Source organism: Photobacterium nomapromontoriensis (genome assembly GCF_050336815.1).
Lineage (GTDB): Bacteria > Pseudomonadota > Gammaproteobacteria > Enterobacterales > Vibrionaceae > Photobacterium > Photobacterium nomapromontoriensis.
This window is the reverse complement of the sequence record NZ_JAKJSL010000034.1, coordinates 1-57,671: the sequence shown is the minus strand read 5'-3', so window position 1 is coordinate 57,671 and position 57,671 is coordinate 1. Positions and strand designations below refer to the sequence as shown.

Here is a 57,671-nt window from a genome sequence, read left to right as displayed (position 1 = left end):
TCAGACAAAGAGTGACGGTATTAAGCGAGTACTGCCGATGGCAGTAATAGAAAAAACCACGCGACTTTCGCGTGGTTTTTTATTGCAATGCTGTTAACATTTTCAAGACTGTTTAAGAAGGAATCTCTTATGTTAATCGTGGTATCTCCTGCAAAAACCCTTGATTATGAATCGCCGTTGACGACAGCAACATTTACCCAGCCAGAGTTAACGGCCCATGCCGCTGAGTTGATTGAGGTCTGCCGCGATCTGACCCCTGCCGAGATTGCTAGCTTGATGAAGGTCAGTGACAAGATTGCGGGGCTGAATGTTGCGCATTTTACGCAGTGGCTGCCGACGTTTACACCTGATAATGCCCGCCAAGCGATTTTGGCGTTTAAAGGCGATGTGTATACCGGGTTGGCTGCTGAAACTATGACGGAGGCAGATTTCTCTTATGCTCAGCAACACCTTCGGATGTTATCAGGGCTTTATGGTGTACTGCGCCCATTGGACTTAATGCAGCCTTATCGGTTGGAAATGGGCACCAAATTGGTTAACCCGCGCGGTAATAATTTGTATCAGTTCTGGGGGGATATTATTACCGACAAACTTAATACGGCCCTGACAGAACAAGGTGACAATATCTTGGTTAACTTGGCGTCGAATGAGTATTTCAAGGCGGTAAAAACCAAAAAATTAACCGGTACGGTGATCACCCCAGTATTCAAAGACGCGAAGAATGGCACTTATAAGATCATTAGTTTCTATGCCAAAAAGGCAAGGGGAATGATGGCGCGGTATATCATTGATCACCACGTTGACTCGATTGATGGCCTGAAAGCGTTTGATAGCGCGGGGTATTACTTTGTGCCGGCTGAATCAACAACCAGTGAGTTAGTGTTTAAGCGTGAAGAGCAAAACTAACGGTGAGTTCAGCTAGGTAGAGATAAAGAAAAGGCAAGGTATATCACCTTGCCTTTGCGATTTACTCAACGTTGACCGACGGGGTTAAGCGCCTTATTTGCTGCTAGGCTTTGGCTCTGATGCTTTTTTCTTTAGCTTCTTCACCGCTTTCTTTTGCTTTGCTGCTTTGAGTTTCTTATCAACTTTCACTTTCTTTTTCTTAACTGTTTTCGCTTTTTTAGTCGCAGGACGTAAGCCGTTGATAAAGCGCTCTGGCACTTCTTCTTTCATGTAACGGCCAATACGTTCGATCATTGACTGATCGTGCGCTTCAATGAGCGAGATTGCCATGCCCTTCTTACCTGCACGGGCTGTTCGGCCAATACGGTGCAAATACACGTCAGAGGTGCGAGGCATATCAAAGTTGATAACGTGGCTGACATCAGGTAAATCGATACCACGCGCGGCAACATCGGTCGCCAGTAGTACGTTCACTTCACCATCACGGAAACGGGCAATGGCATTATTGCGCGAGATCTGTGCCATTTCACCTTGGATCCAGCTACATTTAATGTCCATGGCTGTCAGTTGATCCCGTAGAATGCCTAGACGCTCGCGGGTTTTAATAAACACGATGCTACGCTCTGCCTGATGCTTGAGGATATTCTCAAGCAATGCCAGTTTGTGATTCATATCATCACAACGCAGATACAGCTGGTGGATTTTTTTGCGCTCGCGACGAGAAGGATCGGCATTGACTTCTACCGGCTCGGTCAAAATGGTTTGTGAGAATTCACGTACCCCTTTGCCCTCTAGCGTAGCTGAAAATAGTAGGCTCTGATTGCGCCAGCGACATTCCTTGTTGATGCGCTCAACGATTTTGGCAAATCCCATATCTAACATGCGATCCGCTTCGTCAAGGATCAGACACTCAATGGCACGACAATCGAAGCGCTCTGATTCGATATATTCCATCAGACGGCCAGGGGTCGCCACAACGATATCTTGGGTTTTGCCAAGCAGCTCAGCGTGCTCATCATAAGAGATCCCACCTGTGATAGTGAAAATCTTCTGCTGAGTATATTTCGCCAGAGCACGTGCCTGATCGGCAACCTGAATGGCTAGCTCACGCGTTGGTGTTAGGACTAAAATACGAGCAGGCCCCGGTCTTTTTCGCGGGAAATCTTGCAGGTGTTGTAACATCGGCAACAGAAACGCAGCTGTTTTGCCTGTACCGGTAGGGGCGGATGCCAGTACGTCCCGGCCATCAAGGGCAAGAGGGATAGCCTCAGCCTGGACCGCGGTTGGCCGGTCATAGCCGATTTCTTCAATGGCTTGCAGTAGCTCGCCATCTAATTCTAATTCGGAAAAGTCTCTCACCAGTCAATTCTCCTCGGGAATAAGGCTGATAACCCGTTAACTACCAGGCAAAAATATGTTGCTGGTTTCAGGCTGAATACATAAGGGGCGGCATTATAGAGATAATTGTCGCAACTATCACCGATAAAAGTACAAAAACTTTACTAAATCGGCAATGGCAAGTGCTTTGTTGATTACATCTTAAGGTAGAAATCTCGGGTTAAATCAGTAAAGGCAGCGGAATACCCCCCTTTTTGGTGGATCACCAGCGATTCTGTTGTAGTCGTCTTGTCGCTATGGGCCAGAGCAATCAGCAAACGACTGATGGGTTTTGTTTCAGTGGTGCTAATTTCACACACTCTGTGACAGAACAGCTGGTGGTTTGCTGCCGCATCTATTAATTGATGCCCTTCATAGGTTGGCAGGATTAAATTAGCTACTCCTGCTGGGCTGAGTAAATGACTTATCGCTGCCAGCAAGGTGTGATGCGACAAGGTATCAGTATGGCGTGCCGTTGCCCGGGCAGAGCAACCCGCTTGTTCACCGTGATTAAAATAAGGCGGGTTGCAGATGATGCTGTTGATCAGCCCCTTAGGCTGACTGGCTGCCCATGATGCAATATCTTGTTCAATCACATTGAGACGATGGGTCCAAGGGGTGTCCATAAAGTTGTGTCTGGCAGCCATTGCTGCACTTGGATCGATTTCAATCGCAGTAATGGTCGCTTGGTCGCACGCTGTTCGTTGGGCTGCCATTAATGCCAGTAAGCCACTGCCAGTACCGATATCCACTATCGGGCCTTGTGGATCGAGTGTTGCCCATGCACCGAGAATGACGCCGTCTGTGCTGACTGGCATACCACATTCGTGATCATTGACATGGAACTGTTTAAAGGTGAAGCCTTTTGCCATGGTTCTCTGAAACCTGTAATGATTTTGCTTTGGGTATTATACCTTAGCCGGGTGAGCTTGTCGGATCAGGTTGAGAAGAGGGGCGGTACCGAGTGACTTGTTAAGTGAATGTATACTATGGTTAATTATTTGTTATTTGGTTATTGCTTCTGTTTTAGATCTTTCTTTTTGTTGTTGATGGTTGGTCTTTGATGTTGTTTGTGGTTTTTGTTTTAGTTTTTTATGCTGGTTTTTAGCTATCACTACCAAAGATAATGGTGTTTTAAACTGGCGTGTTGCTTATTGGCTGCTTTTTCGTCATTATGCTGTGAGTAAGGTCACATTCAGCTTTTAGTTTCTTGTGGTCTTGAAGCATAATTTTAATAAAAATCACAAACACATCAACAGTACAGAGTGGAAGGTGCAGTTTGAAAAAGTCACTCAAAGCAACAGATATCTTAGCGTTAGGTTTTATGACCTTCGCATTCTTCCTTGGGGCGGGTAATATCATTTTCCCTCCACAAGCGGGCCAGCAAGCCGGTGATCATTTACTTTCAGCGATGCTGGGTTTCCTTTCTACGGGTGTTACTTTGCCTCTCGTTGCAATCATTGCGGTAGCAGTTGCAGGTGGCTGGAAAGGAATGACTCGAGATCTTCCTTCTAAGGTGGCAACCTTTCTGGCGGTGATGATTTTTATCGTGATCGGTCCAGCGTTTGCCGCACCAAGAGCGGGTTTGGTCGCCTATGAAATGGGCGTGAAACCGTTTATTACTGATGCAGGGCAGCTTAGCTTAACGCTTTTTTCTATCGCCTTTTTTGCTATAGCAATGTTCCTGTCTCGTTCACGCGGTAGCCTGATTGATCTGGTGGGTAAGGTACTCACCCCGATCCTATTCCTAGCCTTGATTGTGTTGGCGGTCGCGGTGGTGGTGAACCCTCAGGATGCGATTGAAGCGGCAAAGGGTGACTATGTCGACATGCCATTCATTAAAGGCTTTGTTGAGGGTTACAACACCTTGGATGCGGTCGCTGCACTGCTATTTGGTATGGTTATTGTTGATACCGTGCGTGATAAAGGGGTGACTGACGAAGCTGAAACACGTAAATACCTGATCATGGCGGGTCTGATCGCCGCGGCTGGGCTAGCGTTTGTTTATGTGTCACTGTTTTATCTTGGCGCAACCAGCGTTAATATTGCCGCGAATGCAACGAATGGTGGTGATATTCTTGCTATTTATGTTGCTGCATTGTTTGGCCCTGCCGGTCAGGCTATCTTGTCATTGATTGTCTTGCTGGCTTGTTTGACTACGGTTGTTGGCTTGATCAGTGCGTGTGCTGACTATTTCTCTACGCTGACTCGCTGGTCTTACGAGAAGTGGGTTGTCGTGTTGTCCGTTATTTGCTGTGTGGTCGCGAATGTTGGTCTTAATCAGTTGATTATTCTATCGCTACCGGCTTTGTTTGCGCTATACCCTATTGCGATGGCATTGGTATTCCTGACCTTCATCCGTCGGTGGTTGCCGAATCCTACCTTGTCTTATCGTGTAGTAATGCTAGTAGCATTGTCGTTCAGCATGATTGATGCGGCTAAAGTAGCGGGTTTTGATGTGTCTGCTTTCCGTGTGATCCCGCTGTTTGACTACGGGATGGCATGGCTAATGCCAACGTCGATTGCCTTGGTGATCACCTACTTCGTTGGTGCTAAAGCACCTTCGCAGCAGGAAAGCCAAACCGCTTAACAGATAGTCAGAGATACCATAGAAAAGGGATGCCATTGGCATCCCTTTTTGTTTGAGGAGCGAGCATGATTGGCCTAGAAGGTTTCACTGTACTCAGTCAGGATCTGCTCACACCATGTTGTGATTCGCTCATCGCTGTATTCATACTGGCTGTCTTCATCTAATGCGAGACCCACAAATTGACGGCCGTCATCGGTTAAAGCTTTTGAGGCGGTAAACTGGTAGCCTTCATTGGGCCAGTAACCGACAAAATGTGCACCAGTAGGGCGCAGTTTGTCATGTAGCATCCCCATGGCATCAAGGAACCATTCGGTATAACCTTCTTGATCGCCAAGGCCGAAAAGGGCAATGGTCGTACCTGCCAACTGTAACCCATCAAGTTGCTGCCAAACGGCTTCCCAGTCTTCTTGTAATTCCCCGAAATCCCATGTTGAAATGCCAAGGATCAGCATATCGTATTGGTTCATGGTCGAGATATCCGTTTCTTTGATGTTGTGCAGTTCAACCAATTCGCTACCAATACAGTCGCGGATTTTTTCAGCGGTCATTTCGGTATAGCAGGTGGTTGAGCCGTAGAATAAGCCAATTTTCATGCTGCATGTCCAGTATGTTACGGATAGTAATGAGAGTGATTCTACCTATGGCGTGTACATCTTTCATCACCTTTCAGGCTGTTGTCAGAAAATTTCGCCAGTTGGCAAAGAGGTCGTGAAGACATATGCAGTATGACGATGGTTTCTTCGGTTACATTTTGGATGAAATCGACTACTATTGAACCACTGTTTATTTATCCATGTGTTTCCTGAGGTAGTAGTGGAAAATGATGAAGTGATCATCGAGCGATTTCTCGATGCTATGTGGATGGAGCGAGGGTTGTCTGAGAACACCCTGATGTCATATCGAAATGATCTCAAAAAGCTGGAACATTGGGTGGGTGAGCAGGGGCTGTGCTTTGTTTCTGTGAGCGTAGATGATTTACAACGTTATCAGCTGTGGCTATTTGAGGCGGATTTTAAGCAGACATCGAGAGCCCGAATGGTGTCGGCGATTCGTCGACTCTTTCAGTATTTGTACCGTGAGAAACTGCGTGAGGATGATCCCAGCGCTATGCTGGTGAGCCCCAAGTTGCCAAAGCGTCTACCTAAAGACATTACCGAAGAGCAGGTGAGTGATTTGCTCGATGCGCCAGATCCGAATGACCCGATAGAGTTGCGAGATAAAGCCATGCTGGAGTTACTGTATGCGACAGGCTTGCGCGTGACGGAGTTGGTGAGCTTGACCATGGAAAATGTCAGCCTACGCCAAGGGGTAGTCCGAGTAACGGGTAAAGGTGATAAAGAGCGATTGGTACCGATGGGCGAAAATGCGATTGACTGGATTGAGCAGTTTATTCAGCAGGGACGGCCCCAGCTGCTGGGCGAAAAAAGTTCCGATGTAGTGTTTCCCAGTCGACGGGCCCAACAGATGACGCGACAGACTTTCTGGCACCGGATCAAACATTATGCGGTGATTGCAGGGATTGATTCTGATAGCTTATCGCCGCACGTGATGCGTCACGCGTTTGCGACGCACTTACTCAATTACGGGGCAGATTTACGGGTTGTTCAGATGTTACTGGGCCACAGTGATCTCTCAACGACTCAGATCTATACCCACGTTGCAACCGAAAGGCTTAAACAATTGCATCAGGCCCATCATCCAAGAGCCTAAAACATGGTAAGTGGTAATGCTGGTCGCCTCTCTGTTAGTTTGGTTATACTGAAGACAGTAAGATATTGTTGTCCCGTTGAAATTATCTTTAACTCTTGGGGTCATATACAACACTGGACTGGCCTGACGCGGCCTATATTCAGTTTGGTACTTTTGTTTTTATCTATTTTGTGAAAGGAATGAGTCAATGCGCTTTTTTGGCCGTACGTTACTTGCAACCGCTGTGGCAATGATTGCCTTTACCGCATCAGCTAAGCCTGATGAAGCAGCAATCAAAGACAAACTAAGTGGTTTAGGCCTCGTACCAGTGACGATCAGTGCATCGCCATTGCCGGGGTTGAATGAAGTCGTTACCGAGCGTGGTATTGTCTATGCCTCTGATGATGGGACTTATTTTCTAGCTGGTAACTTGTATCAAAATACAGGAGCTCAGCCAATCAATTTGACTGAGCAGAAGATGGCAAAGATCAACAAAGATAAGCTCAAGGGAATGGAAGATGAAATGATCATCTACCCAGCGAAAGACGAGAAGTATGTCGTCACGGTCTTTACTGATACCAGCTGTGGCTATTGCCGTAAACTGCATAACGAAATGCAGGCATATAATGATGCCGGTATTACCATTCGTTATTTAGCTTTCCCTCGTGGTGGCGAGCGTTCGCGTAATTTCGATGAGATGAGCGCAATTTGGGGTGCTAAAGATCCTGTTAAAGCGATGAATGAGGCCAAAAATGGCACGTTTAATCTAGTGGGCGCGCCGATGAATAAAGATCGGGTTCGCAAGCAGTATCAGCTTGGTGTTGCTATGGGAGTATCCGGCACGCCAGCGATAGTACTGGCTGATGGCACGATGCTACCGGGCTACCAGCCAGCGGATGCATTGCGCAAGATGTTAGACAGTCGCGGTTAATATCTTATCCTATGAAAGCCCGGATTTGATCCGGGTTTTTATTTTTCACCACTCATTAAGTGGTTGTTATGTTTAGTGACTTTATACCCAAGCGCCTTCACTCTGAACCTGTATATTGAGGTCGCTTGGGTATATGCCATAATGGCTAACTTACCCAATTCATCCCACCAGCCAGTAGATGTGCCCAATGATTGAAATAAAACGTCGCCCAGAGGCGGACACTAGTCAGTTTTCGGATGCCACGCCGCCGTTATTGCAGCGTATTTATGCCAGCCGAGGGATAAAGAGTGAGCAGGACTTGGAGCGCGGAGCCCGAGGTTTGCTGGGCTATAACCAGTTATTTGGTATTCAGCCTGCCGTAAACTTGCTGGTACAGGCACTGGCCGAGCAGCGGCGGATCATTGTTGTTGGTGATTTTGATGCAGATGGGGCAACCAGTTCGGCATTATCGGTACTGGCATTGCGCATGCTGGGTAGTCGTAATGTAGATTATCTGGTACCGAACCGTTTTGATGATGGTTATGGACTTAGCCCGGAAGTGGTTGAGCAGGCTGTTTCTCGAGGGGCGGAATTGATCATGACGGTCGATAACGGGGTGTCTTCCATTGCCGGTGTTGCGGCGGCGAAGGCCAAAGGGATCCCAGTACTGGTGACAGATCACCATTTGCCCGGAGATACACTGCCAGATGCCGATGCAATAGTTAATCCCAATTTGCATGAGTGTGGTTTTCCTTCCAAGGCCTTGTGTGGCGTAGGTGTCGCGTTTTATTTGATGCTGGCGTTGCGGGCTGAACTGCGTAAAGGCAGTTGGTTTACAGATCAAGGGCTCAGTGAGCCGAACTTGGCTGAATTACTTGATTTAGTCGCATTAGGTACGGTTGCTGATGTGGTCGCGCTGGATGGGAATAATCGAATTTTAGTGCATCAGGGGCTGCAACGGATCCGAGCGGGGAAATGTCGACCTGGCATTCGGGCATTGGTGGAAGTCGCTAACCGTGATCCTGCCCGAATGGTCGCCAGTGATCTCGGGTTTGCGTTAGGGCCGCGGATCAATGCTGCTGGACGGCTTGATGATATGTCTTTTGGTGTCGAATTGCTGCTGTGTGACAATATTCAGTCGGCACGACGGATGGCAACAGAACTCGATGCTCTGAATCAGACTCGTAAGGAAATAGAGCATGGCATGAAGGAAGAGGCGATGGCAATTTGCGAGCGCCTTAAATTCAATCAGCAAGATATGCCCTATGGCCTCGTATTGTTTCAACGGGATTGGCATCAGGGGGTCATCGGGATCCTTGCTTCTCGTATCAAAGAGATGTATCACCGCCCGGTGATTGCATTTGCTGATGCGGGCAATGGTGAAATGAAAGGGTCATGCCGTTCGATTCCAGGCTTGCATATGCGCGATGTGTTAGATTTAATTGATACTCAGCATCCTGGGATGATCTTAAAATTTGGCGGTCATGCGATGGCTGCAGGACTTACCATTCCTGAAGTACAACGTGAGGCATTTAGTCAGGCCTTTGATCTGGCTGTGCGTAACCAGTTGGATGAAGCGGCGCTTAAAGGGGTGTTATTGACTGACGGTGAGTTATTGCCGACAGAACTGAACTTGCCCACGGCTGAATTACTGCGAGCTGGAGGCCCATGGGGACAGCAATTTCCAGAGCCGATGTTTGATGGCCGTTTTCGGTTACTGCATCAGAAGTTGGTAGGCAGTAAGCACCTGAAAATGATGTTAGAACCTTTAGCGGGTGGCAGTGTTATTGATGCCATTGCCTTTAACATTGATGTTCGCCGCTGGCCAGACGCCTCGGTTCAACAGGTTGAGTTGGTGTATCGTCTGGATGTGAACGAATTTCGCGGAAACTGTAGCGTACAGCTGATGGTAGAGCATATTACTGCTCTGTAGCTAAAATCAGTGGTTTACTCTGTCTGGGTACGGCAGAGTAAACGGAATATTTCAAGTTGGTGACGACACTGTTTCTGTGACAGTGCTTGAAAAAAATAAATTCACCGATTCCCTTTCTTCTCCCCTGTATATTCTATCTACAATTCGATAGAATCCTTCGGTTATGTCCATTTCGGCTATGAAGAGTGGCAATGTTCGAGATTAATCCTATTAAAAACCGACTTGAGGATGTGTCAGCGCGTACTGATATCCTTAGGGGGTACCTTTGACTATGATGCTAAGAAAGAGCGTCTAGAAGAGGTCAACGCAGAATTAGAGCAACCTGATGTGTGGAACGAACCTGAGCGCGCCCAAGCGCTGGGTAAAGAACGTTCTGCCTTGGAAGCGGTTGTCGATACCATTGATCAGCTAGACCAAGGCGTTGAAGACGTTGAAGGCCTGCTTGAGTTAGCGGTAGAAGAAGAAGATCAAGAAACGTTTGACGAGATCGAACCTGAACTGGCTGAGCTTGAAGCGAAGTTGGCGAAGCTTGAGTTCCGTCGTATGTTCTCTGGCGATCACGACGCTTCCGATTGTTATATCGACCTTCAAGCGGGTTCCGGCGGTACTGAAGCACAAGATTGGACATCAATGATGCTGCGCATGTACTTGCGTTGGGCTGATGCCAAAGGCTTTAAAACTGAGATCATTGAAATCTCTGATGGCGATGTTGCAGGTCTTAAATCTGTAACTGTACGTATCAGTGGTGAATATGCTTATGGCTGGCTGCGTACCGAGACCGGTGTACACCGTCTCGTGCGTAAATCACCATTCGATTCAGGCGGTCGTCGCCATACCTCGTTTGCTTCTGCATTTGTTTATCCTGAGATTGATGACAATATCGTTATTGATATTAATCCAGCTGATTTACGTATTGACGTATACCGTGCATCAGGTGCGGGTGGTCAGCACGTAAATACCACAGAATCGGCGGTACGTATTACCCACTTACCGACAAATATTGTGGTTCAATGTCAGAACGATCGTTCTCAGCATAAGAACAAAGATCAAGCAATGAAGCAGTTAAAAGCAAAATTGTTTGAATTTGAAATGCAAAAGCAGAATGCTGAGAAGCAAGCCAGTGAAGATACTAAGTCCGACATTGGCTGGGGTAGTCAAATTCGTTCATACGTTCTAGATGATTCCCGAATCAAAGATTTACGTACTGGGGTGGAGAATCGTAACACCCAAGCAGTACTGGACGGTGACTTAGACCGTTTTATTGAAGCCAGCCTGAAATCAGGTCTGTAACCGACACCGGTTAAAATATGTAAGGGTTAACCCATGACTGATCAATTACTAGATGAGAATAAGCTGATTGCTGAGCGCCGCGCGAAACTGGATATGATTCGCGAAAATTGCAAAGCAAATGGCCACCCAAATGATTTCCGTCGCGATAGCTTAGCGGCAGATCTACAGGCTAAATACGGCGAACTAAGCAAAGAAGAGCTGGAAGAAGCTGGCCATGTGGTTGCAATTGCTGGCCGTATTATGGCCAAGCGTGGTCCATTCCTAGCGATTCAAGACGTATCTGGTCGTATTCAGTCTTATGCTGACAAAACGGTTCAGAATGAACTGAAAGAAAAGTACTCAGGTTTGGATATCGGTGACATCATCGGTATTAAAGGTGCACTGCATAAGTCAGGTAAAGGCGATCTTTACGTAAACATGGATCAGTACGAGCTACTGACCAAAGCACTGCGTCCACTTCCTGAAAAATTCCATGGTCTGACCGATCAGGAAATGCGTTACCGTCAGCGTTACGTTGATCTGATTGTGAATGAAGATTCTCGCAAAGCGATGATGATGCGTTCTAATGTAGTGAGTGCAATCCGTAGCTTCATGACCACCAAAGGTTTCATGGAAGTGGAAACACCGATGATGCACGTGATCCCTGGTGGTGCATCAGCACGTCCATTTATTACTCACCACAACGCGCTAGATATGGATATGTATTTGCGTATCGCCCCTGAGCTATACCTGAAGCGTCTGGTTGTGGGTGGTTTTGAACGCGTATTCGAGATCAACCGTAACTTCCGTAATGAAGGTTTGTCACCTCGTCATAATCCAGAATTCACCATGATGGAATTCTACATGGCGTACGCAGATTACAACGATCTGATGGATCTAACGGAAGAGATGCTAAGCAACATTGCCACAGATCTATGCGGTTCGCCAAAACTACCATATGGCGAGTACGAAATTGATTTTGGTGGCCCATACACGCGTATGAGCATGCTGGATGCGATCAAGCACTACAATCCAGAGCACGCCGATATTCAAGCGCTAACTTATGAGCTTGTGGCTGATCGTGAGCACATGGCAAATATCGCACGTAGCCTCGATATCTATGTTGAGAAGTTCTGGACATGCGGTCAGCTGCTGGAGGAAATTTTTGGTGAAACGGCTGAGCCGCAATTGATGCAGCCAACCTTCATCACTGAATACCCAGCGGATATCTCGCCATTGGCACGTCGTAACGACAATAACCCATTCATTACAGACCGTTTTGAATTCTTCATCGGTGGCCGTGAAGTCGCAAACGGCTTCTCTGAGCTGAATGATGCGCAGGATCAAGATCAGCGCTTTAGAGCGCAGATGAATGCGAAAGATGCGGGTGATGATGAAGCGATGTACTACGATGCTGACTACATCACAGCACTAGAGCATGGTCTGCCACCAACAGCAGGTCAGGGTATTGGTATCGATCGCTTGGTGATGCTGTTTACTAACACGCACACTATTCGTGATGTAATTTTGTTCCCGGCAATGCGTCCGCAGAACAACGGCTAATTTAGCCCATTAAAATCAGAACCACCCTTTTTAGGGTGGTTTTTTTTTGGCTGCAAGATGAGTCGCAGCAGAGGGGGGATCGGGAGATTAAGCTACGAGAATAAAACGAGATAGCGTATAAAATAATTATCACGTTATAAAATAGGCGTCTTCAGACCTATTTTGTGTTTTATGACCTCAAAATTTTCGAGCCAGCATTGTTAGCTATAATTATGATAGCAAACAAGTTGCATTTCGATTAATTGCCAATTTATGATCAGTGAGAGTGAATTTTACTCTGCTGTGGGCTGTCATAATATAGGTTATGGTTATTTTTGCGGTATAGGCGAGGGAATGTATTTGGGATGAAGACGGCGAAGAGATCTAGTCCGGCACTAGGGACATTGGTGGTGTTAGGAGGCGGCGAAATACCATGGCTACCGGTATTAGAGCAGGCCGGATGGCAGTGTTATCGCTGTTATGATCTGCGGGCTGCAGAGCGTTTACTGCTGGAAACTGGGCCTTGTATTGGTGTGGTGGACTTAACGCAAGATGATTTTAGTCTACAAGGCATCGCAGGGGTGGTTAATCGCAATAAACAGGCTCGTTGGCTGGCTTTGGTGCGTGATACTCAGCTTGCTAATGACGTGATTTGCCAATTTATTGTTAATTTTTGCATCGATTATTTTACGGCTCCCGTCCCAGAAACCCAGTTATTGAAAACCATTGGTCACCAGCTGGGAATGCTTCAACTTGAACGTCGAGTGTGGCCTGAGTTAGGTCAGTTTGGTCAGCATGGTTTACAGGGGGAGCAAGCCGCGATGCAGAAGCTCCGCCATCATGTGAAACGTATTGCGTTATCTGATATTCCGGTCTTGATACTCGGTGAAATAGGTACTGGTAAAGAGCTGGTTGCTCAGGCTATCCACCAGGCTTCAACCCGGTCTAAATTCGCTTTTGTTACGGTTAACTGTGAAAATATCACTGATGGCTGGATGGTTTCCTCTGGTACTGAACTCGCGGAACAGTGTTGCTTTGCTTCGGCTGATAATGGTGTGTTATTTCTCGATGAGATTGCACTGCTTGATGATGATAGACAGCTGGAACTGTTGCGGTTATTGCAGGATGAGTGTTTTACCACTGAATGCGGGCGCCAGATCAATCACAACATACGCCTGATTGTATCAACCCGTTACTCATTAGAAGAGTTGCTTGAAACAGGCGCATTACGGGAAGATCTCTATTACCGACTCAACGTTCTTAGCCTGACTGTGCCGGCTTTGCGTGATCGAGGTGATGATATCTTGCTACTGGCTGAGTTTTTATTGCTTAAATTTTCCCGTCAGTACAATAGCCCGGTTAAGCAGCTATCGGAAGCGGCCAGCCAGTTACTCAGCAGTTATTCATGGCCGGGGAATGTCAGGGAGCTGATCAGCCAGATCAAGCGAGCGATTTTGCTGGCTGATAGTAAGGAGCTTGATATTGAGCATTTTGATTTGCCTCGGCTTCATGATGATCGTCAGAGCCTGAAGAAGATCAGAGAAGACTCAGAACGTGGCGCTTTACTGACGGTTTTAGAAAATAATAAAGGGCAGATCACTGCCGCAGCAAGAGAGCTAGGGGTGTCTCGGGCCACAATGTATCGGTTGTTGAATAAGCATGACTTAGTTCCGTCTCCGCGCCATATACGTCAGAATTAGCTTCGCGGCTAGCCGTAAGGTTCGTCATATGAGACGGGAGTTAGCGTCGCGATTGATCACGTAAGGTTTCCCCCTGTCCTGATGGGCAGGGGGATTTTCAGTATCCTGATTGGTATTAAGGACAAGGGTTAGAGTATTGCACCCCAATGGCGTGAAGGTCGGTAAGCACCTCGTCACTTAACAGTAAGTCAATGCTTTGGATATTCGCCTCCAGCTGCGCCAGCGTGGTGGTGCCAATAATATTACTGGCGACAAAGGGACGCTGGTTAACGAAAGCGAGAGCCATTTGGGCGGGGTCAAGACCATGTTTATGGGCAATATCGACATAAGCCTGAGTCGCAGCAATGCCTTGAGGATTGAAGTAACGCGAAAAACGTTCGAATAACGTGCATCGTGCGCCTTCTGGGCGTGCACCATTGAGGTATTTGCCACTTAACGCACCAAATGCGAGCGGTGAGTAAGCTAATAATTCTATCCCTTCATGATGGCTGATTTCTGATAGACCAACTTCAAAACTGCGATTGAGTAGGTTATATGGGTTTTGAATTGTCACCACGCGAGGAAGGTCATGTTTTTCGGCTAAGCGAAGAAAAGACATCACGCCCCAGGGGGTTTCATTTGATAATCCGATATGACGGATCTTCCCTGCTCTGACGAGTTCTGCCAGCGCTTCCAGTGAGTCACTGAGAGTGACCCCTGAGTGGTCTTCTTTATATTGATAGTTGAGCTGACCAAAACAGTTCGTTTCACGCTGTGGCCAGTGGATTTGATAAAGGTCGATATAGTCGGTTTGCAGGCGATTTAAGCTTGCTTCTACCGCATCATGGATATTACGCCAATCGAGAGACATCTCTGGTCGGATATAGGGCAGGCTACGTGGACCTGCGACCTTGGTTGCAATGACGACTTTGCTCCTTAGGCCTGTTCTCTTTAACCAGTTTCCGATATAGCGCTCAGTGTGTCCCTGTGTTTGAGCTGTTGGCGGAACGGGGTACATCTCAGCGGTATCAATGAAATTCACCCCTCGTTCGAATGCCAAGTCTAATTGGCTATGGGCATCACGTTCGCTGTTCTGCTCCCCAAACGTCATGGTACCGAGACAGATTTTACTGACTTCTAGGGTCGAGTGGGGGATCGTATGATATTTCATTAGCCCTCCTTGGACTGCTTGCCTGAACAGTAGTGCGGTATGTCTGACTATACCGAAGCGGAACGGTCCTGAGAAGCGTAATGAGGGGCGCTGATTTTTATCACATGGCTTGATGGTTAGGGGGTTATGACCAATAGTTAACAGATAGCGTATAGTGGGAGAGAACATGAAATTGTCACAACTCAAGCACTGGACCAAGGCTGACACGGGGGGAATACCACAGTGTATCCTAACCAGCTATGCTGGATGTACCGATTACCTGATGGAAATCGAATATAAGCACCAGCTTGAACCCTTAAAAGATGAGGCTGGAGAGGTGATGAAATTTCAGTCAATTGATCAGGTTCGGGAATTATTACGGCCGTTGGGTATCCGATCGGTGATCCTGCGTATCATTGATCCTTATGATGAGTTTTCGTCAATGGCCCCAGTTACACACAGCCAGCAAGACATGACTATCGCCTTATAGCCTATGCCGAGAGGTTAGCATCAGTCTTTACTGAATAATGAAATGGCGCGCTAATAGCTCCGCGGTAAAATGGGTTTTTAGGTAGAAGCCGCGAGGCAGTATTTTGATCGGCTGGCCATTGGCACCATAAGCTTCGGTTAACGCTCGGCTATTGGCGGCTTTAGGTCGGAGTTGTAATACTTCACCGTGCCGAGCCGTGATCTGTTCAACGTGGCCGAGCACAATCATATCCATCAATTCCTCCCAGTCTTGACGTAGTTGCTGCTCTTCTTTCAGCGACGGGCTCCATAACAAAGGGGAGCCGACATGGCGATCTGCCAGTGGAATATCGCGCTCGCCTTCAACGGGGATCCACAGTACTCGCGCAAGTTTATGGCGGATATGACTGTTCTCCCAGCAGAGACCTTGCAGGCCGATAAGAGGGGCAACACAGACAAATGTTGTTTCGAGTGGCTTACCGTTATAGCCGATCGGGATTGTTTTGAGCTCAATACCAAGCTCATCAAAATCCGGCACGGGTTTACTGCCCGCTGTTGCACCTAGGTGCCATTCCAGCAACTGCCCCACCCAGCCTTTATCCCGCTTTAGATCAGGCGGTGTGATGATATTCGCTTCTAGGGCGAGCTCACCCAATGTCATACCCGCTAAAGCTTGAGCTCGCTCAAGTAATTCCTGCTCTGTACGTGGTGTTGGTTTCATATCAGCCTGCTCTATAGGGGGAGCCGATCCTATCATAGCCGAGTGAGTTGATCATGAGTTGCGGCTATTGGCGTGGTGGGATCGCGCTTAAAACTTATCCACAAGTTGGAGGGGGGAATTTATTTTATTGGCTACAACTGGGTAAATAAACAGGCGTAGGTGTTATTTTGTACAGTGTTGTGATGGGTTTTTGTGCATTTGTGTTTTTTTTATGTGGATAAAGTCACGACTGGTTGATCTTTGACCGATCCATTGGTTTTAGCAATAGACCGCTAAAATGATTAGCGGTGCCTTTTTCTTTCTTTGTATTAAATGTTGTTATATAAGGGTTTTATTGTTTTATCTCTTAATTTAAAGAGAGTGTTATAGATGAGGATGTACTTATAACGGCACTGTGTAATGGCTTTTTCACAAATCTATCCACAGAAAACGTGTATAAATGTGGGCTGGGTCTCATTCGGTTGTTTATAAAAGGTTACGAATAGTAAAGTTATCCAGAATGTGAGCTGTGGCTAGGAAAAAAGAGTGATAAGTTAGAATGTTTGTTTACCCATTGCACTGACTGTGAAAAAATCACATTTAATAGAGATTTATACTTGAGGTCGTCCAGTGATTGATGGCGATGGATACCGCCCAAATGTGGGTATTGTGATCTGTAATAGCCATGGCGAAGTATTCTGGGCTCGACGATATGGACAACACTCCTGGCAATTTCCGCAAGGTGGTATTGATGAGGGAGAAACCCCTGAACAAGCCATGTACCGGGAATTGTATGAGGAAGTGGGGCTAACCAAGAAAGATGTACGAATTTTGGCGTCTAGTCGTCATTGGCTTCGTTACAAGCTCCCTAAGCGGCTCGTACGCTGGGACTCCAAGCCTGTTTGTATCGGACAGAAGCAGAAATGGTTTCTGCTCAGTCTAGAATGTGATGAGTCAAAGGTTAATATGCAGCGTGGTAACACGCCGGAGTTCGATGGTTGGCGTTGGGTCAGCTATTGGTATCCTGTTAGGCAAGTTGTGTCTTTTAAACGTGATGTTTATCGCCGAGCGCTGAAAGAATTTGCGGCGATGGCGATGCCGTTTAAAGAGCGGAAAGACAGGAAGAAACGCCGGGTTAAGCGAGGCTAACTCAGTTGATGTAGAACAGGGCATAGTATGCTGACGCAACTTAGAGAAATTGTTGAAAAGGTGGCGAGTGCCCCGAATCTACTGGATGCCTTCGACCAGTTGGTTGTGAGTACTTGCCAGGCAATGAAAACTGAATGTTGTTCTATCTATATTGCTGATCATAAACGCCAGTGTTATACCCTTATGGCATCTAAGGGTTTAAAAAAAACGCATCGTCATATTGGATTAGCGTTTGGTGAAGGCTTGGTTGGGCTCGTAGCCGATCGTGCTGAGCCGATCAATGTAGCAGATGCTCAGCATCACCCTCATTTTAAGCTCCTTCCCGGTACCGGGGAGGAGTCTTTTCGCTCGTTTTTTGGTACTCCGATCATTCATCAGCGCCAAGTGTTAGGGGTGCTGGTGATCCAGCAACGTGAACAGCGTGAGTTTGATGAAAGCGAAGAGTCATTTTTGGTGACGCTTGCGGCTCAGCTTGCGGTGTTGTTAGCGCATACTAAAGCACAGGGTCTATGGCCAGATCAACATAATGGGTTGCATTTGGTGGGTTCAGCCGCTTCATCCGGGGTTGCAGTGGCACGGGCGTGGTGGGATGACAACCAGCCAAGACTGGAGCAGATCGCTCCAGCTTCCTGCCTAGATTGCGATGCTGAACAGGAAAGACTGAGTATTGCCATTGAGCAGGCCAGCGCTGAGTTCAGGCGGCTACGTAAGCGCTTTGACAGTGAATTGCACAAAGAAACCCTGGCTATTTTTGACCTGTTTAGCCACCTGCTTAATGACCCAATGCTGCGTAAGGATCTGTTTAGCAAAATTTCCAGTGGGGATTTAGCCGAGTGGGCTATCCGTCAGGTTGTTGAGAGTTATTCGGCCCGCTTTGCCAATATGAAAGATGATTACCTGAAAGAGCGTGCGCAGGATATTCGTGAGTTGGGGCAGCGGTTGCTGTACTTTCTCTATAATAAAGAGATGACAGAGCATCACTGGGATGAGCCTGTTGTGCTGCTAACCCGTGAATTGACTGCGGCCATGTTGGCTAGCGTTCCCCGGGATAAATTGGCCGCCGTGGTCTCGCAGGAAGGGGCGGCGAACTCCCATGCGGCGATTTTGTCACGAGCGCTAGGGATCCCGGCGATCATGGGGGTCGATTTTGTTCCTGAAAAAATCCATAACTGTAAGGTCATTGTTGACGGTTACCGTGGCGATCTTCTGGTCAACCCGAATCGACATGTTTTGGCGGAGTATACGCGTTTACTTCGAGAAGAGAATGAACTGGCAAAAGTCGTTGAAACGGAACTGGATAAGCCCGCTGAAACTCGCGATAAAGAACGGATCCATATTTTTCTCAATGCTGGGCTAAGTGCTGATACGTGTATTGCTGTCAACCGAGGGGTTGATGGTGTGGGACTTTATCGTACCGAAGTGCCTTTTTTACTGCAGCGTAGTTTCCCATCGGAAGACGAACAGACTCAGCAATATCAGTCTATTTTAGCGAGCTATGGTAAAAAGCCTGTTGTGATGCGTACCTTAGACATTGGTGGTGATAAACCTTTACCATACCTAACTATTGAGGAAGATAATCCCTTTTTGGGGTGGCGCGGGATCCGTTTTACCCTTGATCATCCGGAAATCTTTTTGATTCAGGTGAGAGCGATGTTGCGAGCCAGCATTGGCTTTGACAACATGGATATTTTATTGCCGATGATTTCCGGTATTGGTGAACTCGATGAATCGATTGCGCTGATCGATCGTGCTTATGCCGAGGTGTCGAACGTCGCCGTCGAGCAGGGGGAAACCTTGCGTCGTCCACGGATCGGGATCATGATAGAAGTACCTTCTATACTGTATCAACTACCTGCACTTAAAGGGCGAATTGATTTTATTTCAGTGGGAAGCAATGATTTAACCCAGTATTTATTGGCTGTTGATCGGAACAATTCTCGTGTTGCAAGTGTCTATGATGCGTTGCACCCAGCGGTGTTACATGCGCTTAAGCATGTTATTGATACGAGTAAGCAGCTGCAATTACCCGTCAGTATCTGCGGTGAATTAGCGGGTGATCCCATCGGTGCGTTGTTGTTAGTCGGAATGGGATACCGTTCATTGAGTATGAATACCCGTAACGTCGCTAAAATTAAATATATATTACGGCATATCTCCATTACGGAGATGGAGCAGTTAGCGCAGTACGCATTGTCAGCGACCTTTGCTGATGAAGTGAGATCGAAAACGACTGAGTTTGTTGATGGACATGGTCTGGGTGGTTTTATCCGGGCGGGTAAGTAGAGCAAAAAAATGGAAAATATAAATAGCCTGATGGATTTATTGTCACTGCATGGCAATGAAATATGGTTGTTTGCGATGTGCTTGATGCTAGGTGCTGTCGTTGGCATTTTGGCGGGGCTATTGGGTATCGGTGGTGGCTTATTGGTCGTGCCTGCATTAGTGTGGCTACTGCCCGCTTCGGGGGTCGACAGTCATTTGGTGATGCATATTGCACTCGCCACCTCGTTGGCCAGTATCGTGATGACATCGGGTTCATCAGCTCGAAATCATTTTCGCTTGGGTAATATCGACATTTCTATCGTGAAAAGTCTGGCTCCGGGGGTTATTTTTGGCGGTTTAGGGGGAAGTCTTGTCGCAGAGCTGGTGCCGAGTGAGGTGTTGCCACGGATCTTTGCCATCATAGTGTTGCTGCTAGCGATACAGATGCTGTTATCAATGCGTTTTTCAGGACACCATACACTGCCCAGCAGCCCACGGGTGTTCTGTGTGGGGGGCATCATTGGGATGGTATCCAGTCTAGCGGGTATTGGCGGCGGATCATTGACGGTACCGTACCTGAGCTGGCATGGTGTCGAGATGCGTCGGGCCATCGGCTGTGCTTCGTTTTCCGGCGCTTTGATTGCAATTGCCGGAATGTTCGGTTTTATGGCGGCCGGTGCAGGGGATGACGGATTACCCGCCCTGAGTGTGGGATATGTGTATTTACCGGCGTTGTTGGGGATTGTTACGACCTCAATGTACACCACTCGCTTTGGTGCGGCTTGGGTAAGTGAATTACCGACGCCGGTGTTAAAGAAAATTTTTGCTGTTTTCCTACTGTTTATTAGTGTGAAAATGTTTATGGGATAACGCGCACAGAAACGGCGTTTTAGGCATATAGAGATAGATTGAATGAGTTTAGGTTATTTAACGTTTCCGAGTATTGATCCGATATTGGTAGAGATCGGCCCATTAGCCATACGCTGGTATGGCATGATGTATTTAATCGGATTTATGTTTGCCATGTGGCTGGCAAACCGTCGGGCAGATAAGCCTGGCAGTGGCTGGACCCGGGATCAAGTGAGCGACTTGCTATTTGCTGGTTTTTTGGGGGTCGTGCTTGGCGGACGAATTGGTTATGTGCTGTTCTATAACTTTGACTTGTTCCTCGACAATCCATTATATCTGTTTAAGGTGTGGACGGGTGGCATGTCCTTCCATGGTGGCCTGATCGGGGTGATCACCGCCATGTTCTGGTATGCCCACAAGCACAACCGTACTTTCTTTAATGTTGCTGACTTTATCGCTCCACTCGTACCGTTTGGATTGGGTATGGGCCGTCTGGGTAATTTCATCAATGGTGAGCTATGGGGACGTACCACTGATGTGCCTTGGGCAATGATATTTCCGACGGGCGGGCCTCTGCCACGTCATCCATCACAGCTGTATGAATTCTTCCTTGAGGGTGTAGTATTGCTGATCATCCTGAATGTATTTATTCGTAAGCCGCGTCCTGTTGGGGCGGTATCGGGTCTATTCCTGTTTGGTTACGGCAGCTTCCGCTTTATTGTTGAATACTTCCGTCAGCCAGATGCGCAGCTAGGGTTATTTGGTGGCTGGATCAGTATGGGTCAGATATTGTCACTGCCAATGGTGGTTGCTGGCTTATTGATTATGTTGTGGGCGTACAAGTGCCAGCCAAAGAGTACCGCAGCGTAAGTAACACCGTTTATTGTTATCTGTATGAGAAAGCGACCTTCGGGTCGCTTTTTTATTATGTGGTGTGTGGACGTGTGATAAGCCAAGATACTGGCTCTGTGAGTGTCAAAGCGGTTACTTATTCGGTAGAATCGTCCACAATTGTAATAAGCAGTAATGAAGGCTCACAGGACATGAAACAGTATTTAGACCTATGTCAGCGCATTGTTGACGATGGGGTATGGATTGAAAATGAGCGAACGGGCAAGCGTTGTCTAACGGTGGTGAATGCCGACTTGACCTATGATGTTGCTAATAACCAGTTTCCATTGATCACCACCCGCAAAAGCTTCTGGAAAGCGGCCATTGCCGAGTTGATTGGTTATATCCGTGGTTATGATAATGCGGCTGATTTTCGCGCTATCGGGACGAAAACCTGGGACATGAATGCCAACGATAACCAAGCTTGGCTGAACAATCCGCACCGTAAAGGTGAAGATGACATGGGGCGGGTATACGGAGTTCAAGGCCGAAGCTGGCGCAAGCCTGATGGCTCAACCATCGATCAGCTACGAAAGATTGTTGATAACCTTAGCAAAGGTATTGATGACCGTGGTGAAATTCTGACGTTTTATAACCCGGGCGAGTTTGATATGGGTTGTTTGCGCCCATGCATGCACACACACACATTTTCATTGCTGGGCGATACCTTGTACCTGACTAGCTACCAGCGTTCGTGTGATGTCCCGCTAGGCTTGAATTTCAACCAGATCCAAGTGTATACGCTACTGGCGTTAATGGCACAGATCACGGGTAAGAAGCCAGGCCAGGCATACCATAAGATCATTAATGCTCACATTTATGAAGATCAACTTGAGCTGATGCGTGATGTGCAACTCAAGCGCGCGCCTTTTGCTTCTCCGCAGTTGATCATTAATCCTAAGATCACATCACTGGAAGATTTGGAAACGTGGGTCACCATGGATGACTTCGAGGTGGTGGGCTATCAGCATCACGATCCTATACAGTATCCGTTTTCTGTCTAATTTCCGGTACTAACTAGCATTTGTTGTATTCACCGGTTTTGTGAGTATTGCCAGAACAAAAAAAGCCCCGCAATTGCGGGGCTTCTTGTATGTGGAGGCTTGCTGTTAGGCGGTTAGCGCTAGAATGGCACCAGGGATAACAACAAAGACCAGGCCAATGTAACTTGCGACTGCCGCTTTGCTCTTTGTACCTAGGTCACCCAGGAAGAAAGCGCCTTTCAGAGGTAGTTCACGTAGGAACGGAATACCGAAAATCAAAAGGGTTGCCAGTACGTTGAAGCATAGGTGAACCAGAGCAATCTGCAGGGCGAATACTGCGTATGGGCCCGTTACTGCCGTTGCAGCGAGCAGTGCGGTGATACAGGTACCGATGTTAGCACCCAACGTGAATGGGTAGACATCACGTACTTTCAGTACACCAGTACCAACAAGTGGAACCATCAGGCTCGTTGTTGTTGACGAAGACTGCACCAAAATAGTCACGATAGTACCTGATGCAATACCGTGCAGTGGACCACGACCAATCGCATTTTGCAGCATATCACGTGCACGGCCTACCATTAGGTTGCGCATCAGTTTGCCCATGGCCGTGATAGCAAAGAAAATCAGGCCAATACCAATAGCAATCATGATGATACCGCCAGTGGTGTTGCTCAAGCCTTCTAGTGGTGCTTTGATAAGGTTAACACCAGGAGTGGTGATAGCCTTCATAAAGTCCATGCCTTTCATACTGAGATCACCGGTGCTCATTAGCGGTGAAACTAACCAGCTTGAGAGTTTGTCCAATAGGCCAAACATCATTTCCAGTGGTAGGAAGATCGATACTGCCAGCAGGTTAAAGAAGTCATGAACGGTTGCGCTGGCAAATGCACGGCGGAACTCTTCTTTACAACGCGCATGGCCAAGGCTAACCAGTGTATTGGTAAGTGTTGTACCAATGTTTGCACCCATTACCATCGGGATTGCGGTTTCTACAGGAAGACCACCTGCCACCAGGCCGACAATAATTGATGTCACAGTACTTGATGACTGGATCAGTGACGTTGCGACTAAGCCGATCATCAAACCGGCAATAGGATGCGAAGCAAACTCGAATAGCGTTTTAGCTTGTTCACCAACAGAAAGTTTAAAGCCGCCGCTCACAATCGAGACAGCAACCAGTAGAAGGTAAAGCATGAACGCTAGGTTTGCCCAGCGGACCCAACGCATAGAGCTGCTCATTGGCTGTTCAGCAGTAGTGGCTTGGGTAGTCATAATCATTTCTCCGTGACAGGGATATGTCATTAGGGTTTCATTTGTTTGAAATCTGTGGGCGATGGTAGAGATCGAATATTTCAGAAATATGACACTGGCTGTCACAAAGTTATTTTCTGTTTACTTTGTGACCAGTTGCGCTTATAAAATCTGTAATGAAATTTTTACTTTGCTTTCAATGCTATGATTTTGAAGTGATTTAATTATAAATTTATCATCAGGCGGCAATGGATATTTTTTGCTTTATTTTGAGTGTTTTTTATTTTCTTTTAGGGAAAAGAGGCAAGTTTATGACAATGAAACCTTCTTGAGTGAACAAAAAAAATGGAACAGTGCGGATATAGCTTGCATTGTTGATGTATTACTCGGTTTTTCCGATGTTTTACTTCTAAACAAACGATTTAACAGTTTAGTGTTCAAACAGATAAACTAAATTTACATTTAGATTATGATATCTGTTTCAAGTAAAGGAGTTCCGGTCAATGACCGACGCGATTCGTAAGTTTCTTAAATTAGAGTCTGCAGGTGGGATTATTTTAATCTTCGCCGCTGCAGTGGCAATGATTATTGCGAACTCTCCATTACTGGATATATATAACAGTACCCTACATGCAAAGGTCGCCAACCTATCCGTCTCTCACTGGATCAATGATGGTTTGATGGCAATCTTTTTCTTATTGATTGGTCTAGAGGTTAAGCGTGAACTGATTGAAGGCGCGCTGAATACCAAAGAGAAGGCGATCTTCCCCGCGATTGCGGCTGTAGGGGGAATGCTTGCCCCGGCGTTAGTGTACACCGCCTTTAACTTCGCTGATCCGATGGCCGTAAAAGGTTGGGCAATACCTGCCGCTACGGATATCGCGTTTGCATTAGGTATTATGGCGCTGTTGGGGAGCCGAGTACCCGTGACGTTGAAAGTCTTTTTGCTGGCCTTGGCGATTATTGATGACTTAGGCGTTATCGTGATTATCGCATTGTTCTATAGCAGTGATCTTTCGACCCTTGCTCTCGCTGTCGCATTTGCTGCAACAACCGCTTTGTTTGTGATGAATGCGAAAAATGTGACTAAGCTTTCATGGTATCTACTTGTGGGGGCGGTATTGTGGGTGAGTGTATTGAAGTCGGGCGTGCATGCGACTCTTGCTGGTGTTGTGCTGGGCTTTGCCATTCCATTATCGGCCAAAGATGGAAACCATACGGATGAGCATTCACCGCTTAAGCACCTTGAACATGTCTTGCACCCTTATGTGGCGTTCCTGATCTTACCTTTATTTGCTTTTGCTAATGCAGGCATATCACTGGAAGGGGTATCACTGTCAGGCTTGACGTCAATGTTGCCAATCGGGATAGCACTGGGCCTATTGATTGGTAAACCGCTGGGTATTTTCACCGCGAGCTATCTTGCTGTGAAAATGGGCATGGCCAAGATGCCGGAAGGGATTGGTTTTAAACATGTATTTGCGGTTTCTGTGCTATGTGGTATCGGTTTTACCATGTCTATTTTTATCTCGTCGCTGGCATTTGTCGGCGCACCAGAGGACTTCAGCACGTATTCCCGACTTGGGATCTTGTTGGGGTCAACGGTATCGGCGGTTGTGGGATACACGTTGCTGAGCCGGACACTACCCAAAACGGAGGTGTAATATGAAGCGCTCTCTTGTACTCGTTGCGATGTTTATACCATCTATGGTGTTTGCCGTGCCAAATTATGAAAGTTGTGCACAAGATAGCAGTACAGATGTTTGCCAAGCTTACCTTGCGGGATTAAAGCAGGCAAAATCAGCACTCGAATCGACAGAATTGGTTGATCAGGATAGTTCGTACCGTTCTCGCGCGTTAGAACAACGAGCTGGGGAGCGTTATCGTATGATAGCGTTGATTGCTCAAAAGTCTGCCTCATCAGACGAGTAATATTGAGCATTCATTAACCGATAGGTAATTCCTGTTGAAGCTCCCAGAGGCTCAGCGTAAGCTGGCTTCTGGGATTTTTTTTGGTCGAAGCTAATGGCTTACGACCAATAGACAATGGCAGCGACGATGTCTCATCTAAACTACAACCACTTATATTACTTTTGGATGGTCTGCAAGCAAGGTTCGGTGACCAAAGCGGCAGACGCTCTTTTTCTAGCGCCACAGACGGTTACTGGGCAGATCCGGGCACTGGAAGACCGGCTGAAAGGGAAACTTACCAAGCGGGTTGGCCGAAATATTGAGCCGACGGAACTGGGCCAATTGGTATTTAAATACGCTGATAAGATGTTTGATCTGAGTTATGAAATGCTCGATATCGTCAACTATACCCAACGGGAAAACCTATTGCTTGAAGTCGGCGTCGCTGATGCCTTATCAAAGCGTTTAGTGAGCAAGGTGCTGATGGAAGGCCTGCCAGAAGACGAGCGTATCCACTTGCGTTGCTATGAGTCAACGCATGAGATGCTGCTTGAGCAGCTTTCTCAGCACAAGCTCGATATGATTTTGTCTGACTGTCCGGTCGATTCGAGCCAGAGCCCAGGGTTGTATAGTAAGAAACTGGGGGAATCGACGATGAGCTTTTTCTGTACCGAACCCGAGAAAGTCTTAAACTTCCCCGCTTGTATTGAAGAGTATAAATTGTTGATCCCAGGTCGCCGAACAGCAATGGGGCGTAAGTTGCATCATTGGTTTGATCAGATGGGTATCACGCCCAATATTTTGGGTGAATTTGATGATGCCGCATTAATGAAGGCATTTGGCCTGTATCAAAAATCCATGTTTGTTGCGCCGTCTATTTATGCCGTAGAGCTAGAGGAAGGCAGTAACATCCGAGAAGTTAAGCGAGTTCGGGAGATCAGGGAAGAATATTACGTCATTTTTGCGGAACGAATGATCATGCACCCAGCAGTAAAGAAGATATGTGAGGCCGATTTTAGAAAAATGTTCAGGTAATGCTGCTGTGTTCGGGGCTTTACTTCAAATGCTTAGTACTGTGGCTAGAACAGCATCGATAAATTAAGTATATTAGGATTAACTTAATTTGAGAAAGGGTAGCCGTATGGAACTGCAGCAGATGGAGCAGAATGCCCCGAAGGTCGTCGCCCTGCTCAAGGCAATGGCTAATGAGCGGCGTTTGTTCATTCTTTGCTATTTATTGGAAGAGGAAATGTCGGTCGGTATGATGAGCGAGCGGCTTGGCCTGAGTCAGTCGGCGCTGTCCCAGCATTTGGCATGGTTGCGGCGCGATGGTCTGGTGGCGACTAGAAAGGTAGCGCAGACGGTGTTTTATCGACTAAAAAGTGAGGAAGTCAGGGCGATGATTCAGTTACTGCACAAGATGTATTGTGGATCTCACTGACACTCATTGTTCTCGTTTTAGTGAATGACAGACATAAAAAAACCGGCATGAGCCGGTTTTTTTATCAAAATCAAAAGCAACTAATTAAAGCGCTTTGATTTTAGCAGCTAGACGAGCTTTGTGACGTGCAGCTTTGTTTGCATGGATCAGGCCTTTAGTAGCCATGCGGTCCATAACAGGTTGCATTTCAGCGAAAGCTTGAGTAGCAGCTTCTTTGTTGCCAGCTTCGATAGCTGAAATCACTTTCTTGAAGAAAGTACGCATCATAGAACGACGGCTAGCGTTATGCTGGCGACGTTTTTCTGAAGTAAGCGCACGTTTCTTAGCAGATTTGATATTTGCCAAGGGTATAACTCCAAAACTTGGTTCGGTGACAATTTAAGGCCGAGGACTATGCCTGTTCAACCGAATCTTGTCAAATGATTTGTGCAAATAACCGCCTAACCAATTGAATTGGCACTTGCGGATTAACACGGTTAATATGACGACAGATTTTACCAGCATTTTGGTTCGGAAGTCACCTTTTGGGGCCATCTTTATGAGGTTTTTTTTGTGAGCAAGCGTCTTTTGCGCTCAGGACTGATTGTCAGCACCATGACATTGGTCTCACGGGTACTGGGTTTGGTGCGAGATGTAGTCGTTGCCAACTTGATGGGGGCAGGGGCTGCAGCCGATGTTTTCTTTTTTGCCAATAAAATTCCCAACTTTCTGCGTCGGTTATTTGCCGAAGGGGCATTTTCTCAGGCGTTTGTGCCAGTATTAACGGAATATCATGCTTCAGGGGATGACGATAAGACGAGAATGTTGATTGCCAAGGCCTCAGGTACACTGGGCGTCATCGTGAGTGTGGTGACGTTATTGGGGGTCTTGGGCTCCGGAGCGGTGACGGCGTTGTTTGGTGCGGGTTGGTTTATTGACTGGCTGAATGACGGTCCTGCCGCCCCCAAATTTGAGCTCGCCAGCCTGTTGCTAAAAATTACGTTCCCTTATTTGTGGTTCATCACCTTTGTCGCCTTGTCAGGGGCAATACTTAATACCTTGGGTAAATTTGCAGTGTCATCGTTTACCCCTGTCTTCCTCAATGTGGCGATTATTGGTTGTGCCTGGTTTGTGGCACCCAATCTGGCTCAACCTGAGATCGGTCTGGCGATCGGGGTTTTTCTGGGTGGTTTGATCCAGTTTCTATTCCAGATCCCCTTCTTATATAAAGAAGGTATGTTGGTGAAGCCACAGTGGGGCTGGCACGATCCTGGGGTAGTGAAAATCCGTACCCTGATGATTCCTGCACTGTTTGGCGTTTCCGTCAGCCAGATTAATCTACTACTCGATACCTTTATTGCCAGCTTTCTGGCGACGGGCTCCATCAGTTGGCTCTATTATTCAGACCGTCTGCTAGAGTTTCCGCTTGGTTTGTTCGGAATCGCAATAGCTACCGTTATTTTGCCGGCTTTGTCGCGTAAGCATGTTGATCAGAGTACTGAACAATTTGCCCATACGATGGATTGGGGGATCAGAATGGTATTGTTATTAGGGATCCCTGCCATGTTAGGATTAATGGTGCTGGCGAAACCAATGCTGATGGTATTGTTTATGCGGGGGGAGTTTTCCCCTAACGACGTTGAGCAAGCCTCGATGTCGTTACTGGCCTATGCATCAGGCTTACTGAACTTCATGTTGATCAAAGTGTTGGCGCCGGGTTATTACGCCCGTCAGGATACCAAAACGCCTGTCCGTTATGGCATCATTGCCATGATTACCAACATGGTGTTTAACGCAATTTTCGCGTATTTCTATGGCTACGTCGGCTTAGCCATGGCCACAGCGTTGTCAGCACTGGTCAATGCATGCTTATTGTATCGAGGGCTTCATTTAGCTGGTGTCTATCAACTGACCAAGGAGACCTTGTGGTTTGTTGCCCGTCTTACGTTAGCGGGGACCGCTATGGTGACGGCGCTATTGTGGCTACTGCCTGCGATGGCGCAATGGTTGCAGTGGTCACTGGCATTAAAAGCCGGTTGGCTCGCCGGTTTGATCGGGCTGGGCGGCGGGGTGTACCTTGTTGTCGCGCTATTGCTCGGGGTTCGTCCGCGGCATTTACGCGTAACGGGATAAGTGGCGCACAGCCTGAACACCTTTAAGATGCATCAAGACGAGGTTTGGGTATATAATCCGTCAGTTTTTTACACTGTGAAAATGAACATGACGCATGGAATTGATCCGAGGAATACATAATATCCAACCTAAGCATCGCGGGTGCGTGCTGACGATTGGTAATTTTGATGGGGTTCACCTAGGCCACCAAGCGGTACTCCGCCAAGTCATGGCCAAGGCGAAGGCTTTGGGCTGTCCTGCGGCAGTCATGAGTTTTGAGCCTCAACCTCAGGAGTTGTTTGGTGGTGATCACGCCCCAGCACGATTAACACGCTTTAGAGATAAGTACTTACAACTGAAAAAAGCGGGCTTAGATCGCTTTTTGTGTGTTAATTTCAATCACCATTTTGCCAATTTATCACCACAAGATTTTGTTGATAGCTTGTTGGTTGAGCAATTGGGTGTTAAGTTTCTGGTAGTTGGTGATGATTTTCGCTTCGGCAAAGGCCGTGGTGGGGATTTTGCCATGCTGGAAGCGGCTGGTAAGCGTTATGGCTTCACAGTCGTTAGTACACAGAGTTTTTGTGTCTCACAGCAACGTGTCAGCAGTACTGCTATTCGTCAGGCCCTCGCCGATGATAAGCTGGAACTGGCTGAGTCCATGCTAGGGCGTCCATTTGCAATTTGCGGGCGCGTCTCCCATGGGCGGAAATTAGGGCGTACGATCGGTTTTCCGACCGCCAATGTCCCTCTCAAGCGCCGGGTATCCCCGGTGTCCGGCGTCTATGCTGTAGAAGTCTATGGCGTGGCAGCGACTGCGCTGCCCGGTGTAGCCAATGTTGGTCGTCGACCAACCGTCAACGGTGTTCGCCGTCAATTAGAGGTGCACCTGTTTGATTTCCAATCTGATCTTTACGGAGCGCAGATTGAAGTCGTGCTTCGCCATAAGTTGCGCGATGAAATAAAGTTTGAATCATTTAGTGCATTAAAAGCACAAATCGAATGTGATGCTCAGTCAGCACGGGTGTGGCTGTCTGAGCATAATAATGTCCAACTTCGCCCAAGTAACGGAATCGAGAATCAATGAGTGACTATAAAGATACCCTGAACTTACCTGAAACAGGGTTTCCGATGCGAGGCAACCTGGCACAACGTGAGCCAGCAATGCTAAAACGTTGGGATGATGAAGATCTTTACGGTGAAATCCGTAAAGCTAAGAAGGGTAAGAAATCCTTCATATTGCACGATGGCCCTCCTTATGCCAACGGTGATATTCACATTGGTCACGCACTAAATAAAATTCTTAAAGACATTATTATTAAGTCAAAGACATTGTCTGGCTTTGATGCGCCTTACATTCCCGGTTGGGATTGCCACGGTCTGCCAATTGAATTGATGGTAGAAAAAAAGTGGGGCAAGCCTGGACGAAAACTGACTGCGGCAGAGTTCCGTGAAAAATGCCGTGAATACGCGGCTGGTCAAGTTGAAGGTCAGAAAGCCAGCTTCATTCGCCTAGGCGTTCTAGGGGAGTGGGACAAGCCATACCGTACAATGGACTTCGTTACTGAAGCGAACATCATTCGTGCGTTGGGCAAAATCGCCGATAACGACCACTTGCTAAAAGGCTTTAAGCCAGTGCATTGGTGTACTGATTGTGGTTCAGCACTGGCTGAAGCAGAAGTGGAATACCAAGATAAAGTATCGCCATCTATCGACGTTAAATTTAAAGCCGTTGATGAAGCAGCTGTTGTTGCTAAATTTAACTGTGCGGCTGACCATGAAGGCCAGGGTGATGTATCCGTTGTGATCTGGACAACAACGCCTTGGACTATGCCTGCTAACCGTGGCGTTGCCTTGCGTGAAGATCTGGAATATGTACTGGTTCAGGTTGAAGCGACTGACGATAAGCCCGCATACCGTTTGATCGTTGCCGCAGAGCTTGCCAAAGAAGTGATGGATCGTGCAGGTATTGAGCACTTCCATAATCTTGGCTTCTGTAAAGGTGCTGATTTAGAGCTAATGCGCTTTAATCATCCATTTTATAGCTTTGATGTTCCTATCGTTCTTGGCGATCATGTAACGACTGAATCGGGTACTGGTTGTGTGCATACCGCACCTGGCCACGGTCAAGAAGACTTCGTAGTAGGCCAAAAATACGGTCTAGAAATTGCGAACCCTGTGGGTAGTAACGGTGTGTATTTACCAGACACTGAACTATTTGCGGGTCAGCACGTATTCAAAGCCAACGATGTTGTGGTTGAAACGCTGAAAGAGCACGGTGCGTTACTACACCACCATGCTTATACGCATAGCTACCCGCATTGCTGGCGTCACAAGACACCAATTATTTTCCGCGCAACGCCACAGTGGTTCATTTCGATGGACAAAGCCGGTTTGCGTGCCAAAGCATTGAGTGAAATCAAAAACGTGCAGTGGTTGCCAGAGTGGGGCCAAAGCCGTATCGAAGGTATGGTTGAAGGCCGCCCTGAGTGGTGTATCTCTCGTCAACGTACTTGGGGTGTGCCAATTGCATTGTTTGTACACAAAGAAACGCAAGAGCTGCATCCTGATACTCACGCTCTGATTGAAAAAGTCGCGCAGCTTGTTGAGCAGAAAGGTATTCAAGCATGGTGGGATTTAGAACCTGCAGAGCTTATGGGCGAAGCGGATGCCGCTAATTATGAGAAAGTGCTTGATACACTCGATGTATGGTTTGATTCTGGTGTTACTCACTTCTCAGTAGTAGATAGCCGTGAAGAGTACCATGGCAATGAAGCCGATTTGTACCTTGAAGGTTCGGATCAGCACCGTGGCTGGTTCCAGTCATCATTGATCTCTTCGGTAGCAATGAAAGACAAAGCTCCGTACAAGCAAGTACTGACCCACGGTTTTGTGGTTGATGGTCAAGGCCGTAAGATGTCTAAATCTGTCGGTAACGTTGTGTCTCCGATTGATGTAACCAACAAGTTGGGTGCTGATATCCTACGTCTGTGGGTAGCATCAACGGATTACACCGGTGAAGTGGCTGTTTCTGATGAGATCCTGAAGCGTTCAGCTGACGCATATCGCCGTATTCGTAACACAGCGCGTTTCTTCCTGGCTAACCTGAGTGGTTTCAACCCGGAAACGGATCTGGTTGCCCCTGAAGAGATGGTGGCATTGGATCGCTGGGCGGTTGGCCGTGCAATGGCTGCGCAAGAAGAAATCATCAAGGCGTACGAAGAGTATAACCTGCATACGGTGATTCAGCGTCTGATGCAATTCTGCTCGGTTGAAATGGGGTCATTCTATCTTGATGTGATCAAAGACCGTCAGTACACCGCGAAGCGTGGTGGCCATGCACAGCGTAGCTGCCAGACAGCACTGTATTACATTGTGGAAGCCTTAGTTCGCTGGATGGCACCAATTATGTCGTTCACTGCTGATGAGATCTGGAATGAAATGCCAGGCCAGCGCGACAAGTTTGTGTTCTCTGGTGAGTGGTTCGAGGGGTTATTTGGCCTGACCGAAGGCGAAGAGCTGAACAACGAATTCTGGGCTGAGATCCAGACCGTGCGTGGTGCCGTGAACAAGTTGCTAGAAACCGCACGTAAAGACAAAGTCATTGGCGGCTCGTTACAGGCTGAAATTACTTTGTTTGCAACAGAAGCGATGGCGGCGAAGCTGAATAAGCTAGAAGATGAACTACGTTTTGTCTTACTGACCTCGAAAGCAGACGTTGTTGTGGTAGACAGCAAGCCTGACGACGCACAAGAAACTGATGTTGAAGGTTTGTTTGTGACCGTGAAAGCTTCTGAAGCCGCCAAGTGTGATCGTTGTTGGCACCATGTGGCCGATGTGGGCACCATTGAAGGTCATGAAGAGGTGTGTGGCCGTTGTGTGAGCAACATCGATGGTGACGGTGAAGAGCGTAAGTTTGCCTAATGACTAAGTTATCGTCAGAGAACGGCTTACCGCTGAGACAATCTGGAGTGCGCTGGCTTTGGCTAGCGGCTCTGATCTTCATCGTTGATATTGCCAGTAAGTTACTGGTGATGAATACCATGGAGTACGGTTGGCCCAACCGTATCGAACTGCTGCCATTTTTCAATTTGCTTTATGTCCATAACTACGGTGCGGCTTTTAGCTTTTTGAGTGATGCGGGTGGTTGGCAGCGTTGGTTGTTTACGGCGATAGCATTAGGCGTCTGTGCGATGCTAATGTATTGGATGCGCAAGTTACCGGCATCAAATAAGCTGGCGAATATCTCCTATGCTTTGATCATAGGTGGTGCGCTGGGTAACTTGTTTGACCGGATGTACCATGGGTTTGTGATTGATTTTTTAGACTTTTATGTCGGAGACCATCACTGGCCAGCATTCAATATTGCCGATATGGCCATTTGTATCGGTGCCGGACTTATTATCTTGGATGGCTTTTTATCCGATAAGAAGCCGTCATCAGCGAAGCACTAAAATTACGCGCAACGTTATAACCCTAAGCGCCGTCCGTTGATACGGGCGGCGCTTTGTTGTTAAATGGAGCCTGAAAATAGGGTTTAGCCCCTCAGCGCAGTATGACAATAATGAAAGGATCTCAGATGTCGGTAATCACAAAAAATAGCGAAGTACTTATGCATTTTGCCATCAGGTTAGACGATGGCTCAGTCGCTGATTCTACCCATGCTGCGGGCAAACCTGCCAAGTTCCGGATGGGGGATGGCAGCTTAACCGATAATTTTGAGCAATGTTTGCTGGGGTTGAAACTCGGTCAAAAAAGCGATTTTAAGCTGGATCCTGAAGATGCGTTCGGGATGCCGAATCCCGATAATATCCATCATGTTGATCGGGCCAAATTTAGTGGTGATGTGCCCGCTGAAGTGGGGTGCATTATCGCCTTTGCTGGTCCAGATGGAAGCGACATTCCGGGTATCATTACAGACGTTACGGGGGATTCCGTGACGGTTGATTTTAATCACCCTCTTGCTGGGCAGCGCGTGACTTTTGAAGTAGAAGTCGTTGCCATTGAAAACTAAGAGTTGTTAGCAATGAAAATTTTACTCGCAAACCCGCGTGGTTTCTGTGCCGGTGTAGATCGAGCGATCAGTATTGTTGAGCGTGCGCTGGAAATGTATCAGCCACCGATTTACGTCCGTCATGAAGTGGTACATAACCGTTTTGTGGTTGAAGGGCTGAAGCAGCGAGGGGCAATTTTTGTCGAAGAGTTGCATGAAGTGCCTGACGATAACATTGTGATTTTCTCCGCGCATGGGGTATCACAGGGTGTTCGCAATGAAGCGAAAGCCCGTCAGCTGACTGTGTTTGATGCCACTTGCCCTTTGGTAACCAAAGTGCATATGGAGGTAGCTCGTGCCAGTCGCCGCAGCATGGAAGTGGTGTTGATCGGCCATGCCGGCCATCCCGAAGTGGAAGGCACTATGGGTCAGTATGCGAGCGACGCGGGGGGGATGTACTTGGTTGAGCGACCTGAAGATGTCGATATGTTGCCAGTTAAAGACCCGAGTAATTTACATTATGTCAGCCAGACAACCCTGTCTGTTGACGAAACGGCAGATGTGATTACCAAACTGCGTGAAGTCTTTCCACAAATTCAAGGGCCGCGTAAAGATGATATCTGTTACGCCACTCAGAACCGTCAGGATGCGGTGCGTGAAATGGCTACTGATGTCGATGCCATGATCGTTGTCGGCTCGAAAAATTCATCAAACTCCAACCGTCTCCGTGAATTAGCTGAAAAACTCGGGACGCCGGGGTATTTGACGGATTGTCCGGAAGATATTGATAGCCAGTGGTTTGTTGGGGTATCCAAGATTGGAGTAACAGCGGGTGCATCAGCACCTGAGGCGTTGGTTAATCAGATTATCGCGCGTATCCAAGCCATCACGGGAGCTGAGGTGGAAGAGTTAACGGGGCGTGAAGAGAATATGTTCTTCGAAGTGCCGCGAGAACTGCAGATAAAAAATATCTAATAGCGATTAGCTTTGTTACCGTGATGTAAACATAAGCCCTGGCACAGCCAGGGCTTTTTTTATCTGCGCCAACAGGATACATTGGGACTTACTCATAAAATAGACACAGGAGAATGGACGCAATGGTAAGAATTGCGATTGCTGGTGCGGCAGGGCGAATGGGCCGCCAATTACTAAAAGCAGCGTATTTGTCAGAACAGGCACAGCTCACTGCGGCGACTGAGCGTTCTGAATCGACGCTTGTCGGGGCTGATGCAGGAGAGTTGGCGGGTATTGGTACGATTTCTGTTGCGATTGTGGATGATTTAGCAAAAGCGGTCGATGATTTTGATGTGCTGATTGACTTTACCGCGCCTGTGGCGACGTTAGCGAACATTGTATTTTGTCAACAGCATGGTAAGAAAATTGTCATTGGTACTACCGGCTTTACGGATCAGGAGCGAGAGCTGATCGATCAGGCCGCAACTATGATGCCGCTGGTGATGGCTCCTAACTACAGTGTAGGGGTAAACCTAGTGTTCAAGTTGCTGGAAAAAGCGGCCAAAGTGATGGGGGATTATTGTGATATTGAGATCATTGAAGCCCATCACCGTCACAAAGTGGACGCGCCTTCTGGTACCGCGATCGGCATGGGAGAGGCAATTGCCGGTGCGATGGGTAATAACCTCAGTGATGTCGCCGTTTATGCTCGAGAAGGGATCACGGGTGAACGCAGTCGCGATGAAATTGGCTTTGCGACTATTCGTGCGGGTGACATTGTAGGTGAACATACCGCGATGTTTGCAGATCTTGGCGAGCGAGTCGAAATTACCCACAAAGCGACAGATCGAATGACATTTGCCAATGGTGCCGTCCGTGCAGCAGTGTGGCTTAATGATAAACCTGCCGGCTTTTATAGCATGCAAGATGTGCTTGGACTCGATGAGCTGTAAATGCCCCATGGGCTAGCATGTAATTGCCTTTGTTAGCTATTAAGCAGTGTTAACCCCTGAGAAAATGACTTCTTGGGGGTGTCTTATCTCTTCCTCTCTTCATTAATATTCAATATAACCTGCATAAAAAGCGCTTACTCAATGGCGATAGTCCCATTATGTGGCGTGATGACAGCCCCCCTGTTATTACGTGGTATTTTGTGTGTATTTTGGTGCCTTGGTCTTTGTTTTCGCCTTTTACTACCAAAAGCGCAAGTTAACTTGCTTGTATTTTATTATTTAATGTTGTTTTTATTTTTTGTTTTAATGGGAAGAAAAAGCAAACGATAAAATTATCATGGGTAGAATTTCAGCCTAAATAAACCTGACTTATCTTGTTTTTTTCGTGCTTTTGACCTTGGTTTCGCTTGTAATGGCTAAAAATAAAATTATTTTTAGGTCATATATTGACAGTTTGGAGTGTCATCCCTAGAATGCGCGCAATTTGTCAAAAATAAGATTGACTATGTTTTTGACTTTGTATGGAATGGGTAGTTGCAATTTTATCTGTTTTAAGTGAATTTTTATTTTTATTGGAGGTTGTCTTGAGCAAATCAGCGCTGTTAGTCCTGGAAGATGGGACAGTGTTCCGCGGCGTATCCATCGGGGCAGATGGTTCGGCCGTTGGTGAAGTTGTTTTTAATACCTCGATGACGGGGTATCAGGAAATTCTCACTGACCCTTCTTATTCCCAACAGATTGTTACGCTTACTTATCCCCATATTGGCAATACCGGCACTAATGCCGAAGACGAAGAATCCACTGCAATTCATGCTCAAGGTTTGGTAATTCGAGATCTTCCCCTCCTCGCTTCAAATTTCCGTAATGAACTTTCTCTTTCTGATTATCTGAAATCACAAAACATTGTTGGCATCGCTGACATTGATACCCGCAAGCTGACTCGCTTACTACGTGAAAAAGGTGCGCAGAACGGTTGTATTGTTGCCGGTAATCATGTTGATGAAGCGTTGGCACTGGCGAAAGCGCAAGCGTTCCCTGGCTTGAAAGGCATGGATTTGGCTAAAGAAGTGACCACTAGCGAAACCTATTCATGGAAGCAAGGCTCATGGACGCTGGAAGGTGGTCTTCCTGAACCTAAAGATGACAGCGAGCTGCCTTATCACGTTGTCGCGTATGATTTTGGTGCCAAACGCAATATTTTGCGCATGTTGGTTGACCGTGGTTGTCGCTTGACGGTTGTTCCCGCTCAAACCTCTGCGGAGGAAGTACTGGCACTGAACCCGAATGGCGTTTTCCTCTCAAATGGCCCGGGTGACCCTGCGCCATGTACTTACGCTATCGAAGCAACCAAAGTGTTTCTAGAGAAAGGCCTGCCAATCTTCGGTATTTGCCTAGGACATCAGATCCTTGCACTGGCGAGCGGTGCTCAGACAGTGAAAATGAAGTTTGGTCACCATGGTGCTAACCACCCCGTGAAAGACTTAGAGCGTGATGTGGTCATGATCACTAGCCAGAATCACGGTTTTGCGGCTGATGAAGCAACGTTGCCAGAGAACCTGCGTGCCACGCATAAATCACTGTTTGATGGTTCGCTACAGGGTATTCACCGCACTGATAAACCCGCATTCAGTTTCCAGGGCCACCCAGAGGCGAGCCCGGGTCCCCACGATGCTGCACCACTTTTTGACCACTTTATCGACTTGATTAAACAGCACAGCGCCTAAGCCGGAGTAGTAAGCAATGCCAAAACGTACAGACATTAAAAGTGTTCTCATTCTGGGTGCTGGCCCAATTGTTATCGGTCAGGCTTGTGAGTTTGACTATTCAGGCGCGCAGGCGTGTAAAGCTCTGCGTGAAGAGGGTTACCGCGTTATTTTGGTGAACTCGAATCCGGCAACAATCATGACCGATCCTGACATGGCCGATGCGACCTACATCGAGCCAATTCATTGGGAAGTGGTACGCAAGATCATTGAAAAAGAGCGCCCAGATGCGGTATTACCAACCATGGGGGGCCAGACCGCACTAAACTGTGCGCTTGAGCTTGAAAAGCACGGTGTGTTAGCTGAGTTCGGTGTTGAAATGATTGGTGCAACGGCGGATGCCATTGATAAGGCAGAAAACCGCTCACGCTTTGATAAGGCAATGAAATCTATTGGTTTATCTTGCCCACGCGCGGATACCGCTCAAAGCATGGAAGAGGCTTATAAAGTTCTCGATATGGTTGGCTTCCCATGCATTATCCGTCCGTCATTCACCATGGGTGGAACGGGCGGCGGTATTGCGTATAACAAAGAAGAGTTCGAAGAAATCTGTCGTCGTGGCCTAGATTTGTCACCGACGAACGAACTGCTTATCGATGAATCCCTGATCGGCTGGAAAGAGTACGAGATGGAAGTGGTTCGTGATAAGAATGATAACTGCATTATCGTTTGTGCGATTGAAAACTTCGATGCGATGGGGATCCACACGGGTGACTCTATCACCGTTGCTCCGGCACAAACGCTAACCGATAAAGAATACCAGTTGATGCGTAATGCATCGCTGGCGGTATTGCGCGAAATTGGTGTTGAAACGGGTGGTTCAAACGTACAGTTTGGTATTAATCCGAAAGATGGCCGTATGGTTATCATCGAGATGAACCCGCGTGTATCACGTTCATCGGCATTGGCTTCTAAAGCAACGGGTTTCCCGATTGCAAAAGTCGCAGCAAAACTGGCAATTGGTTACACCCTTGATGAGCTGATGAATGACATCACCGGCGGCGCGACACCTGCATCGTTCGAGCCAACGATTGACTACGTTGTGACTAAGATCCCGCGCTTCAACTTTGAGAAGTTTGCCGGTGCTAACGACCGCCTGACAACCCAGATGAAATCTGTGGGTGAAGTGATGGCAATTGGTCGTAACCAGCAGGAATCGCTGCAAAAAGCATTACGTGGTTTGGAAGTCGGCGCAACCGGCTTTGATGAGATGGTAGATCTGGATGCGCCAGATGCACTGACGAAGATCCGTCATGAGCTGAAAGATGCGGGTGCAGAGCGGATCTGGTATATCGCCGATGCGTTCCGTGCCGGTATGTCTGTCGATGGCGTGTTTAACCTGACCAACGTTGATCGCTGGTTCCTGGTTCAGATTGAAGAGTTGGTGAAGCTAGAAAACGCAGTCAAAGAAGCAGGCTTTGCTGGTCTTAACGCAGATGTACTGCGCAAGCTAAAGCGTAAAGGTTTCGCTGATGCGCGTTTGGCGAAGTTGCTGGGTATCGCTGAGTTAGAAATTCGTAAGCTGCGTGATCAGTACGATATCCACCCTGTGTACAAGCGCGTAGATACCTGTGCTGCTGAATTTGCTTCTGATACGGCTTACATGTATTCATCTTACGATGAAGAGTGTGAAGCGCAGCCGACTGACAAAGACAAGATCATGATCTTGGGCGGCGGTCCTAACCGTATCGGCCAGGGCATTGAATTTGACTACTGCTGTGTACATGCGTCACTGGCACTGCGCGAAGACGGTTATGAAACCATCATGGTGAACTGTAATCCAGAAACCGTTTCAACCGATTATGACACGTCAGATCGCTTGTACTTCGAACCCGTTACATTAGAAGATGTGCTAGCCATTGTTCGTGTAGAAAAGCCAAAGGGTGTGATTGTTCAGTACGGTGGTCAAACGCCACTGAAACTCGCTCGCGCACTGGAAGCGGCAGGTGTGCCAATTATCGGTACCAGCCCGGATGCGATTGACCGTGCTGAAGACCGTGAGCGTTTCCAGCAAGCGGTAGATCGCTTAGGCCTACTACAGCCAGATAATGCGACCGTGACCACCATGGAGCAGGCGGTAGAGAAATCGAAAGAGATTGGTTTCCCATTGGTTGTACGCCCGTCTTATGTACTGGGTGGTCGTGCGATGGAAATTGTTTACGATGAAGCCGACCTTCGCCGCTACTTTAATGAAGCTGTGAGTGTTTCAAATGAATCTCCTGTATTGCTAGACCGTTTCCTTGATGATGCGATTGAAGTTGATGTTGATGCGATTTGCGATGGTGAGCAAGTGGTTATCGGCGGCATCATGGAGCACATTGAACAAGCGGGTGTTCACTCGGGTGACTCAGCTTGTTCTCTGCCGGCGTATACGCTGAGCAAAGAAATTCAGGATGTGATGCGTGAGCAAGTGAAGAACCTTGCGTTTGAGCTGGGTGTACGTGGTTTGATGAATACCCAGTTTGCGGTGAAGGACAACGAAGTTTACCTGATTGAAGTGAACCCGCGTGCCGCCCGTACCGTACCGTTTGTCTCTAAAGCGACCGGTGCACCACTGGCGAAAATTGCTGCACGTGTGATGGCCGGTCAGTCTCTTGAATCACAAGGCTTTACCAAAGAGATCATTCCACCGTACTACTCAGTGAAAGAAGTGGTGCTGCCATTTAACAAGTTCCCAGGTGTTGACCCGCTGCTTGGCCCTGAAATGCGCTCAACCGGTGAAGTCATGGGTGTGGGCAATACGTTCGCTGAAGCGTTTGCGAAAGCAGAGCTTGGCTGTGGCAAAGTGAAGCAGGCGAAAGGCCGAGCACTATTGTCAGTACGTGGTAACGATAAGCAACGTGTGGTTGACCTAGCCTCGAAACTGGTTAAACAAGGCTACGAGCTGGATGCGACTCACGGAACGGCAGTGGTACTGGGCGAAGCTGGTATTAACCCCCGCTTGGTGAACAAGGTACATGAAGGTCGTCCGCATATTCTTGACCGTATCAAGAATAATGAGTACACCTACATTGTTAACACTGCAGAAGGCCGCCAGGCCATTGAAGATTCTAAATTGCTACGCCGTGGCGCATTGGCAGAGAAGGTGAACTACACCACGACGCTAAACGCGGCATTTGCAACGTGCATGGCATGGACTGCTGATGACCGTAATACGGTAACGTCAGTTCAGGAGCTTCATGCGCGTATTCACAACGCCTAATCACGTTAAATCGAAATAAAAACGGCCCGCTTAATGCGGGCCGTTTTTTTTCAAGCTTATTTACGCGTTACTCGCACCTGTTTACTTGCATTGTCTCTCACGTGTCGCGGTTAAGCGTTGCCATTAATAATGGTTATATAGTGTTTGATATAGTGATCGTTCAAAGGTTTCAATGGCTGGGGGGGCTTTCACAGTATCATCCGCGGGCTCTACGGGGTGATAGTTAGTGATCATCTGGACAAACAGCAATGAATGCCCTGATTGGGTTTTGATCAGCCCTGCCAGGTTATAGGTGCCATATAAGGAGCCACTCTTAGCTTGTATTTTCCCCTGAAGTGGTTGATGGCGGATACTCTGACGGTAACGCAGAGTGCCGCTCTCACCGCTAACCGGTAGGGCATCAAGCAGTCCCAGCGTTTTATCATGTTGGTCAATGTAAGTGAGTACTTCCATTATCTGATTGGCGGTTAGCCGGTTGTTGCGTGACAAGCCAGAACCGTCGACCAGTACCGCATTATCGAGATTAATCCCCGCTTTATCTCGTAAGATGGCTTTGATCGCAGCGGTACCATTGGCGTAATTTCCCGTTTGGTTGAAGTAGCGGCCACCGAGGGTTTTAGTCAGGTTATCGGCAATCAGGTTGTCGGAATCTTTGATCATGGTATTGAGCAGATCATTCAGTGTTGCTGAATGATGGCGAGCAATGATGGTGCCAGCCGCTGTGTCATCGCGATAGATCTTACCCTGATGGCGAATGCCTAAGCGCTTCAGTTCGCTGGCAATGGTCTGGCTGATATAGGCTTCAGTATCTTGTACCGCAAAGTTCAATGGTAGCGGTTTGTCACGTTGCGCCAGACAGCCACTAAGCAGGTAGTTATTGTTAGCCTGCGTGGTTAAGTTCAGCTCACAGAAGCTATCGCGTTGTTTTTCTTTGTCGGTGATTGTGGCTTCTGTGGTGACGGTGATGGGCTGGTGGCTGGGAACATTCACTCGGGTAAGCTGGCCGATGGCTTGGTTGCTGTATAGCGCCCCTTGCACACAATTGTGCTCGAGGCTCAAGCTGCTCGATGGTGCGCTATAACATACGCCGAGGATATCCCATGGCCAGCCGGGAGCCTGTTCGTTGCCGTTAAATTGACTGCCGTTAAGTAAAATATTTCCCTTAATCGTTGTGATGCCATGCTTTTTCAGTTGGCCGAGTAGGCGACTTAACTGTTGACGCGAGAGAGTCGGGTCGCCGCTGAAGTTGATGACGATGTCGTTGCCGCGCTGGGCCAGTGTCGTTTCGAACTGAAAGTCATTGTTGAGGTAGAGCTTCGCCGCCAGTGCAGTGAGCATTTTTTGGATACTGGCGGGCGGTTGCAGTTGATCAGCCCGCTGTTGGAATAGTGTGTCCCCGCTATTGGTATCCACAATCACCAGTGCACTGTCATTGCCATTGGGCAAGGCGGAAAAGTCCGGCGAGGGGAGGTTGCTGGTGGCCGCTGAAGCCAATAATGAGAAGCAGAGGCTCAGTGGTGCGAGCAAAAAACGTAACATGAGTGGCCTTTGGTAAATCCATCGAGGCCCCTATCATAAAACAAAAAGGCGCGAACCCGTAGGTTCGCGCCTTTAATGATAGATTACGTAGATTCTAAATTACATTAGAAGTCGTAACGTGCACCAATTGCGAATTGGTTGTTGTTTGGAACGAATGAAGAAGTGTTGTCTGTTTCGCTTAGTGAGTAGCCATTATCTTCAATGAAGTAGGTGTAGCCAACATACGCACGGAAGTTAGGGTTGAAGTAGTAAGTTGCATCAACGCCAGCTTGGTTGACAAGTACAGGTGCATTAGCTGAATGGATTACTTCTAGGTAGTTATAGGTTGCAGTAAATACCGTTTTACCCATGGTGTATGCTGCGGCATATTCATAGCCACGCTGATGACTTTCTGCAGAGCTTGCAACGTTGTCGTGACGATTAGCATCTTGGTATAGTGCGCCAAAGTATAGGTCGCCCATGGTGTAAGATACGCCAGCGTATGTTTGCTTGTTGTTTTCGTTTGTAGTGCCGTTGTTTTGTGCACCGTAACCTAGACCGAATGCTAGGCCGTTATCCATCGCGTATTTCGCTGATGCCGCATAACCTTTGTGGTTGTCAGCATCGGCACTCTTACCGCCATCAAACACATAGTTTGCTTTAACAGTTAGGTTGTTGAAGGTACCGACATACGCAAGGTTGTTGTCGCTACGGTCACCCACAGCAATTTTGTTACCCACAGCACCGCCACCGAATGACATGATATCAGTGAAATCAGTGATCATGCCCAAAGAGCCGTCAGCTTTACCGTAGCCTAGTTGGTTGTTTTCGTTAGCCACGCCAACGAATAGGTAACGGTATTGCTCATCGTTTGAGTCTGCAAAATCTTTTTCAACATAACCGAGTGCGTTAATGCCATCAGCGATTTCTGTTTGGCCTGCAAAACCAATACGCGCTTTATTATAACCATCATTAGACACATCATGGTCAGACAGAACTGCTGCCGTTTCAATACGACCAGTAACATCAACACTTGAAGTATTGTCAGAATACACTTCTGCAGCGTTTGCTACAGATGAAAGAGAGGCGGCTGCTACTGCAAGGGCAATCAGTTTCTTGTTCATTGTCGAATCCTTTTGGGGAATTTTTTGTTGTATACAAATATGTGCTAAATGCATGGTGTTCTTTTTACTGGTTGCTAGCGCTAAACTGTTAGTAAAAAAAACTGAAAAATACTCTGAAGGAATCAAAGATCATTGTTTTTCTTGGTTGTTAACCCTATTAATCAAGTGGTTATAGGAAATTTGAAAAGTTCTGAAATGAGATTAACTTTTAGTTGTTTTTAGTTTTTCTATTTGAGAAATCATGCACATAGAATTAATTTATTGCATGTATTTGTGATCATAAACACATAAAATTATTCGTACATCAGGTAAATAGCATTAACCGGGCCATTATCTTTGATTTTGTTTTATCCGCTTAGCTGCGCAATTTGTGTATCAAGGATGATCTCTGGTGAATCTTTGTTTAGAATGAAGTGTTCTCCCAATTCATTAATTGACTGGTTTGGCAATAAGGCCGAACTGGTTTTGTTTTGCCTTTTATAGCTATGGCTATACAGGCGTTGAGGTAAAGAAATTTATGGAAAAGATTCCAATGACGGTACGCGGCGAGAAGCTGCTACGCGAAGAACTGGAAACTCTGATGAAGCGTCGCCCGCATATTTCTCAGGCGATTGGTGAAGCGCGTGAGCTGGGTGACTTGAAGGAAAATGCCGAGTACCACGCAGCACGTGAAGAGCAAGGGATTTGTGAAGCGCAAATTCGCGACATTGAATATAAGCTATCATATGCGCAAGTAATCGATGTTACGAAGATGACTAAAACCGGTAAAGTGATCTTCGGTACCACGGTCACTCTGGTTGATATCGATACAGAAGAAGAAGTGACTTACCAAATCGTCGGTGATGATGAGGCCGAAATTAAGGCGGGTCGTATTTCTGTTAATTCACCGATTGCCCGTGGTTTGATCGGTAAAATGCAAGATGATGAAGTGACTATCGTGACCCCAGGCGGTAAGCGCGAGTTTGAAATTGCAGAAGTGGCTTATATCTAATCAGACTAAATTGTTATTAAATGTGACAAAATAGTAACGATCACGGCGTTCCATGCCATGATTAAGAGATAAAAAAGGCCGCAGCGGCGGCCTTTTTTATTTACGCGGAAGCTCGATCTTTCGGTCTTCGCTCTGGCGGAACAGTACTAGGGTCTTACCGATAACCTGAACTTTTTCAGCCTTAGTTTCGCGGACAATGGCGTCAACGATCAAAACCTTGGTTTCACGCTCTTCAGCAGCCACTTTAACCTTGATAAGCTCGTGGTGACCTAGCGCAAGTTCAATCTCAGCGAGTACGGCTTCTGTTAGGCCATTGGCACCCATAAGAACTACAGGTTTTAGGTTGTGGGCAAGACCTTTTAGGTATTGCTTCTGCTTGGTGCTTAGATTCATGTCGACTCTATATTAAATTTAGGGTTGAAAACCGCGTATTCTAACGCCATATAGTCTAGATGACTAATTTGTTTAGTATACGCCAATTTTGGTGTTGCTGAGTATACTTGATAAGTACCCAAACTCATTAGGTAAATCATGAGTAAAAAAAAGCATTCGGGCAGTTCTGGCCGTTGGTTGAAAGAACATTTTGATGACAAATATGTTTTAGAAGCGCAAAAAAGGGGCTATCGCTCTCGCGCAATTTTCAAAATTGAAGAGATTCAGCAGAAAGACAAACTGCTAAAACCGGGTATGACTGTGGTGGATCTGGGCGCTGCGCCTGGGGGATGGTCACAGTATGCGGCAGAAGTAGTGGGTGATGACGGGCAAGTTATCGCGTGTGATATCCTTCCGATGGATTCTTTGCCGGGTGTGAGCTTTTTGCAAGGGGATTTTCGCGAAGAAGCGGTATTGGATGCGTTATTGGAGCGTATTCAACCAGACATGGTGGATGTTGTGTTATCGGACATGGCTCCTAACATGAGTGGTAACTTAGCATCAGATCAGCCTAGAGCAATGTATCTTGTTGAACTAGCATTAGATATGTGTCGACAAGTACTTGCACCAGATGGCAGCTTTGCGGTAAAAGTTTTCCAAGGCGAAGGCTTTGACCAATATCTGGCAGATGTGCGTAATATGTTCAAAGTGGTCAAAATTCGTAAGCCGGATTCATCGCGAGATCGCTCTCGTGAGGTTTATATTGTAGCTACAGGTTATAAACTGTAGTACCCTAAATTCATCTATTAGTTATCGCGAGGTTAACCCCTTGAGTGACATGGCAAAAAACTTGATTTTGTGGTTGGTTATCGCTGTGGTTCTGATGTCTGTCTTTCAGAGCTTTGGTCCCGGTGATAATGCTGGCCGTCAAGTCGACTATACAACCTTTGTCCGTGAAATCGGTCAGGATCAGATAAGGGAAGTGCGATTCAATGATCGTGAAATCACCGTTTATAAGCGGGATAACACGCGATACGTCACTTATCTGCCTGTCTATAACGATCCAAAGCTGTTAGACGACCTGATTAACGCGAACGTGAAGGTACTGGGTACTCCACCGGAGGAACCAAGCCTACTCGCTTCAATCTTTATTTCCTGGTTCCCGATGCTGTTATTGATCGGTGTTTGGATATTCTTTATGCGCCAGATGCAGGGCGGCGGTGGCAAAGGTGCCATGTCGTTCGGTAAATCCAAGGCTCGCATGATGGGTGAAGATCAGATCAAAACGACCTTTGCGGACGTGGCGGGCTGTGATGAAGCCAAAGAAGATGTCAAAGAACTGGTTGATTACCTGCGTGACCCAAGCCGTTTCCAGAAATTGGGCGGTAAGATCCCGACGGGTGTATTGATGGTCGGTCCTCCTGGTACCGGTAAAACCTTGCTTGCCAAGGCGATTGCGGGTGAAGCCAAAGTACCGTTCTTTACTATTTCAGGCTCTGACTTCGTTGAAATGTTTGTCGGTGTGGGTGCATCCCGTGTCCGTGACATGTTCGAACAAGCGAAGAAAGCCGCGCCTTGTATTATCTTCATCGATGAAATTGATGCCGTTGGTCGCCAGCGTGGTGCCGGTGTCGGTGGTGGTCATGATGAACGTGAGCAGACACTGAACCAGATGCTGGTTGAGATGGATGGTTTCGAAGGTAACGAAGGTATTATCGTTATCGCCGCAACTAACCGTCCTGACGTACTGGACCCAGCCTTATTACGTCCTGGTCGTTTCGACCGTCAGGTAGTAGTTGGCTTGCCGGATGTGCGTGGTCGTGAACAAATCCTGAAAGTGCACATGCGTAAAGTGCCACTAGACGGTGATGTGAAACCTGAGCTGATCGCTCGTGGTACACCTGGTTTCTCAGGTGCCGATCTGGCGAACTTGGTGAACGAAGCGGCATTGTTTGCTGCTCGCGGCAACAAGCGCACGGTCTCAATGGTTGAGTTCGAATTGGCAAAAGACAAAATCATGATGGGCGCAGAGCGTAAATCAATGGTTATGTCAGAAGAGCAAAAAGAATCAACGGCTTATCACGAAGCTGGCCACGCGATTATTGGTCGCTTGGTTCCGGATCATGACCCTGTTTATAAGGTGTCTATTATCCCTCGTGGTCGTGCATTGGGTGTAACCATGTACTTGCCAGAGCAGGATCGTGTTAGCCACTCACGCGAGTTCCTCGAGTCAATGATCTCCAGCCTTTATGGTGGTCGTTTGGCGGAAGAGCTAATTTATGGTCGTGAGAAGGTATCAACTGGTGCGTCGAATGACATTGAGCGAGCAACCGATATTGCCCGCAAGATGGTGACGCAGTGGGGCTTCTCTGAGAAGCTAGGACCATTGCTGTACGCTGAAGATGAAGGTGAAGTCTTCCTGGGTCGCTCAGTGACACAAAGTAAGCATATGTCTGACGATACTGCTAAGTTGATTGACTTGGAAGTTCGTGAACTTATCGACCGTAACTACGAACGTGCTCGTCATATCCTAATGAGTAATATGGATATCATGCATGCGATGAAAGATGCGTTGATGAAGTACGAGACCATTGATGCGGGTCAGATTGATGACTTAATGGAGCGCAAAAAAGAGATCCGAGCGCCGAAAGGCTGGGATGACTCTGGCGATACAATGAAATCTTCTGATGAAGCCGTCAAAGCCGATGAATCAGTGAAAGCGCAAACAGAGTCTGTTGTTACTGACACTGAGCAAGTTTCTGACGATACGACATCTGAGCAGAATAAAGAAGACGATAAGCCTCAGGCTTAATTGACTTCGGTAAAAATAAAACCCCGGCCTAGGTCGGGGTTTTTTATTCGTATCCATTTTTGCTATAGCAATGTATACCAACCACAGTCAGTGATCATTAATAGCGTAGGTCAACGGCTTGATAATAAAATCGAAAATCTCGATAAGCCATTGTTATGCAATCAATATTCATAACGTCGTTACCGGGCTATTTAACAAGCTAGAATGACCCGTTATTAATGACGATTGGTATTAAGATCATGCTATTGATTGGGTATGAACCAAGGGAGCAATCATTAATGATATTGACAAGTAAAAACAAAACCCTCGATCTGACACGCCCTCATACCATGGGGATCTTAAACCTCACTCCTGATTCCTTTTCAGATGGCGGCCGTTTTATTCAGTTAGATGCGGCACTACGTCATGCAGAAAGCATGCTGGTGGCTGGAACCAGTATTCTTGATATCGGTGGTGAGTCTACTCGTCCAGGAGCGGAAGCGGTTAGCCAGCAGCAAGAGCTGGATAGGGTGATTCCGGTAATAGAAGCCTTACGTCAGCGGTTTGATTGCTGGATCTCGATAGATACCAGTAAAGCACAGGTTATGCATGATGCCGTAAATGCGGGTGCAGATTTAATTAATGATGTTTATGCTCTACAGGCACCAGGTGCGCTGGATACGGCTGCTGCCGCTGGCGTTCCTATTTGCTTGATGCATATGCAAGGTCAACCGCGTACAATGCAAACCCAGCCAACCTACCACAATGTTATTGCTGATGTAGGTGCTTTTTTGGATGAACGTATTAATGCTTGCGCGAGTAAAGGGATTCATCGCGATCAATTATTGCTCGATCCCGGTTATGGCTTTGGTAAAACAGTAGAGCATAATTATCAATTGCTTGCGCATTTGGATGATTTTCATCGATTCGGCTTACCCTTATTAGTAGGGATGTCGCGTAAGTCGATGATTTTTAAGTTATTAGATAAGCAACCTGCTGACTGTCTCGCCGGTAGTTTGGCCTGTGCGGCCATTGCTGCGATGAAAGGGGCGCAGATCATCCGGGTGCACGATGCCATCGAAACGGTTGATGTGCTCAAGATCTGTGAAATGACCCTTTCGCAACGCTAAGTGTTGAAGGCGAACGGTACAGCAGGATTTTAACAATATGCTAGGAGCGAATCATGGCAGAACGTAAGTATTTTGGTACCGATGGGATTCGAGGTCTTGTTGGTGAAGGCGCAATTACACCCGAGTTTGTCCTAAAGTTAGGCTGGGCGGCGGGTCGCGTACTATCGCAACAAGGCACGAAGAAAGTGCTTATCGGCAAAGATACCCGTATCTCTGGCTATATGTTGGAATCTGCTCTAGAAGCAGGTTTAGCGGCAGCGGGTTTGCAAGCCGCTTTTACCGGTCCAATGCCAACCCCTGCGGTTGCTTACTTGACCCGTACTTTCCGCGCTGAAGCCGGGATTGTGATATCAGCATCGCATAACCCATATTATGACAACGGTATCAAATTCTTTTCTGCTGAAGGCACGAAATTACCGGATGAGGTTGAGCTGGCCATTGAAGAAGAAATGGCAAAACCGCTGACCTGTGTAGAATCTGCAATGCTAGGTAAAGCGTACCGAATCAATGATGCGGCAGGTCGCTATATTGAATTCTGTAAAGGCACCTTTCCAAGCCAAATGGATTTGACAGGGTATAAAATTGTGGTTGACTGTGCCCATGGTGCCACTTACCACATTGCCCCCAATGTATTTAAAGAGTTGGGGGCCGAGGTCGTCACCATTGGCTGTGAGCCAAACGGGGTCAATATCAACGATAAAGTGGGTGCCACGGATGTTGCGGCACTTCAAGCCAAAGTGCTGGAAGAGAAAGCCGATTTTGGTGTTGCGCTTGATGGTGACGGTGACCGTATCATCATGGTAGATGAAGAAGGTAATAAGGTCGATGGCGATCAGATCGCCTATATCATTGCCCGTGATGCGTTGCGCCGTGGTGAATTAAAAGGTGGTGTGGTTGGTACGCTGATGACTAACCTGGGGATGGAAAACGCCCTGAAAAACCTTGGTATCCCGTTTGTACGCGCCAAAGTGGGTGATCGCTACGTCATGGAAGAGTTGCAAAAGCACAATTGGCTGATTGGGGCTGAGAATTCAGGCCATGTTATTTTGCTCGACAAAGTGACAACCGGAGATGGTATTGTAGCGGCCTTGCAGGTAATGTCATCTATCGTTGGCAGTAAAATGACGCTTAAAGAGCTGGCCGATGGCATGACCATGTACCCGCAGGTATTGGAAAATATTCGTTTTTCTGGTGACAGTAACCCACTTGAGTCAAACGCCGTATTAGCTGCTCAAGCCGAGGTTGAGACCAAACTCGGTGAAAAAGGGCGAGTTTTGTTGCGTAAGTCAGGTACCGAGCCATTGATCCGCGTGATGGTTGAAGGTGAAGATAGTAAGTTGGTTCAAGAATCAGCACTGTATATCGCTCAAGCCGTGAAAGATAACTGTTAATACCTCAATATCATGCCGGATTTGCCTAAAACTTCGACAAGTGATTCACTGATATGCTATTTCAATGAAATTTTACTTGTCAGTGATGGCGGCTTTCGCTAGTATTCATCCCGCTCCTTAAGGAAGGGGTGCGCTGGTACTGCTGTAGCAAATCCGGCACAACAATCTAACCATAGGTGGATCCATGTACGAAATTCTACTTGTGATTTATCTGTTGGCTGCGCTTGGTGTAATTGGCCTAGTGCTAGTACAGCAAGGTAAAGGCGCAGATATGGGCGCATCATTCGGCGCAGGCGCATCAGGTACCCTGTTTGGCGCAAGCGGCTCAGGTAACTTTTTAACCCGAATGACTACACTGTTTGCAACCGTATTCTTTGTGATTAGTCTTGTGCTCGGTAATATGAGCGCTAAGCAAGCAAATGAAACCAGTGGTTGGGAGAATCTTAACGCTCCAGCGACTGAGCAAGTGGTAGACAAAACTGAGAGTACGCCTGTTAATAGCGATATTCCTCAGTAATAACAGAATTTAGCCGAGATGGTGAAATTGGTAGACACGCTAGCATGAGGTGCTAGTGCCGCAAGGTGTAGGGGTTCAAGTCCCCTTCTCGGCACCATTATTTGTTACTTGAAAGAGTAACGTCTGGGCGATATACTTGCCGTCAGATTACGGACGCGGGGTGGAGCAGCTTGGTAGCTCGTCGGGCTCATAACCCGAAGGTCGTTGGTTCAAATCCGGCCCCCGCAACCACTTTCCGAAAAAGCAGCTATTCTTAATGAGGTTGTTTTTTCTATCACAACGTCACTGTTGTGGTATTCAGGGTCCAGTGATAAAAAACCCCGTAATTCGGGGTTTTTTATTATCTGAAACATGACCATTCAGGTATCTACTGGGCTTTATAGCCCTTTTTTTGTTTCCGGGGGGTTGTCTTGACAGCTTTAGAGATGCAATTAACCGAACTGCTTGAAGCGCCGGTAACGGCAATTGGCTACGAGCTTGTTGGGTTAGAGTTTATCCGTGCAGGTGCGCACTCAACACTACGTGTATTTATCGACCATGAAAACGGTATCTTCGTAGAAGATTGTGCAGAAGTGAGCCGCCAGATCAGCGCTGTAATGGATGTTGAAGATCCAATTACGGTTGCTTACAACCTGGAGGTCTCTTCCCCTGGTCTAGAAAGACCGCTATTTAAAGCCGCACATTACCAACAGTTTATTGGCCACGAGGTCAGCTTGGTGTTGAAAATGGCGATGGGTAACCGTCGCAAGTGGAAAGGTGACATCATTACCGTTGACGGTGAGCTTGTCACATTAAACGTTGATGGCAATGAAGAAACATTTGCACTAAGCAATATTTCCAAGGCCAATCTGGTTCCAAAGTTCTAACCGCTAAATTGGGGCATTAGAAATGAACAAAGAAATTTTGGCTGTCGTTGAAGCGGTATCCAACGAAAAAGCTGTTCCTCGTGAGCGTATTTTCGAAGCACTAGAGATCGCGCTGGCAACAGCTACAAAGAAAAAACACGAAGCAGAAATTGATGTTCGTGTAGAAATTGATCGCAAAACGGGCGAATTCGTTACGATGCGTCGCTGGAAAGCCGTAGAAGAAGTGACTCAGCCAACGCTTGAGATGACGATTGAAGCGGCTCAGTACGATGACGAAACAATGGAGCTAGGTGGCTACGTTGAAGAAGAAATCGAATCCGTAACATTCGACCGTATTACAACCCAGACGGCCAAGCAAGTTATCGTACAGAAAGTACGTGAAGCTGAGCGTGCACAGATCGTTGAACAGTTCATTGACAATGAAGGTGAACTAATTACGGGTGTAGTCAAGAAAGTTAACCGCGATGCTGTTATCATTGACCTTGGCAATAACGCAGAAGCCGTTATCTTGCGTGAAGATCAACTTCCTCGTGAAAACTTCCGTCCGGGTGACCGTGTTCGTGGCTTGCTGTATGCTGTACGCCCAGATGCGCGCGGTTTCCAGTTATTCATGACTCGCTCTAAAGCAGACATGCTGACAGAGCTATTCCGTATTGAAGTACCAGAAATCGGCGAAGAGATGATCGAGCTGATGGGTGCTGCTCGTGATCCAGGTTCTCGCGCAAAAATTGCCGTTAAGACTAACGACAAGCGTATTGACCCTGTCGGTGCATGTGTGGGTATGCGTGGTGCGCGTGTTCAGGCTGTTTCCGGTGAGCTTGGCGGTGAGCGTATTGATATCGTGCTTTGGGACGAAAACCCAGCACAATACGTTATCAATGCTATGGCGCCTGCAGAAGTGAGCTCTATCATCGTTGATGAAGACAACCACACCATGGACATTGCTGTAGAGAAGGACAACCTTGCTCAAGCAATCGGCCGTAGTGGTCAGAACATTCGTCTAGCGTCTCAGCTAACTGGCTGGGAACTGAATGTAATGACAGTAGAAGATCTACAGAAGAAGCATCAGGAAGAAGCACAAGAGTCTATCGAAGTATTTACTAAGCACTTGGATATCGACGAAGATTTCGCAACAGTATTGGTTGAAGAAGGTTTCACCACGCTAGAAGAAATCGCTTATGTGCCTGTTGCTGAACTAATGGCAGTTGATGGTCTTGATGAAGAGACCGTGAATGCACTGCGTGACCGTGCGAAAGAAGCGCTGACTACGCTTGCTCTTGCCCAGGAAGAAACTTTTGAAGGTCTAGAGCCTGCTGAAGATCTTCTCGGTCTAGACATCCTTGATCGTGAACTTGCGTTCAAGCTAGCTGCGAAAGGCGTTTGCACACTAGAAGATCTTGCTGATCAAGGTACTGACGATATCACTGATATTGAAGGTGTTGATGAAGCAAAAGCGGGTGAGTTGATCATGGCTGCTCGTAATATCTGCTGGTTTAGTGACGAAGCTTAATAAAGCTTAAAATATTAATCGCAAGGGAGGAGCAGCATGTCAGAGGTTACAGTTAAAGCATTAGCCGAGGAAATCGGCACGCAGATTGACCGTTTGCTTCAACAGTTTGCCGATGCTGGTATCAGCAAGAAAGCTGAAGATAATGTAAGTCAACAAGAAAAACAGTCGTTGCTGAACCACCTCAAGAAAGAACATGGTGGTGAGAGTAACTCTGGCGAGGCCCCTACACGCCTTACTTTGCAACGTAAGACTCGAAGCACATTGAGTGTTTCGGGCTCTGGTGGCAAGAATAAAAGTGTTCAAGTAGAAGTGCGTAAAAAGCGTACCTTCGTTAAGCGTTCTGCGCTTGAAGAAGAACAGCGTGTTGCTGATGAAGCAAAACGTTTAGCAGAAGAGACAGCCACACATGAAGCAGAACTAGCTGCTCAGCGTGCTGTTGAAGAAGCTGCTAAGCGTGCCGCTGACGAGCAGGCGAAGCGTGAGGCTGAAGAGGCTGAACAGCGCGCAGTTCAAGAAAAGCGTTTAGCCGAAGAACAGGCTAAGCAGAATATAGAACAGAAAGTGACACGTGATGCAGAGGAAGAGCAGAAGCGTGAAACTGATACAAAGCGTGCGGCTGAACAGAAAGCCAAACGCGTCGCCGCTGATGAACAGGCTAAGAAAGAGTCCGAGGCGCTTCAACGTCGCCGGGAAGAGGAAGCCAAGCGTAAAGCCGAAGAAGAGAGTCAGCGTCAGCTAGAAGAGGCACGCAAAATGGCAGAACTAAATGAAAAGAACTGGTCAAAAGCTGACCAGGAAAAAGGTAATATGGATAAAACAGACTACCATACTACGACGTCTACCCATGCACGCGCAGCGGAAGACGAACAGGATCGCAAAGAAGAAGGCGCTCGTCGCCGTAAGAAAAAGAAACCAGCAGCTAAGCAAGACGATCGCAATGCGAACGCTCGCGGTGGTCGTAACCAGCGTGGTCGTGGTAAGCCGCAAATGGCTAAGCCAACGTCTATGCAGCACGGTTTCGATAAAACAGCCGTTGTTGCTAAGCAAGATGTTGTTATTGGCGAAACGATTGTTGTGTCAGAACTTGCTAACAAGATGTCAGTAAAAGGCGTTGAAGTTATTAAGGTGATGATGAAGATGGGTGCAATGGCAACCATCAACCAAGTTATCGACCAAGAAACAGCGTCACTGGTTGCTGAAGAAATGGGTCACAAGGTTATTTTACGTAATGAAAATGAGCTTGAAGACGCCGTTATGTCTGACCGTGATGAGAACCTAGCAGTCGTTCCTCGTGCACCAGTTGTGACCATCATGGGTCACGTTGACCACGGTAAAACGTCTACTCTTGACTACATTCGTAAAGCACACGTTGCTTCGGGTGAAGCGGGCGGTATTACCCAGCACATCGGTGCATACCACGTTGAAACTGACAACGGTATGATCACCTTCCTAGATACTCCGGGACACGCTGCGTTTACGTCAATGCGTGCTCGTGGTGCGCAAGCGACGGACATCGTTGTACTTGTTGTTGCAGCAGATGATGGCGTGATGCCACAGACAGTTGAAGCTATCCAGCACGCGAAAGCGGCAGGTGTACCTCTGATTGTTGCTGTAAACAAGATCGATAAAGAAGATGCAAACCCTGACAACGTTAAGAATGAGCTTGCTCAGTATGACGTTATGCCAGAAGAATGGGGCGGCGATAATATCTTCGTTCACATTTCTGCGAAGCAGGGTACTAACATCGACGGCCTACTTGAAGCGATTCTACTTCAGGCGGAAGTACTTGAACTGACTGCTGTTGAAGACGGCATGGCGAAGGGTGTAGTTATTGAATCACGTCTTGATAAAGGTCGTGGTCCAGTTGCAACTGTCCTTGTTCAGGAAGGTACGCTACGCAAGGGCGATATCGTACTTTGTGGCCTTGAGCATGGTCGTATTCGTGCGATGCGTGATGAGTTGGGTCGAGATATCGAATCAGCGGGTCCTTCTATTCCAGTTGAGATTCTAGGCCTATCAGGCGTACCATCAGCGGGTGATGAAGCCACTGTTGTACGTGATGAGCGTAAAGCTCGTGAAGTTGCGCTATTCCGTCAGGGTAAATTCCGTGATGTTAAGCTGGCTCGCCAGCAGAAAGCGAAACTTGAGAACATGTTCGCGAACATGACTGCCGGTGAAGTTGCTGAACTTAACGTGGTACTGAAAGCGGATGTACAGGGTTCTGTTGAAGCGATTGCAGACTCACTACGTAAGCTATCAACTGATGAAGTAAAAGTGAACATCATCGGTTCTGGTGTAGGTGCACTGACTGAAACAGATGCTGTACTAGCCGCTGCGTCAAACGCTATCCTACTTGGTTTCAACGTTCGTGCTGATGTTCCTGCGCGTCGCGTTATTGAAACTGAGAACCTTGATCTGCGTTACTACTCAATCATCTATCAGTTGATTGACGAAGTAAAAGCAGCAATGGGCGGTATGCTTGCTCCTGAGTTCAAGCAAGAGATCATTGGTCTTGCTGAAGTACGTGATGTATTCAAATCTCCTAAGATTGGTGCAATCGCGGGCTGTATGGTAACTGAAGGTACCATTAAGCGTAACAACCCAATCCGTGTACTACGTGATAACGTTGTTATTTACGAAGGTGAGCTAGAGTCACTACGTCGCTTTAAAGATGACGTGGCTGAAGTTAAGAACGGCTACGAGTGTGGTATCGGCGTTAAGAACTACAATGATGTTCGCGTTGGTGACCAGATCGAAGTTTACGAAATTATTGAAATTAAGCGTACTCTTGACTAATACTGACAGTCAAAAGCTGCTTTATAACAATTAATCCTATGGGGAGCTTCGGCTCCCCATTCTTTCAACAGAGCATTCTTGATTAGAGAGTTCTCTTTTAAAGAGAGATAGAAAAATGGCAAAAGAATTTAGCCGCACGCAGCGTGTATCCCAACAAGTTCAGAAAGAGCTGGCGGTGATTTTGCAGCGTGAAATCAAAGATTCACGTATTGGTATGACAACCATCTCAAGCGTTGAAGTGTCTCGTGACATGGGTTACGCCAAAGTGTACGTGACCTTCTTAACTGTGGGGGAGCAAACCCCAGAAGGCAGCCTAGAAGCGCTACGCGAAATGGCACCGTATATCCGTTCACTACTTGGCAAGCAAATCCGCCTGCGTGTGACACCAGAGATCACCTTTATTTTTGATAAATCACTGACTGAAGGTATGCGTATTTCTAACTTGGTGTCTAAAGCTGTTCGTGATGACGAAGAGCGTCGTGGCGATGAACCTCAGTCGGAAGACGAGGAGTAATCCATGGCACGTCGTCGTAAGGGCCGTCCAATTGATGGTGTGATCCTGCTGGATAAGCCAACAGGGTTAAGCTCGAATGATGTCCTGCAAAAAGTAAAGCGTATTTTCTTTGCACAAAAAGCAGGTCATACCGGTGCGTTAGATCCTCTGGCAACGGGTATGTTGCCAATCTGTTTTGGGGAAGCGACCAAGTTTTCTCAGTTCTTGTTGGATTCGGACAAGCGTTATCGTGTGATAGCCAAGCTAGGTGAGCGTACCGATACGTCTGACTCTGATGGCGAAGTCGTGCAAACGCGTGACGTGAAAGTTGACCGTGGTCAGCTGGAGCGTTGCATTGCTAAGTTCCGTGGTACGACCGATCAGATTCCATCTATGTACTCAGCACTTAAGTATCAAGGCCGCAAGCTTTATGAGTATGCGCGCGAAGGTATTGAAGTGCCGCGTGAATCGCGCAAAATCACGGTTTACTCTGTGGATTTGCTGCGTTTTAGCGACAATGAAGTTGAGATGGAGTTGCACGTATCAAAAGGCACTTACATTCGTACCATCGTTGATGATTTGGGTGAAATGCTGGGCTGTGGCGCGCACGTAACTTACCTTCGTCGTACGGGGGTTGCTAAGTATCCGATGGAACGTGTTGTCACATTAGAGCAACTGCAAGCCTTGCTTGATCAGGCAAAAGAGCAAGATATTGCTCCAGGTGAGCTATTGGATCCTCTATTGCTACCCACCGACACTGCAGTACAAGATTTACCTGAGGTGAATATTGTACCGGCTTCTGCGGTCTATGTTCTGCATGGGAATCCGGTGAATGCCGGTACCGTACCCGCAGAAGGGACGCAGGTTCGCATCACGGTAGGTGACACGCGTGAGTTTATCGGCGTGGGTGTGATTGACCGTGATGGTCGACTGGCACCGAAACGCGTGATGGCGAACGAGCAAGCGGAATAAGTGAGCGAGTATTGAGGTGCGCGTTCCTAGGGACGAGGGACGAGAAAATGCGAAAGAGCGTTTTTGGATCCGGCGGCCCTATGGCTACCCTATCATGTAATGGTTCTGTAACTCTGTTATGGAGCCATTTTTTTATTCGCTTTTTGCTTATATTGATGGTTCTATAGAACCATAGAACCATAGAACCATAGAACCATAGAACCATAGAACCATAGAACCATAGAACCATAGAACCATAGAACCATAGAACCATAGAACCATAGAACCATAGAACCATAGAACCATAGAACC

Annotated in this window: 49 protein-coding genes and 2 tRNA genes (1 of these 51 running past the window's edge); 41 read left to right on the top strand and 10 right to left on the bottom strand. The window is 47.3% G+C overall.

The genetic code is table 11. The features are described 5' to 3' along the window. Window positions 1-15: the 3' portion of an alanine/glycine:cation symporter family protein gene (locus L4D12_RS14910; protein WP_428448639.1), read on the top strand. It extends 1,416 nt beyond the left edge of the window; 15 of the gene's 1,431 nt are visible here — the last part of the coding sequence; its start codon lies beyond the left edge, outside the window; it ends in the stop codon at window positions 13-15. A gap of 114 nt (window positions 16-129) precedes the next feature. Further along, a complete protein-coding gene (yaaA, locus tag L4D12_RS14905; protein WP_428448638.1) occupies window positions 130-906 on the top strand; it encodes a peroxide stress protein YaaA in 777 nt (258 codons plus the stop codon). 93 nt (window positions 907-999) lie between these two features. On the opposite strand, the gene srmB is transcribed toward yaaA, so the two are convergent. Continuing rightward, complete coding sequence (gene srmB / locus L4D12_RS14900) at window positions 1,000-2,265, bottom strand: ATP-dependent RNA helicase SrmB (RefSeq protein WP_428448637.1); 1,266 nt, start codon at window positions 2,263-2,265, stop codon at window positions 1,000-1,002. Between the two features lie 173 nt (window positions 2,266-2,438). After that, window positions 2,439-3,155 carry a tRNA1(Val) (adenine(37)-N6)-methyltransferase gene (locus L4D12_RS14895; RefSeq protein ID WP_428448636.1) on the bottom strand — a complete coding sequence of 239 codons (717 nt, stop codon included), beginning with the start codon at window positions 3,153-3,155 and terminating at the stop codon, window positions 2,439-2,441. A 407-nt stretch (window positions 3,156-3,562) separates the two neighbouring features. Here L4D12_RS14895 and brnQ point away from each other — a divergent pair, with 407 nt between their 5' ends. Further along, window positions 3,563-4,873 carry a branched-chain amino acid transport system II carrier protein gene (gene brnQ, locus L4D12_RS14890; RefSeq protein WP_428448635.1) on the top strand — a complete coding sequence of 437 codons (1,311 nt, stop codon included), beginning with the start codon at window positions 3,563-3,565 and terminating at the stop codon, window positions 4,871-4,873. A gap of 74 nt (window positions 4,874-4,947) precedes the next feature. On the opposite strand, the gene fldB is transcribed toward brnQ, so the two are convergent. Next, window positions 4,948-5,466: a flavodoxin FldB gene (gene fldB, locus L4D12_RS14885; RefSeq protein WP_428448634.1), complete on the bottom strand. Its 519-nt coding sequence runs from the start codon at window positions 5,464-5,466 to the stop codon at window positions 4,948-4,950. Window positions 5,467-5,686: 220 nt separating this feature from the next. Here fldB and xerD point away from each other — a divergent pair, with 220 nt between their 5' ends. The 6 genes from xerD (at window position 5,687) to L4D12_RS14855 (ending at window position 13,916) form a co-directional block, all read left to right on the top strand. Continuing rightward, window positions 5,687-6,583 (top strand): site-specific tyrosine recombinase XerD, encoded by an 897-nt coding sequence (xerD, locus tag L4D12_RS14880; RefSeq protein WP_428448633.1) that lies wholly within the window; start codon window positions 5,687-5,689, stop codon window positions 6,581-6,583. A gap of 187 nt (window positions 6,584-6,770) precedes the next feature. Beyond that, on the top strand, window positions 6,771-7,493 hold the full coding sequence (dsbC, locus tag L4D12_RS14875; protein ID WP_428448632.1) for a bifunctional protein-disulfide isomerase/oxidoreductase DsbC: 723 nt from the start codon (window positions 6,771-6,773) through the stop codon (window positions 7,491-7,493). Between the two features lie 187 nt (window positions 7,494-7,680). Beyond that, window positions 7,681-9,405 carry a single-stranded-DNA-specific exonuclease RecJ gene (gene recJ, locus L4D12_RS14870; protein WP_428448631.1) on the top strand — a complete coding sequence of 575 codons (1,725 nt, stop codon included), beginning with the start codon at window positions 7,681-7,683 and terminating at the stop codon, window positions 9,403-9,405. 191 nt (window positions 9,406-9,596) lie between these two features. After that, window positions 9,597-10,695 (top strand): peptide chain release factor 2 gene (prfB, locus tag L4D12_RS14865; protein ID WP_428448630.1). Its coding sequence is split into 2 segments (ribosomal slippage): window positions 9,597-9,671 and window positions 9,673-10,695, totalling 1,098 coding nucleotides; the frame shifts between segments, so codons are not numbered across the junction. 33 nt (window positions 10,696-10,728) lie between these two features. After that, on the top strand, window positions 10,729-12,237 hold the full coding sequence (lysS, locus tag L4D12_RS14860; RefSeq protein ID WP_428448629.1) for a lysine--tRNA ligase: 1,509 nt from the start codon (window positions 10,729-10,731) through the stop codon (window positions 12,235-12,237). 344 nt (window positions 12,238-12,581) lie between these two features. Next, window positions 12,582-13,916, top strand: a complete 1,335-nt coding sequence (locus L4D12_RS14855) for a sigma-54-dependent transcriptional regulator (RefSeq protein WP_428448628.1) — start codon at window positions 12,582-12,584, stop codon at window positions 13,914-13,916. Between the two features lie 115 nt (window positions 13,917-14,031). Here L4D12_RS14855 and L4D12_RS14850 read toward each other — a convergent pair whose 3' ends face one another. After that, entirely contained in the window at window positions 14,032-15,066 is a 1,035-nt protein-coding gene (locus L4D12_RS14850) for an NADP(H)-dependent aldo-keto reductase (RefSeq protein WP_428448627.1), read from the bottom strand. Between the two features lie 166 nt (window positions 15,067-15,232). On the opposite strand from L4D12_RS14850, the gene L4D12_RS14845 reads away from it, so the two are divergent. Beyond that, a complete protein-coding gene (locus L4D12_RS14845; protein WP_428448626.1) occupies window positions 15,233-15,535 on the top strand; it encodes a DUF6482 family protein in 303 nt (100 codons plus the stop codon). A gap of 27 nt (window positions 15,536-15,562) precedes the next feature. Here L4D12_RS14845 and mutH read toward each other — a convergent pair whose 3' ends face one another. Further along, window positions 15,563-16,234, bottom strand: coding sequence for a DNA mismatch repair endonuclease MutH (mutH, locus tag L4D12_RS14840; RefSeq protein ID WP_428448625.1), 672 nt, complete (start codon window positions 16,232-16,234; stop codon window positions 15,563-15,565). A gap of 609 nt (window positions 16,235-16,843) precedes the next feature. Between mutH and rppH the strand changes: the two genes are divergently transcribed. The 5 genes from rppH to L4D12_RS14815 all read left to right on the top strand — a co-directional run bounded on the left by rppH (window position 16,844) and on the right by L4D12_RS14815 (window position 22,368). After that, the gene (gene rppH, locus L4D12_RS14835) at window positions 16,844-17,362 is read left to right on the top strand and encodes an RNA pyrophosphohydrolase (RefSeq protein ID WP_428448624.1); all 519 of its coding nucleotides are present in this window, start codon (window positions 16,844-16,846) and stop codon (window positions 17,360-17,362) included. 27 nt (window positions 17,363-17,389) lie between these two features. Continuing rightward, on the top strand, window positions 17,390-19,645 hold the full coding sequence (ptsP, locus tag L4D12_RS14830; RefSeq protein WP_428448623.1) for a phosphoenolpyruvate--protein phosphotransferase: 2,256 nt from the start codon (window positions 17,390-17,392) through the stop codon (window positions 19,643-19,645). 9 nt (window positions 19,646-19,654) lie between these two features. Continuing rightward, window positions 19,655-20,494: a sulfite exporter TauE/SafE family protein gene (locus L4D12_RS14825; RefSeq protein WP_428448622.1), complete on the top strand. Its 840-nt coding sequence runs from the start codon at window positions 19,655-19,657 to the stop codon at window positions 20,492-20,494. A 42-nt stretch (window positions 20,495-20,536) separates the two neighbouring features. Beyond that, window positions 20,537-21,343, top strand: a complete 807-nt coding sequence (gene lgt, locus L4D12_RS14820; protein ID WP_428448621.1) for a prolipoprotein diacylglyceryl transferase — start codon at window positions 20,537-20,539, stop codon at window positions 21,341-21,343. A 173-nt stretch (window positions 21,344-21,516) separates the two neighbouring features. After that, window positions 21,517-22,368: a thymidylate synthase gene (locus L4D12_RS14815; protein WP_428448620.1), complete on the top strand. Its 852-nt coding sequence runs from the start codon at window positions 21,517-21,519 to the stop codon at window positions 22,366-22,368. 105 nt (window positions 22,369-22,473) lie between these two features. On the opposite strand, the gene L4D12_RS14810 is transcribed toward L4D12_RS14815, so the two are convergent. Further along, window positions 22,474-23,622 (bottom strand): Na/Pi symporter, encoded by a 1,149-nt coding sequence (locus L4D12_RS14810; RefSeq protein ID WP_428448619.1) that lies wholly within the window; start codon window positions 23,620-23,622, stop codon window positions 22,474-22,476. Between the two features lie 482 nt (window positions 23,623-24,104). Between L4D12_RS14810 and nhaA the strand changes: the two genes are divergently transcribed. The 4 genes from nhaA (at window position 24,105) to L4D12_RS14790 (ending at window position 26,953) form a co-directional block, all read left to right on the top strand. Continuing rightward, entirely contained in the window at window positions 24,105-25,265 is a 1,161-nt protein-coding gene (nhaA, locus tag L4D12_RS14805) for a Na+/H+ antiporter NhaA (protein WP_428448618.1), read from the top strand. Between the two features lies 1 nt (window position 25,266). Next, window positions 25,267-25,533 carry a hypothetical protein gene (locus L4D12_RS14800; RefSeq protein WP_428448617.1) on the top strand — a complete coding sequence of 89 codons (267 nt, stop codon included), beginning with the start codon at window positions 25,267-25,269 and terminating at the stop codon, window positions 25,531-25,533. A 126-nt stretch (window positions 25,534-25,659) separates the two neighbouring features. Then, a complete protein-coding gene (gene nhaR / locus L4D12_RS14795) occupies window positions 25,660-26,547 on the top strand; it encodes a transcriptional activator NhaR (RefSeq protein ID WP_428448616.1) in 888 nt (295 codons plus the stop codon). A 106-nt stretch (window positions 26,548-26,653) separates the two neighbouring features. Continuing rightward, on the top strand, window positions 26,654-26,953 hold the full coding sequence (locus L4D12_RS14790) for an ArsR/SmtB family transcription factor (RefSeq protein ID WP_428448615.1): 300 nt from the start codon (window positions 26,654-26,656) through the stop codon (window positions 26,951-26,953). An 84-nt stretch (window positions 26,954-27,037) separates the two neighbouring features. Here L4D12_RS14790 and rpsT read toward each other — a convergent pair whose 3' ends face one another. After that, the gene (gene rpsT, locus L4D12_RS14785) at window positions 27,038-27,298 is read right to left on the bottom strand and encodes a 30S ribosomal protein S20 (protein WP_428448614.1); all 261 of its coding nucleotides are present in this window, start codon (window positions 27,296-27,298) and stop codon (window positions 27,038-27,040) included. 207 nt (window positions 27,299-27,505) lie between these two features. Between rpsT and murJ the strand changes: the two genes are divergently transcribed. From murJ to carB, 9 genes are all read left to right on the top strand, one after another. Continuing rightward, a complete protein-coding gene (gene murJ / locus L4D12_RS14780) occupies window positions 27,506-29,065 on the top strand; it encodes a murein biosynthesis integral membrane protein MurJ (protein ID WP_428448613.1) in 1,560 nt (519 codons plus the stop codon). Window positions 29,066-29,159: 94 nt separating this feature from the next. Further along, complete coding sequence (gene ribF / locus L4D12_RS14775; RefSeq protein ID WP_428448612.1) at window positions 29,160-30,131, top strand: bifunctional riboflavin kinase/FAD synthetase; 972 nt, start codon at window positions 29,160-29,162, stop codon at window positions 30,129-30,131. Further along, window positions 30,128-32,968, top strand: a complete 2,841-nt coding sequence (gene ileS / locus L4D12_RS14770; protein ID WP_428448611.1) for an isoleucine--tRNA ligase — start codon at window positions 30,128-30,130, stop codon at window positions 32,966-32,968. Before ribF ends, ileS begins: the two co-directional genes overlap by 4 nt. Next, a complete protein-coding gene (gene lspA / locus L4D12_RS14765; protein ID WP_428448610.1) occupies window positions 32,968-33,498 on the top strand; it encodes a signal peptidase II in 531 nt (176 codons plus the stop codon). The genes ileS and lspA overlap by 1 nt, the downstream gene beginning before the upstream one ends. A 125-nt stretch (window positions 33,499-33,623) precedes the next feature. Further along, window positions 33,624-34,058, top strand: a complete 435-nt coding sequence (fkpB, locus tag L4D12_RS14760) for an FKBP-type peptidyl-prolyl cis-trans isomerase (RefSeq protein ID WP_428448609.1) — start codon at window positions 33,624-33,626, stop codon at window positions 34,056-34,058. Window positions 34,059-34,070: 12 nt separating this feature from the next. After that, complete coding sequence (gene ispH / locus L4D12_RS14755; protein ID WP_428448608.1) at window positions 34,071-35,012, top strand: 4-hydroxy-3-methylbut-2-enyl diphosphate reductase; 942 nt, start codon at window positions 34,071-34,073, stop codon at window positions 35,010-35,012. A gap of 122 nt (window positions 35,013-35,134) precedes the next feature. Further along, the gene (dapB, locus tag L4D12_RS14750; protein ID WP_428448607.1) at window positions 35,135-35,944 is read left to right on the top strand and encodes a 4-hydroxy-tetrahydrodipicolinate reductase; all 810 of its coding nucleotides are present in this window, start codon (window positions 35,135-35,137) and stop codon (window positions 35,942-35,944) included. Between the two features lie 584 nt (window positions 35,945-36,528). Next, window positions 36,529-37,668: a glutamine-hydrolyzing carbamoyl-phosphate synthase small subunit gene (gene carA, locus L4D12_RS14745; protein WP_428448606.1), complete on the top strand. Its 1,140-nt coding sequence runs from the start codon at window positions 36,529-36,531 to the stop codon at window positions 37,666-37,668. 16 nt (window positions 37,669-37,684) lie between these two features. Beyond that, complete coding sequence (gene carB / locus L4D12_RS14740) at window positions 37,685-40,909, top strand: carbamoyl-phosphate synthase large subunit (protein WP_428448605.1); 3,225 nt, start codon at window positions 37,685-37,687, stop codon at window positions 40,907-40,909. A gap of 123 nt (window positions 40,910-41,032) precedes the next feature. Here the strand turns inward: carB and dacB are convergent, their stop codons facing one another. After that, the gene (dacB, locus tag L4D12_RS14735; protein ID WP_428448604.1) at window positions 41,033-42,448 is read right to left on the bottom strand and encodes a serine-type D-Ala-D-Ala carboxypeptidase; all 1,416 of its coding nucleotides are present in this window, start codon (window positions 42,446-42,448) and stop codon (window positions 41,033-41,035) included. 104 nt (window positions 42,449-42,552) lie between these two features. Further along, the gene (locus tag L4D12_RS14730) at window positions 42,553-43,551 is read right to left on the bottom strand and encodes a porin (protein WP_428448603.1); all 999 of its coding nucleotides are present in this window, start codon (window positions 43,549-43,551) and stop codon (window positions 42,553-42,555) included. Window positions 43,552-44,068: 517 nt separating this feature from the next. Here L4D12_RS14730 and greA point away from each other — a divergent pair. Further along, entirely contained in the window at window positions 44,069-44,542 is a 474-nt protein-coding gene (greA, locus tag L4D12_RS14725; RefSeq protein WP_428448602.1) for a transcription elongation factor GreA, read from the top strand. A gap of 96 nt (window positions 44,543-44,638) precedes the next feature. On the opposite strand, the gene yhbY is transcribed toward greA, so the two are convergent. Beyond that, entirely contained in the window at window positions 44,639-44,935 is a 297-nt protein-coding gene (gene yhbY, locus L4D12_RS14720) for a ribosome assembly RNA-binding protein YhbY (protein ID WP_428448601.1), read from the bottom strand. 138 nt (window positions 44,936-45,073) lie between these two features. On the opposite strand from yhbY, the gene rlmE reads away from it, so the two are divergent. From rlmE to truB, 12 genes are all read left to right on the top strand, one after another. Then, on the top strand, window positions 45,074-45,703 hold the full coding sequence (gene rlmE / locus L4D12_RS14715) for a 23S rRNA (uridine(2552)-2'-O)-methyltransferase RlmE (RefSeq protein WP_428448600.1): 630 nt from the start codon (window positions 45,074-45,076) through the stop codon (window positions 45,701-45,703). Window positions 45,704-45,743: 40 nt separating this feature from the next. Continuing rightward, on the top strand, window positions 45,744-47,726 hold the full coding sequence (gene ftsH / locus L4D12_RS14710) for an ATP-dependent zinc metalloprotease FtsH (RefSeq protein WP_428448599.1): 1,983 nt from the start codon (window positions 45,744-45,746) through the stop codon (window positions 47,724-47,726). 278 nt (window positions 47,727-48,004) lie between these two features. Next, window positions 48,005-48,835 (top strand): dihydropteroate synthase, encoded by an 831-nt coding sequence (gene folP / locus L4D12_RS14705; RefSeq protein WP_428448598.1) that lies wholly within the window; start codon window positions 48,005-48,007, stop codon window positions 48,833-48,835. Window positions 48,836-48,888: 53 nt separating this feature from the next. Beyond that, complete coding sequence (gene glmM / locus L4D12_RS14700; RefSeq protein ID WP_428448597.1) at window positions 48,889-50,226, top strand: phosphoglucosamine mutase; 1,338 nt, start codon at window positions 48,889-48,891, stop codon at window positions 50,224-50,226. 184 nt (window positions 50,227-50,410) lie between these two features. After that, window positions 50,411-50,743, top strand: a complete 333-nt coding sequence (secG, locus tag L4D12_RS14695; protein ID WP_428448596.1) for a preprotein translocase subunit SecG — start codon at window positions 50,411-50,413, stop codon at window positions 50,741-50,743. Between the two features lie 12 nt (window positions 50,744-50,755). Beyond that, window positions 50,756-50,840 (top strand) — tRNA-Leu (locus L4D12_RS14690). Window positions 50,841-50,897: 57 nt separating this feature from the next. Beyond that, window positions 50,898-50,974: transfer RNA gene (locus tag L4D12_RS14685), tRNA-Met, on the top strand. A 179-nt stretch (window positions 50,975-51,153) separates the two neighbouring features. Beyond that, the gene (gene rimP, locus L4D12_RS14680) at window positions 51,154-51,609 is read left to right on the top strand and encodes a ribosome maturation factor RimP (RefSeq protein ID WP_428448595.1); all 456 of its coding nucleotides are present in this window, start codon (window positions 51,154-51,156) and stop codon (window positions 51,607-51,609) included. Window positions 51,610-51,631: 22 nt separating this feature from the next. Continuing rightward, window positions 51,632-53,119 (top strand): transcription termination factor NusA, encoded by a 1,488-nt coding sequence (gene nusA / locus L4D12_RS14675; protein WP_428448594.1) that lies wholly within the window; start codon window positions 51,632-51,634, stop codon window positions 53,117-53,119. A gap of 36 nt (window positions 53,120-53,155) precedes the next feature. After that, complete coding sequence (gene infB / locus L4D12_RS14670; protein WP_428448593.1) at window positions 53,156-55,915, top strand: translation initiation factor IF-2; 2,760 nt, start codon at window positions 53,156-53,158, stop codon at window positions 55,913-55,915. A 115-nt stretch (window positions 55,916-56,030) separates the two neighbouring features. Beyond that, window positions 56,031-56,429, top strand: a complete 399-nt coding sequence (rbfA, locus tag L4D12_RS14665; protein WP_428448592.1) for a 30S ribosome-binding factor RbfA — start codon at window positions 56,031-56,033, stop codon at window positions 56,427-56,429. Between the two features lie 3 nt (window positions 56,430-56,432). Then, the gene (gene truB, locus L4D12_RS14660) at window positions 56,433-57,380 is read left to right on the top strand and encodes a tRNA pseudouridine(55) synthase TruB (RefSeq protein WP_428448591.1); all 948 of its coding nucleotides are present in this window, start codon (window positions 56,433-56,435) and stop codon (window positions 57,378-57,380) included. The last annotated feature ends 291 nt before the right edge of the window (window positions 57,381-57,671 follow it).

Coding starts and splice junctions, on each gene's coding strand:
- L4D12_RS14855 (WP_428448628.1), top strand. CDS start 12,582: ATGAAGACGGCGAAGAGATCTAGTCCGGCACTAGGGACATTGGTGGTG.
- nusA (WP_428448594.1), top strand. CDS start 51,632: ATGAACAAAGAAATTTTGGCTGTCGTTGAAGCGGTATCCAACGAAAAA.
- truB (WP_428448591.1), top strand. CDS start 56,433: ATGGCACGTCGTCGTAAGGGCCGTCCAATTGATGGTGTGATCCTGCTG.
- carB (WP_428448605.1), top strand. CDS start 37,685: ATGCCAAAACGTACAGACATTAAAAGTGTTCTCATTCTGGGTGCTGGC.
- folP (WP_428448598.1), top strand. CDS start 48,005: ATGATATTGACAAGTAAAAACAAAACCCTCGATCTGACACGCCCTCAT.
- infB (WP_428448593.1), top strand. CDS start 53,156: ATGTCAGAGGTTACAGTTAAAGCATTAGCCGAGGAAATCGGCACGCAG.
- rbfA (WP_428448592.1), top strand. CDS start 56,031: ATGGCAAAAGAATTTAGCCGCACGCAGCGTGTATCCCAACAAGTTCAG.
- L4D12_RS14810 (WP_428448619.1), bottom strand. CDS start 23,622: ATGACTACCCAAGCCACTACTGCTGAACAGCCAATGAGCAGCTCTATG.
- secG (WP_428448596.1), top strand. CDS start 50,411: ATGTACGAAATTCTACTTGTGATTTATCTGTTGGCTGCGCTTGGTGTA.
- nhaR (WP_428448616.1), top strand. CDS start 25,660: ATGTCTCATCTAAACTACAACCACTTATATTACTTTTGGATGGTCTGC.
- rlmE (WP_428448600.1), top strand. CDS start 45,074: ATGAGTAAAAAAAAGCATTCGGGCAGTTCTGGCCGTTGGTTGAAAGAA.
- nhaA (WP_428448618.1), top strand. CDS start 24,105: ATGACCGACGCGATTCGTAAGTTTCTTAAATTAGAGTCTGCAGGTGGG.
- lysS (WP_428448629.1), top strand. CDS start 10,729: ATGACTGATCAATTACTAGATGAGAATAAGCTGATTGCTGAGCGCCGC.
- L4D12_RS14730 (WP_428448603.1), bottom strand. CDS start 43,551: ATGAACAAGAAACTGATTGCCCTTGCAGTAGCAGCCGCCTCTCTTTCA.
- L4D12_RS14895 (WP_428448636.1), bottom strand. CDS start 3,155: ATGGCAAAAGGCTTCACCTTTAAACAGTTCCATGTCAATGATCACGAA.
- ptsP (WP_428448623.1), top strand. CDS start 17,390: ATGCTGACGCAACTTAGAGAAATTGTTGAAAAGGTGGCGAGTGCCCCG.
- L4D12_RS14800 (WP_428448617.1), top strand. CDS start 25,267: ATGAAGCGCTCTCTTGTACTCGTTGCGATGTTTATACCATCTATGGTG.
- ispH (WP_428448608.1), top strand. CDS start 34,071: ATGAAAATTTTACTCGCAAACCCGCGTGGTTTCTGTGCCGGTGTAGAT.
- yaaA (WP_428448638.1), top strand. CDS start 130: ATGTTAATCGTGGTATCTCCTGCAAAAACCCTTGATTATGAATCGCCG.
- L4D12_RS14790 (WP_428448615.1), top strand. CDS start 26,654: ATGGAACTGCAGCAGATGGAGCAGAATGCCCCGAAGGTCGTCGCCCTG.
- recJ (WP_428448631.1), top strand. CDS start 7,681: ATGATTGAAATAAAACGTCGCCCAGAGGCGGACACTAGTCAGTTTTCG.
- L4D12_RS14845 (WP_428448626.1), top strand. CDS start 15,233: ATGAAATTGTCACAACTCAAGCACTGGACCAAGGCTGACACGGGGGGA.
- glmM (WP_428448597.1), top strand. CDS start 48,889: ATGGCAGAACGTAAGTATTTTGGTACCGATGGGATTCGAGGTCTTGTT.
- ileS (WP_428448611.1), top strand. CDS start 30,128: ATGAGTGACTATAAAGATACCCTGAACTTACCTGAAACAGGGTTTCCG.
- yhbY (WP_428448601.1), bottom strand. CDS start 44,935: ATGAATCTAAGCACCAAGCAGAAGCAATACCTAAAAGGTCTTGCCCAC.
- L4D12_RS14815 (WP_428448620.1), top strand. CDS start 21,517: ATGAAACAGTATTTAGACCTATGTCAGCGCATTGTTGACGATGGGGTA.
- mutH (WP_428448625.1), bottom strand. CDS start 16,234: ATGAAACCAACACCACGTACAGAGCAGGAATTACTTGAGCGAGCTCAA.
- dacB (WP_428448604.1), bottom strand. CDS start 42,448: ATGTTACGTTTTTTGCTCGCACCACTGAGCCTCTGCTTCTCATTATTG.
- fldB (WP_428448634.1), bottom strand. CDS start 5,466: ATGAAAATTGGCTTATTCTACGGCTCAACCACCTGCTATACCGAAATG.
- greA (WP_428448602.1), top strand. CDS start 44,069: ATGGAAAAGATTCCAATGACGGTACGCGGCGAGAAGCTGCTACGCGAA.
- dapB (WP_428448607.1), top strand. CDS start 35,135: ATGGTAAGAATTGCGATTGCTGGTGCGGCAGGGCGAATGGGCCGCCAA.
- lgt (WP_428448621.1), top strand. CDS start 20,537: ATGAGTTTAGGTTATTTAACGTTTCCGAGTATTGATCCGATATTGGTA.
- fkpB (WP_428448609.1), top strand. CDS start 33,624: ATGTCGGTAATCACAAAAAATAGCGAAGTACTTATGCATTTTGCCATC.
- dsbC (WP_428448632.1), top strand. CDS start 6,771: ATGCGCTTTTTTGGCCGTACGTTACTTGCAACCGCTGTGGCAATGATT.
- L4D12_RS14825 (WP_428448622.1), top strand. CDS start 19,655: ATGGAAAATATAAATAGCCTGATGGATTTATTGTCACTGCATGGCAAT.
- L4D12_RS14850 (WP_428448627.1), bottom strand. CDS start 15,066: ATGAAATATCATACGATCCCCCACTCGACCCTAGAAGTCAGTAAAATC.
- ribF (WP_428448612.1), top strand. CDS start 29,160: ATGGAATTGATCCGAGGAATACATAATATCCAACCTAAGCATCGCGGG.
- lspA (WP_428448610.1), top strand. CDS start 32,968: ATGACTAAGTTATCGTCAGAGAACGGCTTACCGCTGAGACAATCTGGA.